We start from the raw sequence: 56,966 nt of genomic DNA, 5'->3' as shown, positions 1-56,966 counted from the left end.
AACTACACGCCGGTGACCTTCGGCGCCGTGGCGGGCCGTCACTGTGGGCACATTTTTGAGCCGGTGCGCTACACCGCGCTGCAAGCCTGGCACGTTAAAAACGGCGCCGAGTTTGAAGATGTCGGCCAATGGAAACGCCCTTGGTACTTCCCGCGTAACGGTGAAGACCTGCACGCCGCCGTGAAGCGCGAATGCCTGGCGGTACGCGACAGCGTCGGCCTGCTGGATGCGTCCACCCTCGGCAAGATCGATATTCAAGGCCCGGATGCCCGCGAGTTCCTCAACCGCATCTACAGCAACGCCTGGACCAAGCTCGACGTGGGCAAGGCCCGCTACGGCCTGATGTGCAAGGAAGACGGCATGGTCTTCGACGACGGCGTCACCGCCTGTCTCGCCGACAACCACTTCCTGATGACCACCACCACCGGCGGCGCCGCCCGCGTGCTGCAGTGGCTGGAAATCTACCAGCAGACCGAGTGGCCAGACCTCAAGGTGTACTTCACCTCGGTCACCGACCACTGGGCGACCATGACCTTGTCCGGCCCCAACAGCCGCAAACTGCTGGCCGAAGTCACCGACATCGACCTGGATAAGGACGGTTTCCCGTTCATGACCTGGAAGGAAGGCCTGGTTGGCGGCGTACCGGCGCGGGTGTTCCGTATCTCGTTTACCGGCGAGCTGTCGTACGAAGTCAACGTGCAGGCCGACTACGCCATGGGCGTGCTCGAACAGATCGTTGCGGCCGGCAAGAAGTACAACCTGACGCCTTACGGCACCGAGACCATGCACGTACTGCGCGCCGAGAAGGGTTTCATCATCGTCGGGCAAGATACCGACGGCTCGATGACCCCGGACGACCTGAACATGGGCTGGTGCGTAGGCCGTACCAAACCGTTCTCGTGGATCGGCTGGCGCGGGATGAACCGTGAAGACTGCGTGCGTGAAGAACGTAAGCAGTTGGTGGGCTTGAAGCCGATTGACCCGAATGTATGGCTGCCGGAAGGCGCGCAGTTGGTGTTCGACCCTAAACAGTCGATCCCGATGAAGATGGTCGGCCACGTGACCTCAAGCTACGCGCATAACTCGCTGGGTTATTCGTTTGCGATGGCGGTGGTCAAGGGCGGCTTGAAGCGTATGGGTGAGCGAGTGTTCTCACCGCAGGCGGATGGCAGCGTGATCGAGGCAGAGATTGTGTCCTCGGTGTTCTTCGACCCGAAAGGCGAGCGGCAGAACATCTGATAGACCGAGTCGCCTGCATCGCAGGCAAGCCAGCTCCCACATTTGGAATGCGTTCCCCTGTGGGAGCCGGGCTTGCCCGCGATGAGGCCAGAGCAGTCACCACAGAATTCAGAACAGGTGCTTTATGACAGCAGCCAATGTTTACCAACAACGCCCCACCACCGGCGCCAAGGCCGAGTCGTCGCTGCACCATGCCGACCTCGCCAGCCTGGTCGGCAAGGGCCGCAAGAACGCCGGCGTGACCGTGCGTGAAAAGAAACTCCTCGGCCACCTGACGATTCGTGGCGATGGCCATGACGCCGCGTTCGCCGCCGGTGTGCACAAAGCCCTCGGCATCGAACTGCCTGGCGCCTTGCAAGTGATCGTCAAAGGCGAAACCAGCCTGCAATGGCTCGGCCCGGATGAGTGGCTGTTGATCGTGCCAAGCGGTGAAGAGTTTGCCGCCGAACAAAACCTGCGCGCTGCCCTCGGTGAGCTGCATATCCAGATCGTCAACGTCAGCGGCGGCCAGCAGATCCTCGAACTCAGCGGCCCGAACGTGCGCGACGTGCTGATGAAGTCCACCAGCTACGACGTGCACCCTAATAACTTCCCGGTGGGCAAGGCGGTGGGCACGGTGTTCGCCAAGTCGCAGCTGGTGATCCGCCACACGGCTGAAGACACCTGGGAGCTGCTGATTCGTCGCAGCTTCTCGGATTACTGGTGGCTGTGGCTGCAGGATGCGTCCGCCGAATTTGGCCTGAATGTCGTTGCATAACGATCGTTCCCACGCTCTGCGTGGGAATGCATCCCGGGACGCTCCGCGTCCCAAGAGGGGACGCAGAGCGTCCATGGCGGCATTCCCACGCAGAGCGTGGGAACGATCAAGGAGTCACGCACAATGAGCCGCGCACCCGACACATGGATTTTGACCGCCGACTGCCCCAGCGTGCTCGGCACGGTGGACGCGGTCACCCGCTACCTGTTTGAGCAGGGCTGCTACGTCACCGAGCACCATTCGTTCGATGACCGTCTCTCGGGCCGGTTTTTTATCCGCGTGGAATTTCGTCAACCTGAGGGTTTTGACGAGCAAGCCTTCCGCGATGGCTTGGCCACGCGCGGTGAAGCCTTTGGCATGATCTTCGAGCTGACGGCGCCGAACTACCGGCCAAAAGTGGTGATCATGGTGTCCAAGGCCGATCACTGCCTGAACGATTTGCTCTACCGCCAACGCATCGGCCAGCTGTCGATGGACGTGGTCGCGGTGGTGTCCAACCACCCTGATTTAAAACCTTTGGCCGACTGGCACCAGATTCCCTACTACCATTTCCCCCTCGACCCCAACGACAAACCGTCCCAGGAGCGTCAGGTGTGGCAAGTGATTGAAGAGACCGGCGCCGAACTGGTGATTCTTGCGCGCTATATGCAAGTGCTGTCGCCGGAGCTGTGCCGCAAGCTCGATGGCAAGGCCATCAACATTCACCACTCGTTGCTGCCCGGTTTCAAAGGCGCCAAGCCGTATCACCAGGCCTACAACAAGGGCGTGAAACTGGTGGGCGCCACGGCGCATTACATCAACAACGATCTGGATGAAGGCCCGATCATCGCCCAGGGCGTGGAGGTGGTGGATCACAGCCACTATCCCGAGGACTTGATTGCCAAGGGGCGTGATATTGAAGGGCTGACGTTGGCGCGTGCAGTGGGGTATCACATTGAGCGGCGGGTGTTTTTGAACGCCAATCGAACTGTCGTTCTTTAGATTGCTATCGCGGGCAAGCCCGCTCCCACATTTGATGTGTGAATACCTTTGAATGTGGGAGCTGGCTTGCCTGCGATGAGGCCATCAGCAACAACACAAGGAAACAGCATCTGTACCCGAGCACTTAAACGCGCCGCCTGCCTGGGCGACGCGGTTCCATAAAAACAACAGCGAGGTGAAAGCATGTCTGGTAATCGTGGTGTCGTGTATCTCGGCAACGGCAAGGTCGAAGTACAGAAAATCGACTATCCCAAAATGCAGGACCCCCGTGGCAGGAAGATTGAGCACGGCGTCATCCTGCGCGTGGTCTCCACCAACATCTGCGGCTCCGACCAACACATGGTGCGCGGCCGCACCACTGCCCAGACCGGCCTGGTACTGGGGCATGAAATCACCGGCGAAGTGATCGAGAAGGGCAGCGACGTCGAGAACCTGAAGATCGGTGACCTGGTGTCGGTGCCATTCAACGTGGCGTGCGGCCGCTGCCGCTCGTGCAAAGAACAACACACCGGCGTGTGCCTCACCGTCAACCCGGCCCGTGCCGGTGGCGCCTACGGCTATGTCGACATGGGCGACTGGACCGGCGGCCAGGCCGAATACGTGCTGGTGCCGTATGCCGACTTCAACCTGCTGAAACTGCCGGACCGCGACAAGGCCATGGAGAAAATCCGTGACCTGACCTGCCTCTCCGACATCCTGCCGACCGGCTACCACGGCGCCGTCACTGCCGGCGTTGGCCCAGGCAGCACCGTCTACATCGCAGGCGCCGGCCCTGTTGGCCTGGCCGCTGCCGCCTCCGCCCGCCTGCTCGGCGCAGCGGTAGTGATCATCGGCGACGTCAACCCGATCCGCCTGGCCCACGCCAAGGCCCAGGGTTTTGAAATTGCCGACCTGTCCAAAGACACCCCACTGCACGAACAAATCGCCGCCTTGCTGGGCGAGCCGGAAGTGGACTGCGCGGTAGATGCCGTAGGCTTCGAAGCCCGTGGCCACGGCCATGAAGGCGCCAAGGCCGAAGCGCCGGCCACCGTGCTCAACTCGCTGATGGGCGTGGTGCGTGTGGCGGGCAAAATCGGTATCCCTGGGCTGTACGTTACCGAAGATCCAGGTGCTGTTGATGCTGCCGCCAAAATGGGCAGCCTGAGCATTCGCTTTGGGCTGGGCTGGGCCAAATCCCACAGCTTCCACACCGGGCAAACGCCGGTGATGAAGTACAACCGCGCACTGATGCAGGCGATCATGTGGGATCGCATCAACATTGCGGAAATCGTCGGCGTGCAGGTGATCAGCCTGGATGACGCGCCGCGTGGGTACGGCGAATTTGATGCGGGTGTGCCCAAGAAGTTTGTGATTGATCCGCATAAGATGTTTAGCGCGGCGTAAGGCTTGGGGCAAATAAAAGGGCGACCTGTGGGTCGCCCTTTTTGTATCTGGTGTTTAGGCCTGTAGGCGTCGGCTGATCACATCCAGCAGATCACAGCCATCACGCAACGGAATGGCGCAGAGCAGGGCGAAGTCCTGGAGGACGAGGTTGTCGGTGTTCAGGCCTTCGCGAAACGCCAGGTTTTCCATGACTTGGGTGACGGCGCGGATGCGGTAGACGGCGGCGTCGTGGAGCACGTCGAGCGGCACTTGGGTGTCGATGAGCAGGGAGGGCGTGGTGGCGTCGTGGCCGGTGAGCGGCATGTATCGGTTCATGTTTTAACCTTTATTTCAGAGAGTGAGGCTACCACTCACACGTCGCCAAACGAATGGGTGGCAGCTGTACGCAGGTTGGCGAACCGGTGAAATAAAGCAAAGGCCGGCAGACCCGAAGGTCTCCCGCGCACAGCCGCCATAAAGCAGCCTTACGCGTGCAAAAGCACTAGCAAAGGAGCAGGTGCTTTTGCATGCATTATTTCAATCGAGTCGCCAAACCCGTGTCGCCATATGGACGACCGCCGAACTATAAGCGCCATCCTCCGCCGGGAGCAAGTCGCTCGGCCAATGAAGCTCAAATGTGGGAGCTGGCTTGCCTGCGATAGCGGCGGGCCAGTCAACTTATCCTTGGCTGAGCCACCGCCATCGCAGGCAAGCCAGCTCCCACATTGATTGAGTTGTGTCAGCGAGTGGCCAGGGCACCTTGGTACAGCACGGGGCCGGTGGGTTGTCCGGTGGGTGAGCCGCCTTGTGGCTCCAGGCTGACGGCGAGGGTCGCGGGTGCAGTCAACAGCGCCTGCTGTTCCTTGCTCAGCTGGATTCGGCCTTTACCCGCGCTCGGCACCAGGCCCAGGGAGACGGGTTTGCCACCGGCCGCAATGACCCACAGTTCCAGGGCACGCGTCGGCTCTACGGCGGCCAATGTGAGTGGCTCGACTTGCAGGTGATCGCCAAACGCTTGCACCTGCAACGCCGGCTGCTGGTTGGCCGCGACCAACGTGGCGTTGTATTCGGCGCCGATGTCCCGCTGATACAGCACGCCCACCAACACCGCCACGACGATCGCGCAGGCAGCGGCCAGCAGGCGAAAACTCATCCAGAATGGTTTCTTCGCCGGCACGTGCAGCACTTGCGGCTCAATGCGTGCCTTGATGCCTGCCCACACATGATCCGGCACCGGCCGCTCGGGCACGGCGCCCGTCAGGCTGGCGAGGGCATCCTGCCAATGGCCGAGTTCGACGCGCAGCGCGGCATCGTCCAGCAGCAGGTTTTCAAAGCGCCGACGGGCAGTGGCGGGCATCAAACCGATGGCGTAATCGGCAGCGAGGGCGCGGCGCAGGGTGGTGGTTTGGTAGTTCATGATTCAAGGCACCTGCGCAGGCGCTCCATGCCGCGGCGAATCCAGGATTTGACCGAGCCCAGGGGCGCCGCCAAGTGGTCGGCCAGTTCCGAGCACGACAGGCCCTGGAAGTAAGCCACGCTGATTGATTGGCGCTGCATACCGTCGAGGGTGTCGAGGCAGCGGTTGAGGGCGCGGGCTTCGCGCTCACTGTCGAGCTGTTCGTAGGCGCTGGGGCTGTCGTCGAGCATGGCGTCTTGCTGGCCCTCAGCTAATGGCTGTTCGCGGTGTTTGCGCAATTGGTCGATGGCCAGGTTGCGGGTGATGTTGACCATCCAGGTCATCGGCGCGGCCAAATGGGCCTCGTAGCGCGAAGCGTTGTACCAGATACGCACAAAGGCCTCCTGCAGCACTTCTTCGGCCAGGTCTGCGCGCCCCATGAAACGAAACGCGACACCGTGCAGCCGTGGCGAAACACTGCGGTAAAGGGTCTCGAACGCCTGTCGGTTGCCCAGGGCACATTGGGCCAGCAAGGGCTGCAACGGGTCAGCATCATGAATGGAAATAGGGCTTCTCCAGGCTCTCGTTCGAGGGCGACGGGACTGCGCACGGTAGGCAGAGGGTAGTCCAGCTTGAGCATTCATTCCATCCGACTCCGGGCGGCGCTTGTGGGATATACGCGCGCGGGGAACATTTGGATGCAGATTTTTCTGAACTAATCTGCAGGTGGGAACATTCCTTCGGGACTGTCAGTCAAACGCCTGCTTTTAGCTCCTACATTCAGAGGTTGTCTTGATGAAGATTTCACGCGGTTTTGCCCTGTCCTGCCTGTTGACCGTGGCCGCCAGCCCGGTGTTTGCCGCAGGTTTCAGCCTCGGTGACGTGGCCAATGCCGTCTCCGGTGCCCAGGGCAGCAACAACAAGGCGGCGGCTGCGGCGCCTAGCTCTGAGACCGCCGGCCTGCTGAGCGCCTTGACCTCGCAACTGAACATCACCCCCGAACAAGCCGTGGGCGGTACTGGCGCCATGCTGGGCCTGGCCAAGAACAAACTGAGCGGTACCGACTACTCGCAACTGGGCAAGAGTGTGCCGGGCCTGGATCAACTCTCGGGCAGCAACTCCCTGGGCAGCCTCGGCGCGTTGAGCGGGATGCTCGGCCAGAGCGGCGGCAGCAAGACCAGCGGCCTGGACGGGTTGTTGGGTAACGTGAAGAGCACCAACGACCTGAACACCGCCTTCAGCGCGTTGGGCATGGACAGCGGCATGGTCAGCCAATTTGCCCCGGTGATCCTCAAGTACCTGGGCGGCCAGGGCGCCAGCGAATCGGTACTGGGCAAGCTGGCCTCGGCCTGGGGTACTGGCAGCTAAAGCGACTCTGCGCGCAGTTGTGCGATGCGCGCATCCTTCTCCATCCAGAGCTGGTTCACCCAGTTCTGGACGGTCTGGCGAAACGCCGGGTCATTCTCGTAATCCCCTTGCCACAACGCCGGGTCCAGCTCACGGGTGCGGATATCAATGATCACCTTGGGCACTGTGCCGCAGATCAAGTCCCAGAACCCCGGGATCTTCTGCTGCGGGTAGACCACCGTCACGTCGAGGACCGCGTCCAATTGCTCACCCATGGCCGCCAGCACAAACGCCACGCCACCCGCCTTGGGCTTGAGTAAGCGGGCAAATGGCGAATCCTGCTGCTTGCGCTTGGCCTCGCTGAACCGTGTGCCCTCCAGATAATTGACCACCGTCACCGGTTGGCGCTTGAACAGCTCGCACGCCTGCTTGGTGATCTTCAAATCCTGGCCCGCCAGTTCCGGGTGTTTGGCCAGAAAGGCCTTGGTGTAGCGCTTCATGAACGGGTAATCCAGCGCCCACCAGGCCAGGCCGAGGAAGGGCACCCAGATCAGCTCTTTTTTCAGGAAGAATTTGAAGAACGGCGTACGCCGGTTGAGCGCCTGGATCAGCGCGGGAATGTCGACCCAGGATTGGTGATTGCTGATCACCAGGTAAGACGTATCGCCGCGCAGTTCGTCGCCGCCACGAATGTCCCATTGGGTGGGGATGCACAGCGCGAAAATCAGTTTGTCGATCTCGGCCCAGGTCTCGGCGATCCACATCACGGCCCAAGAGGCGTAGTCGCGAAAGCGGCCGGGCGCTACCAGCTTGAGCAGGGCAAACACCATCAACGGGCCGAACAGCACCAGGGTGTTGAGCAATAACAGCAGTGTGACAAAACAGCCGGTGAGCAGGCGGCGCATAAGTAACTCTTGGAGTCGGGTGGACGGGCCATGATAAGCAAGCTGAGTCTAGAGGCCAAATCGCAAATTGCTGCACGAATGTGAGCTGGCGCGGAGCGTCCAGAGCTGCATTCCCACGCAGAGCGTGGGAACGATCTAACTAAACAACGCTTTTGCGGTCTAGAATCCGCCTACTTCTTTCCAAGGAAATCACTTCGTGAAACTGCTCCTTGCCTTACTCGCCCTGGCTGCCGTGCCTGTCATGGCCGCCGAACCGACCCTCTACGGTCGCTACGAATACATCCAACTGCCGGAGATCGGCCAAACCTTCAAGGCCAAGATGGACACCGGCGCGCTGACCGCTTCGCTGTCGGCCCGCGATATCGAAACCTTCCAGCGCGATGGCGACGACTGGGTGCGCTTCCGCCTCGGCGGCAAGGACGCCAGCGACAAGGTCTACGAACACAAAGTCTCGCGCATCAGCAAAATCAAAAGCCGCGCCGATGAAGACGAGGACAAGGACGAAGCCACCGTGGCCAAGCGCCCGGTGATCGACCTGGAAATGTGCCTGGGCAACGTCAAGCGCACCGTCGAGGTCAACCTCACTGACCGCAGCAGTTTCAACTACCCGTTGCTGATCGGCGCCAAGGCCCTGCGTGAGTTCGGCGCGGCGGTTAACCCGGCCCGTCGTTACACTGCCGACAAACCGGACTGCTGATCGAGCCTATGCCGCACATCCTGATTGTCGAAGACGAAGCGGCGATAGCCGACACGCTGATCTTTGCCCTGCAAGGCGAGGGGTTCACCACTACCTGGCTGAGCCTTGGCCAGGAGGCGCTGGCGCATCAACGCCAGACGCCTGCCGACCTGATCATCCTCGACATCGGCCTGCCGGACATCACCGGCTTTGAGACGTGCAAGCAACTGCGCCGCTTCAGTGAAGTGCCGGTGATGTTCCTCAGTGCGCGCGACGGCGAGATTGACCGGGTGGTGGGCCTGGAGATCGGCGCCGACGATTATGTGGTCAAGCCGTTCAGCCCACGGGAAGTGGCGGCGCGGGTTCGGGCGATTCTCAAACGCGTCAGCCCAGGTGCCGCGCCGGCCGTGTTTCAGGTCGATCTGGAGCGCATGCAGATCAGTTATCGCGGCCAGGCTTTGAGCCTTACGCGGCATGAATTTCGCCTGCTGCAAAGCTTGCTGGAGCAGCCCGAGCGGGTGTTCAGCCGCGAGCAATTGCTCGACGCGGTGGGCGTGCCGGCCGATGCCGGCTACGAGCGCAATATCGACAGCCATATTAAAAGCCTGCGCAGCAAACTGCGGGGCATTGCGGCGGATGCCGAGCCGATCCAGACCCATCGTGGCCTCGGCTACAGCTACAGCCCGAGCCACAGCTGATGCGCCTGGGGCTGCGGATCTTCCTGGTGTATGCGCTGTTTATCGGCCTCACCGGTTACTTTGTGCTCAACACGGTGATGAAGGAAATCCGCCCCGGCGTGCGCCAGTCCACCGAAGAAACTTTGGTGGACACGGCGAACCTGCTGGCTGAGATCCTGCGCGATGACGTAAAAAATCATACCCTCGGCCAAAGCCACTGGCCTGAGTTGCTCAAGGCCTACGGCAATCGCCAGCCCGGCGCGACCATCTGGGGCCTGCCGAAAAACCAGGTTAACCACCGCATCTACGTGACCGACGCCAACGGCATCGTGCTGCTCGATTCCACGGGCGAAGCGGTGGGGCAGGACTATTCACGGTGGAACGACGTGTACCTCACCTTGCGGGGTGAGTACGGCGCCCGTTCCACCCGCAGCGAGCTGGACGATCCCACTTCGTCGGTGATGCACGTGGGCGCGCCGATCCGCGACAACGGGCAAATCATCGGCGTGGTAACGGTGGCCAAGCCCAACAGCTCGTTGCAGCCTTATGTGGATCGCACCGAGAACCGCTTGCTCTGGTACGGCGCCGGGTTGGTGGTTTTGGGCCTGCTGTTGGGCGCATTGCTGTCGTGGTGGCTGAGTGTGGCGCTGCATCGGCTCACGGCGTATGCGCAGGCGGTGAGCGAAGGGCGCCGGGCCGAGTTGCCGCATTACCGTGGCGGCGAACTCAAACAGCTGTCCACCGCTGTGGAGCACATGCGCACGCAGCTGGAAGGCAAGGCCTACGTCGAGCATTACGTGCACACCCTGACCCACGAATTGAAAAGCCCGCTGGCCGCCATTCGCGGCGCGGCGGAATTGTTGCAGGGCGATATGAGCCGCGAGCAGCAGCAGCGTTTTATCGGCAATATCGACAGCGAAAGTGCGCGCTTGCAGCAGTTGATCGAGCGGCTGCTCAACCTTGCCCAGGTGGAGCAGCGCCAGGGTTTGGAAGAGCAGACCCGCATGCCGTTGGCGGCCTTGGTCGACGAGGTACTCAAGGCGCAATGTGCACGAATCGAAGGCGCCGGCCTGCAGGTCGAACAGACGATAGCGGCGGATGTGAAGGTGTTCGGTGAGCCTTTCCTGTTGCGCCAGGCGCTGGGCAACCTGCTCGATAACGCCTTGGACTTCACACCGCCCGGCGGCACCTTGCGATTCAGCGCACAGGCGCAGCATAACGACGTGCAGGTCAGCCTGTTCAATCAGGCTGCGCCGATTCCCGACTACGCTTTGCCGCGCTTGAGCGAGCGTTTCTACTCGTTGCCGCGCCCGATCAGCGGGCGCAAAAGCACCGGCCTGGGCCTCAATTTTGTCGAAGAAGTGATGAAGCTGCACGGCGGCGCGTTGCAGATCGGCAATGTGCAAGGCGGCGTGCAGGTGGTGCTGCATCTCCACACAGTCTCCACAGTGCCCACATAAATCTCCCACAGGCGCGGTTCACGCTCTGCCCATCAAAACAGGGAGAGCCCCATGAACCGAAGCCTGCTGTTCAAACTTGGCGCCATTGCGCTGCTGATGCTGCTGTTGCTGATTCCACTGCTGATGATCAACGGCATCATCAGCGACCGCCAGCAACTGCGCGACGGCGTATTGATGGACATCGCCCGCAGCTCCAGCTACAGCCAGCGCATTACCGGCCCGGTCATGGTGGTGCCGTATCGCAAGACCGTGCGCGAGTGGAAACTCAATGAAAAGCTCAACAAACGCTACGAGGAAACCCGTGAAGAGCGCGGCCGTCTATATTTTTTGCCGGACCGCTTTGAACTCGACGGCAAGGTGCAAACCGAACTGCGATCGCGTGGCATCTACCAGGCGCGACTGTTCCATGCAGACAACCGCATCAGTGGGCGTTTCGAGTTGCCAGCGCAGTTGGGCATTACAGAAAACTTTGCCGATTACCGTTTCGAGCCTGCGTTTCTGGCGGTGGGTATCAGCGATATTCGTGGCATCGAAAACGCCCTGAAGCTTGAGCTGGGCAGCCAGCGCCTGGCGTTCTCGCCAGGCTCGCAAGTGGACTGGTTGGGCGAGGGCGTGCATGTGACGCTGCCCGCGCAGGACAGCAAACAACCGAGCGTGGTGGACTTCGCTTTTGACCTGCGCCTGCAGGGCACCGAACAGTTGCAAGTGGTGCCGGTGGGCAAGACCAGCCAGGTGTCACTCGCGTCCAACTGGCCGCACCCCAGTTTTATCGGCAACTTCCTGCCGGCGCAGCGAGAGGTCACTGACAAGGGCTTCAGCGCCAATTGGCAGACTTCGTTTTTCTCCACCAACCTCGAACAAGCCCTGCAAACCTGCCTGGACCGCCAGGGCTGTGAAGACTTCACCAACCGCAGCTTTGGCGTGAACTTCATCGACCCGGTGGACCAGTACCTCAAGAGCGACCGCGCGATCAAATACGCGCTGCTGTTTATCGCCCTGACGTTTGCCGGTTTCTTCCTCTTCGAAGTACTGAAGAACCTCGCGGTACACCCGATTCAGTACGCGTTGGTGGGCTTCGCGTTGGCGTTCTTTTACCTGCTGCTGTTGTCGTTGTCCGAACACTTGGGTTTTGCGTTGGCCTACCTGATCTCGGCGAGTGCCTGTGTATTGTTGATCGGTTTTTACGTGTGCCATGTGCTGCGCAGTGTTGTGCATGGCCTGGGCTTTTCGGCGGGGTTGGCGGCGTTGTATGGCTTGTTGTACGGGCTGCTGAGCGCTGAAGATTACGCGCTGCTGATGGGCTCGCTGCTGCTGTTCGGGCTGCTGGGTACGGTGATGGTGCTGACGCGCAAACTGGATTGGTATGGCGTGGGCAAGCGCAAAGGTGGGGAGGTGGCGCAATGATTGGGTTGCGTGAAGATCAGCAGGTGCGCGCGCAATTGGTCGGAAAAATCAATGCGTTATTTTATGCGGCAAATGGGCTTTGTGTGGCGAGCGGGCTTGCCCCGCGTTGGGCTGCGCAGCAGCCCCAAAACCTGCCACAGGGGCGTTTCTGGTACACCGCGTTTTGCTTGACTGGGGCCGCTTCGCGGCCCAACGCGGGGCAAGCCCGCTCGCCACAAGGGATCGTGTTTCATCCCGTTAGAGCGGTGGCTGAGTCTCCAGCATCGAAGGCCGTTGGCTGACCTCGGCATACCAGTCGGCAAGCTTGGGGTTGCTGGCGCGCCATTGCAGGTCGGGGTGGCGAAAGTCCAGGTAACCCAGGGCGCAGGCCACGCTGATGGCGGCGATGTCGAAGTGGCTGGCCAGTTCGGCAATCGCATCGCTTTCCAGCTCGGCGAGGGTGCGGTGGATCTTGTTGCGCTGCTCCTCCAGCCATTGGTCCCAGTGTTTTTCTGCCGGGCGCATGGCGGTCTCGTAACGCACCAGCACGGCGGCATCCATGATGCCGTCGGCCATCGAGGCGAGGGTGAGGCGGCGCCAGCGGGCCGAGCCGTCACGCGGGATCAGCGGGTTGCCGACGTGCTGGTGGTCGAAGTAATCGAGGATCACCCGGCTGTCGTGCAGCACCGAGCCATCGGCCAGGCGCAGGGCCGGGATCTTGCCAACGGGGTTGTCCTGCACCACCTGTGCGTCGGGGTTGACCGGCGTCGGCATGCAGCCATGCAGGGCCACGCGGTCCAGTTGGCCAGTCTCGATCAGCAGCACGCGGACTTTGCGAACAAAGGGTGAAGCGGGGTTGTGAAACAAGGTCATGCTGGGCGCGGACATGGGCATTCCTCGGAAATGGCAGGGCTAGCCTAGTAGGATTGTGGTTGTTTTTGAAGGCCCTATCGCAGCGGTGCGACGACTCGACAAGCCAGCTCCCACACTTGACTGCGTACACACATCAACCTGTGGGAGCTGGCTTGCCTGCGATGAGGCCTTCAGCCACGCCGCTTAAGCAAGGCCCAAGCCCCAATGGCAGCAGGAACACCCAACCCCACCCAACTCAACGAATCCCACAACCCATCCCCCAACAGCGCCGCAAACAACCCGGCAGCGCTGAGCAGGCCAATCCCCAGCGGAATGCCGAATACCTTCCAGAAACTCGATTGGCGCGGCTTCATGACTTGGCCGCCTTGCGCCGCACAATCCACAGGTAAACACCGCTGCCCAACACGATGATGGTCAGTACATCCAGCACCGCCCAGAGGATCTTCATCGGCAGGCCGCCATAGTCGCCAAAGTGCAGCGGCTGGGACATGCCCATGGCGTCCATGTACCACGGCCGTTCGGCGATGGCGGTGACGGCCAGGGTGCTGGCGTCGATCAGCACCGGCGTGAGCAGGTGTGAGGTCAGATGCGTGCTGCCCTTCATGAACACCGCGTAGTGGTGTTCGCTGGAAAAGCGCGTACCGGGGAAGGCGATAAAGTCCGGCTCCATGCCGGGCGCGGCCTTGGCGGCGATGCTCAGCAGTTCGGTGGCCGGTGCGCGTTGGGTCAGCGGCGGCGCGTTTTTGTACGGCTCGATCATGGCGCTGAGGCTGTCCTGGCGCCAGGCGGCGATGATCAAATCGGCGCAGGCGCTGATCACGCCGGTGACACCCACCACCAGCGCCCAGGTCAGCGTGACCACGCCGATCAGGTTGTGCAGGTCGAGCCAGCGCAGACGGGTGGATTTGTCTTTACGCACGGTGGCGAACTTCAACCGGCGCATAAACGGCAGGTACAGCACCGTACCCGAGACAATTGCCACCACAAACAGAATGCCCATGAACGCCAGCAGCAACTTGCCTGGCAGCCCGGCGAACATATCCACGTGCAAGCGCAGCAGGAACAGGGTCAACCCGCCATTGGCCGCCGGGGTTTCCACGGCCTCACCGGTGCGCGCATCCAGCATGAAGGTGTGGGACGAGTTGGGCTCGGTGCCGGCCGTGGCAGCCATGATCGCGATCACACCGTTTTTGTCGTCTTCGTCCCACGCCAGGTACTGCATGGCCTCGCCGGGGCGATGAGCCTGGGCTTTGGCCACCAACTGCTCAAGGTTCAGCTGCGGCGTGTCGGCGGGCATCTGTGCCAGTTCCGGCTCGTTGCCCAGCAGGTGGTCGATCTCGTGGTGAAACACCAACGGCAGGCCGGTGAGGGCGAGCAGCAGCAGGAATATCGTGCAGATCAGGCTGGTCCAGGTGTGGATGAAGGACCAGCGGCGGATGGTTTTGCTTTTCATGGTTCATCCAAATGCAAAAGGGCCACGGCGTTGCCGTGACCCTTGGGTGACCGTGTCAGTGGTTTACCACTTGTAGTTCACAGCCGCCACGACATTGCGTTCATCACCGTAGTAGCACCAAGCGCCGTCGCAGGTCGACAAGTAGTCCTTGTTGAAGATGTTCTTGGCGGTGACATCCACCGAGACACCAGCAAGTACTGGGTTAAGGCGGCTCAAGTCGTAATGCACTGCAGCGTCATACACGGTGTACGAACCTACGTGGCCGTTGGCTGTGTTCGCAGTGTTGCCGTAGGTGTCGCCCACATAGCGCACGCCAGCACCAACGCCGAAACCATCCAATACACCCGAATGCCAAGTGTAATCAGACCACAGCGACGCCTGATTACGTGGCACCAACTTCATGCGGTTGCCCTTGTCGTCCCCCTTGAGGATTTCGGTGTCGGTGTACGTGTACGAGCCCACCAGTTTCAGGTTGTCGGTTACTTCAGATGTGGCCTCCAGCTCCAGGCCACGCACGCTGATTTCGCCGATCTGGCTGGTGATGTTGTTTTGTGTCACCGAAACGTTTTGCTGGCGCAGGTCAAACACGGCTGCGGTCAGCAGGGTTTTGCTGCCTACTGGCTGGTACTTCACACCCACTTCAGTCTGTTTGCCCTGGGTCGGCTTGAACGATTCCGTAGCGCTCGCACTGGCGCCAGCAGTGGGCTGGAACGACTCGGTATAGGAGATATAGGGCGTGATGCCTGAGTCGAACACATAGCTCAGACCTGCGTTGCCACTGAAGGCCTTGTCGCGTTGCGTGTTGGTGGCGTCATTCAGGTTGAAGAAAGTGGTGCCGGTGTGAATCCAGTCTTCACGGCCGCCCAAGGTCAGGCGCCATTTTTCCAAAGCGATCTGGTCCTGTACGTAGAGCCCTGTCTGCACGGTTTTCTGGTTGTAATCGTAGAACGTAAACGGAGCGCCAGCCGGGTGTGGCTGGTTATAGATCGGGCGGTTCGGATTAATGCTCGCCGCACTACCTTCGACCCAGTGGTAGTCGGTGTTGGAGCGCTGGTGGTCCAGGCCCAGCAGCAGTGTGTGGCTTAGGGCCCCGGTTTGGAAATCGGCTTGGAAGTTGTTGTCTACGGCCAGTTGGGCGATGTCTTCATCCACTTTGTCGTAGATACGTTTCAGCATGCCATCTGCACCTACGGCAGTGTCGCCGTAGCTGGAGTAGGTAGTGTTGAAGGCTAGTTCGCTTTTGGTGTAACGCAGGTTTTGCTTGAACTGCCAGGTATCGTTGAAACGATGGTCGAAGGCATAACCGAGGGCGTAGTAGGTGCGGTCGTAGTAGTCCTGATCCGGCTCGCCAAGGTTTTTGTGATGCGAAATCTTGCCTGCTGGCGACCCCAGTTTAGTGCCTTGCAACGGCAGGAACTGGCCACTGATACCGGTATCGTCGCGGGTAAATTGCGAGAGCAGGGTAAGGTGGGTGTCGTCGTTGATATTCCAGGTCAGGCTCGGCGCGATGTTATAGCGCTTGTCTTCGATATGGTCGATGGGCGTGCCGCTATCACGCACCACACCGTCGACGCGGTACAGGAATTGGCCTTGATCATCGATCTTGCCGGTGCTGTCGAAGCTGATTTGCTTACGGTTGTTGCTGCCGACTTCGGCGCGTACAGCGTTGCTGCTTTCCGCTCGTGGGCGGCGGCTGACCATGTCTAGCATCCCGCCCGGTGGCGTTTGACCATATACCGAAGAAGCAGGGCCGCGCAGTAGAGTAATGCGGTCCAGGTTCCAGGTTTCCTGTTTTGGGTTGGCATAGGAGCCTTTTGGCAGTGGCAGGCCGTCCAGGAACTGAGTGGGTTCGAAACCACGTACCCGCAGCCAGTCGGCACGGGAGTCGCTGCCATAACTGCTTGCGATCACACCGGGCATGTAGCGTACGGCGTCATCAAGGTTCTGCACGCCACGGTCTTCCATCTGCGCACGGGTAACCACAGACATGGAGCGCGGTGCCTCAATGATCGGCGTATCCGTTTTGGTGCCTGCCGCGGTGCGAGTCGCGACATAGCCATCCACCGGTCCCCACGCACTTTCATAGCTGCCTGCGCCAATGATGCTGGTCTCTGGCAACGCCACGACACCTTCCGGGACAGGCACCAGCGTAAACGTCCCGGCACTGCTTTGCTCCAATTGCAACCCGGTGCCACGCAACGCCTCGCGCAACGCGCCCTGGGCATCGAATTGGCCTTTGACCGGTGCTGAGGTCTTGCCCGCTGCCAGCGAAGGGTTCAGCGTCAGGGCCAGGCCCGACTGGCTGGCGATCTGGTTCAGGGTGCTCGCCAATGGCGCAGCCGGCAGGTTGTAGGCGCGCACGTTGCTAGCCTGTTCGGCGGCGATCAGCGCGGTGCTCGTCAGCGGGGCGCTGAGGGCAATGGCCATGGCTAACAGGCTGGGGCGCAACAAGGTGTCTAGCGTGCGGGACATGGGGCGGCTCCTGAATGAAAATATTTCTCAATTGCCTAGGTGCCGGATGAGAATCAGAAAGTGATAGGGCTGGGTGAAAATATTTTTTTGAGGTGGCTTTGAGGGCCTCATCGCAGGCAAGCCAGCTCCCACCTTTAACGGTGTTCACAATTCCAAAGTTGGGAGCTGGCTTGCCTGCGAAGGCGATCGGCCAGGCACTGAAAAACCTAAGGCTTAGCCTTCACGGTCACCCACCACGGCGTGTGCTGCTCGATCTGTACCGGTAAGGTCGGCAGCAGGGCGTTCAGCGCCAGGGTGGTGTCGTGCAAGGGGAAGCTGCCGGTGATGCACAGGTCGGCCACGTTTTTATCCACGCCCAGGTAGCCGGTGCGGTAACGACTCAGCTCGGCAACCACATCACCCAGGCGCGCGTTGTCGACCACCAGCATGCCGCGTGTCCAGGCGTCTGCGGCGGGTTCGACCACCCGCGCAGGGCCGAGGCCGTCGCTGCGCATCAGCACTTGCTGGCCTTGCTTGAAAATCTGCTCCTGATGCAGCGCCTCAGGCTGGGCGGCCACGGCAGACTGCAGCACGCTCAGGCGCGTGGCGTCGCCTTCGCGCTTGACGATAAACCGCGTACCCAGGGCTCGCAGGCTGCCATCACGGGTTTTCACATAGAACGGTCGGGCATCGTTGTGGCCGGTTTCGACCAGGATTTCGCCTTCCTGCAACACGATCAGCCGACGTTTTTCATCGAAGCGCACGTCAATGGCGCTGTGGGTGTTGAGGTTGATCAGCGTGCCGTCGGCCAGCTTCAGCGTGCGTTGCTCGCCGGTAGCGGTGCGCTGGTCGGCCAGCCAATAGTGGATTGGCACGTAACGCTCACCGGCAAACAGCGCCAGGCCGATCACCAGCGCGATGCTGGCCAAACCGCCGCCCAACTTGCGCACGCGCTGGCGAATGCCTTGGCGTGACTGCAACAGCGCCGCCCGCGCCGGGCCAGAAGCTACGCTGAAACGCTGGTCGAGCATGCCCAGCTGACGCCAGGCGCGTGCGTGTTCTTCATCACTGGCCAGCCATTTGGCGAACTCTTCCTGTGCAACCAGGCTGCCGTCGCCTGAGCCCAGCGAGAGTTGCCAGGCAATCGCCGCATCCAGCACACGGGCCGTGACCGGTTTGGAGCCTGTCACAGCGGCTCGCCATACAGTGCGATGTAGCACTGGCGAATGCCTTGGGCCAGGTACTGGCGCACACGTGGCACCGACACACCCAGGCGCTGGGCGATTTCGGCGTGGCCCAGGCCGTCGAGGCGGTTATAGAGGAAGGCAGCGCGGGCCTTGCTCGACAGCTTGCCGAGCAGGCGGTCGATGGCCTTGAGGTCTTCGAGGATCAGTTGCTGTGCTTCGGGCGAGGGGTGTTCGCTTTCCGGGATCAGCATCAGCTCGCTGAGGTACGCCTGCTCCAGCGCCGCGCGGCGGAAGTAGTCGAACAGCAAGCCTTTGGCGATGGCCACCAGGAACGCACGTGGCTCGCGCGGTTCGCGCAGCTCGTCCCGGCCCAGCAGGCGTATGAAGGTGTCCTGGCTCAAGTCTTCGGCGCGGCTCGGGCAGGCCACATTGCGTCGCAGCCACGCCAACAGCCAGCCACGATGGTCGCGATACAACGCGCCAACAAGCTCACTGTGTGGGGTTTGGACCGACGACAAGGCATCACCGAATAAACAAGGGGTTTAAACTAACGAGAATTATTCGCGATTGTGTCAGAGGCAGGGAGTGGGCGCAATTGGCGTCTGTCGGGCGATCGTTCCCACGCTCTGCGTGGTAATGCCTCCTGGGACGCTCAGCGTCCCCTAGAAAGAGGGCGCTTGTTTGCGACGTGTCCATTGGCTCAAGCGCTCTTGCAGCACCTGTGGGCTGTCGATTCCCTGTTGGCGAGCACGGCTGAACAGGATGAGCATCAGCTCTGCCGTGGCCAACGCATCGGCGCTGGCGTGATGGCGTTCGCCCACGTGCAACTTGAAGTGGTTGATCCAGTCGTCGAGCCCGGCCTCGCGAATATTCGCGTCGGGGCACAACAGCGGGGCGATGTCGGCTACATCGAGGAACGGATGGGCCAGCCGATAGCCCAGGCTGCTCTTAAGCGCCCGGCACAGCATGTGTTGGTCGAACGGCGCATGGAACGCCAGCAACGGGCTGTCGCCGACAAAGGCCATAAAATCCAGCAAGGCTTGCGCCGGGTCGCTGCCGGCGGCAATTGCACTGGGGCCGAGGCCATGGATCAGCACGCTGGGGCTGAGCTTGGTGTTGGGCTGTTGCAGGGTGCGTTCGAACATCTGCGAAAAATCCACCGCGCCATCCTCGATCACCACCGCGCCGATGGACAGCACTTGGTCGCGGTTGAGGTTCAGGCCGCTGGTTTCCAGGTCGACCACCACCCAACGTTGGCTGCGTAACGACCCTTCGCCCAGCAATGCGGGCTTGGGCAATTGTGCCAGCCGCTGCTGCTGAGCCGCGTCGAGCCCGGGCTTGTTCTTGCGCAGCCAACTGAACAGGCTCACAGCTGATACCGTAGCGTCAGGCTGCTTTGCAGGCGTTGGGCCTGGCGCAGGGATTCACGCAGGATGCGCCGGTCCAGGTGGTTGAGGCTGTCGGGGTCGACGCGGTTGGAATACGGCAGGTTCTCGCGGGTTTGCAGCTGATGCTGCTGCATGCGGGTTTGCTGGATAAAGTGATAGGCCTCCTCATAGGCAGCGCCATCCAGCGGCTCAATGACCTCCTTGACCACCAGTTGGCGCAGGCGCTCCAAGGTATTGTTGGCGTGGATACCGTTGGCCATGGCCAACAGGCGCGCGCCATCTACAAAGGGCGTAAGGCCCTGCACCTTGAGGTCGAGCGTGGCCTTTTCGGCGCCTTTGCGCGTCAGCACAAAGTCGCGGAAACGCCCGACCGGCGGGCGCTGGCGCAAGGCGTTCTCGGCCAGCATGCGTTGGAATAAGCGGTTATCGGCCACCTGATCCAGAATGCCCTGGCGCAGTTGCTCGCAACCGCGCTCGTCACCCCACACCACGCGCATATCGAAATAGATGCTCGACCCGAGCAGGTTCTCCGGCGTGGCTTCGCGGATAAAGGCACCAAAGCGCCGCGCCCATTCGGCCCGTGACAGGCACAGCTCGGGGTTGCCGGCCATGATATTGCCCTTGCACAGGCTGAAGCCGCACAACGCCAGGCTTTGGTTGATCTGCTGCGCCAGGGGCAGCAGGCGGCCGCGGATCTCGGCGGCTTCGGCGGCGTCCTTGGCTTCAAACAGGATGCCGTTGTCCTGGTCGGTAAACAGTGTTTGCTCGCGGCGCCCTTCGCTGCCGAAACACAGCCAGCTGAAGGGCACGTCAGGGTCACCTTTCTCGGCCAGAGTCAGCTCGATCACTCGGCACACAGTGTGGTCGTTGAGCAGGGTAATAATGTGGGTGATCTGAGTCGAGGAGGCACCATGGGCCAGCATGCGTTCGACCAGTTGGCCGATTTCACCGCGAATCGCCACCAGGTTTTCCACCCGGGGCGCGTTGCGAATGGTGCGGGCCAAGTGCACCAGGTCGACACGTTGCAGGGAAAACAGGTCGCGCTCGGACACCACGCCACACAGGCGCTGGTCTTTGACCAGGCAGACATGGGCGATGTGTCGCTCGGTCATGGCGATGGCGGCATCGAAAGCGCTGTGGTCCGGGCTTAAAAAGAACGGCGCCTGGGTCATATGGCCGGCGATGGCTTGATTGAAATCGCCGGTGCCATCGGCGACCACCTGGCGCAGGTCGCGCAAGGTGAAAATCCCCAGCGGCGCCTTGTGCTCGTCGACGATCACGATGCTGCCCACTTGTTGCTCATGCATCAGTGTCACTGCCTCGCGCAGCGGCGTGGTCGGGCTGCAGGTGACCGGGTGGCGCATGGCCAATTCACCCAGGCGGGTGTTCAGTGAATACTGGGTGCCCAGGGTTTCCACGGCCTTTTGCTGCACCTGCTGGTTGACCTGATCCAACAGGCTGCTGACTCCGCGCAGGGCAAAATCGCGAAACGGGCTGGAAAGGGCGAACAGCTTGATAAACGCCGGCTTGTTCAGTTGCAGGCAGAAGGTGTCTTCGGCGGCTTTGTGCTCGGTGCGTGTCGCACGCTCACCCAGCAACGCGGCAAGAGGGAAGCACTCGCCGGTGGTGATCTCGAAGGTGGCTTGCGTCGAGTCCGGCCGCTCGCCGACTACGCGGCCCTGCTTGACGATATAGAAGTGCTCCACCGGCCCGCCGGACGGTTTGAGAATGCTGTCGCCGGGGCCGTAGAAACGCAGCTGGCACTGTTCGACCAAGAACGCCAGGTGGGCGTTTTCCATCTGGTTGAACGGTGGGAAGCGTTGCAGGAATTGCAGGGTGCCGTGGATGTTCTGCAACACGGCGGTTTTTCCCGCGTGCGTGAAAGCATCAGCTTTACTCATAACAGTGACCGCAGTTTTTTTGTCGTTATCGTCCTGCATGGTCGACTCCCGCGCGGCGGGTGCCCATTGGACGTAAGTCTAGGTCTGGGCAAAACCATTCACGACTAGGGAAAAACCTTACATGACTATCGTCCAAACCCCGTAGAACGCCCACTAGGCAAACTTTCCGACGAAGTGCACATTGTTCGCCCTTCCGCAGATGTCTGACGAGTGTGCTGGGAGATTGAATAGAACTGCTGAGAAACGTATGTCCGACCACGATATTTTGAGTGATGCCGAGCGCGAGGCGCTGAGCGCCGTGATGCTGGAGCCCGATTTGCCGCCACAGCGGGTGTTGATTGTCGACGACGACAAGGACGCTCGTGAATTGCTTGCGGAGATCCTGGGTCTGGACGGCATTCGCTGCATGACCGCCGACAGTGGCGAGACAGCGTGGGATTTGTTGAGCTCCAGCAGTTCCATCGGTTTGCTGATCACCGATTTGCGCATGGCGCCGAGCAACGGCCTGCAATTGATTCGCAAAGTGCGCGAGTCAACCCGTGCGGCGTTGCCGATCATCATCATGTCGGGGGACGCGGAAGCGCCGGATGTGATTGATGCGATGCATTTGAGCGTGGTGGATTTTTTGCTCAAGCCGATTGATAGCGTGAAGTTGGCGAAGATGGTCAAGCGGGAATTGGGGATGGCGCAGTAGCTACCGCTGGTCAGCTTTACTCTTTACCTGTCAATGTTGACAGTTGGAAAGTTGAATAGGCTCTTGTCTACTGGATGAAGTGACGCGTAGAGATCGTTACTTTAAATACTCATTAGACGGGGTGATGGAAATGGCGACTGAAAGTTCGTTCAAAGGTTCGGCAATTCTAAAAGTTACCTATAAAGACAAACCGCACCTTGAGTTTAACTTTGATAAGGTTGAAGGGGCTGCAAACAATTTTGTTGCTTTTGACAATAAAGGCAAACCAGTCTTGCAAATTGTTTATCCTCATGACGTTAAAGACGGTGAAACCTATAAGTTTGACTACGCAGCAGATAATTCATGGGGGTTACAGTTCTACGGCGACGGAGACGCCCGCGGTTTGGCCGGGACAGTCACAGTGATTGTTACGGATGGCGGCGATCACCAAGCACTTACCATTACTGCTGTTTATGAAAAAGAAGTAGGTAAGAAATACGTGTTTGATGGGAAGGCTGATATCCAATACACCCCATGATGAAATCGGATAGATGAGTGTTATGCGTGGGCTTGAACTCCCTGATCCGCAGATCAGGGAGTTGTTTTCTAATTAAATACCGTTTTTCGCCTTATATTCCCGACGCCTGCGATGCAACACCGGCTCCGTATACCCATTCGGCTGCTTAGTCCCTTCAATCACCAACTCCACCGCCGCTTGAAACGCGATGTTGCTGTCGAAATCCGGTGCCAGCGGGCGATACAACGCGTCACCGGCATTCTGACGGTCCACCACCGGCGCCATGCGCTTGAGGCTTTCCATCACTTGGGCTTCGTTGACGATGCCGTGGCGCAGCCAGTTGGCGATGTGCTGGCTGGAGATGCGCAGGGTGGCGCGGTCTTCCATCAGGCCCACATCGTTGATGTCCGGCACTTTCGAGCAACCGACGCCCTGGTCGATCCAGCGCACTACATAACCGAGGATGCCCTGGGCGTTATTATCCAGTTCGTTGCGGATTTCTTCGTCAGACCAATCGGTGTTGCTGGCCAGAGGAATGGTCAGGATATCGTCTACCGAGGCGCGCTCGCGCTTGGCCAGTTCGGCCTGGCGGGCGAACACATCAACCTTGTGGTAGTGCAGCGCATGCAGCGCAGCCGCCGTCGGCGATGGCACCCAGGCGGTGTTGGCGCCGGCCAGTGGGTGAGCGATTTTCTGTTCGAGCATCGCCGCCATCAGGTCGGGCATGGCCCACATGCCTTTACCGATCTGTGCACGACCTTGCAGGCCGGTGCTCAAGCCGATATCGACGTTCCAGTTTTCGTAGGCACCGATCCATTTTTCCGCCTTCATGGCGGCCTTGCGCACCATCGCGCCAGCTTCCATGGAGGTGTGGATTTCATCGCCGGTGCGGTCGAGGAAGCCGGTGTTGATAAACACCACGCGCTCGCTGGCCGCCTTGATGCAGGCCTTGAGGTTGACCGTGGTGCGGCGCTCCTCGTCCATGATCCCGACTTTCAGCGTATTACGCGGCAGGTTCAACACGTCTTCGATGCGGCCGAACAGCTCATTGGTAAACGCTGCTTCTTCGGGGCCGTGCATCTTCGGTTTTACGATATAGACGGAACCGGTGCGGCTGTTCTTGCGGCTGCTGTTGCCGTTGAGGCTGTGGATCGCCGCCAGGCTGGTGAGCAGGCCGTCGAGGATACCTTCCGGTACTTCGTTGCCGTCTTTATCCAGGATCGCGTCGATGGTCATCAAGTGGCCAACGTTACGCACGAACAGCAGCGAACGGCCGTGCAGGGTCACGTCCTGGCCATCCACGCCGGTGTAGACGCGGTCGGCGTTCATGGTGCGGGTGAAGGTCTTGCCGCCCTTGGCCACTTCTTCGGCCAGGTCGCCTTTCATCAGGCCGAGCCAGTTGCGGTAGATCACCACTTTGTCATCGGCATCGACGGCGGCGACGGAGTCTTCGCAGTCCATGATGGTGGTCAGCGCGGCTTCCATCAGCACGTCTTTGACGCCGGCGGCGTCGGTCTGGCCGACCGGGGTGCTGGCGTCGATCTGGATTTCGAAGTGCAGGCCGTTGTGTTTAAGCAGGATCGCAATCGGCTCGGCCGCAGGGCCCTGGAAACCGATCAGTTGTGCGTCGTCGCGCAGGCCACTGTTGCTGCCGCCCTTGAGGCTGACGATGAGCTTGCCATCCACCATCTTGTAACCGGTGGAATCGACGTGGCTGCCGGCGGTGAGCGGCGCGGCTTCGTCGAGGAAAGCACGGGCGAAGGCAATTACCTTGTCGCCACGCACTTTGTTGTAACCCTTGCCCTTCTCGGCGCCGTCGGCTTCGCTGATGGCATCGGTGCCATACAGCGCGTCGTACAGCGAGCCCCAGCGTGCATTGGAGGCGTTGAGGGCGAAGCGGGCATTCATGACCGGCACCACCAGCTGCGGGCCGGCCATGCGGGCAATTTCGTCATCGACATTTTGGGTCGAGGCCTGGAAATCTGCAGCTTCTGGCAGCAGGTAACCGATATCTTGCAGGAAGGCTTTGTAGGCCACTGGGTCGTGGGCTTTGCCTGCGTGGGTCTGGTGCCAGGTGTCGATCCGCGCCTGGAAATCATCGCGTTTGGCGAGTAGGGCTTTGTTCTTCGGTGCCAGGTCGTGGATGACCTTGTCGGCGCCGGCCCAGAACTGGTCGGCAGTGATGCCGGTGCCGGGAATGGCTTCGTTGTTCACGAAGTCGAACAGGACTTTGGCGACCTGCAGGCCACCGACTTGAACGTGTTCAGTCATTGCTTGCCTCACTCTGCGGAGCTTATGCGCTGTTTCAGATTTTCATTATGTAGTGCACGGTTGGGCATACTACATGATGACTTGCGGTTGTGAAAATTAGACTAAATACGTCGTTTAGCGACTCATTTTGGTCGTACGGTCACAGCGGAGAATCGGATGTTCTCAAAAAACTATTGGATTGTTCCAGATAAATATAAAAATGGTACACGATTTGTTCCTGGCCGCTTCCGTAGGCAATGGCTTCATGTGGGAGCGGGCTTGCCCGCGATAGCGATAGCTCAGCCAACCGATGTGTAACTGACAGGCCCCAACGCGGCATAAATATCGACACAACTTTTGAAGGCAGCCAATTTCTCCTGTGGCGAGCAGGCTTGTCCTGCGTTGGGCTGCGAAGCAGCCCCAAACTCAGACGCTGAGTTCCAACAGGAAAATTGCAGTGCCTTTACTGGGGCCGCTTCGCAGCCCAACGCAGGACAAGCCTGCTCGCCACAACAGCCCACTTGCAACATACGCCCATCGCGGGCAAGCCCGCTCCCACAGGGTGTGTGCCTATAATCGATGATCAACCCACCGAGGGCTTCGCCATGGACCATCTTGTACTCACTATTATCGCCGCCGACAAACCCGGCCTGGTTGAACGCATTGCGCAGAACATTGCCGCCCACGGCGGTAACTGGCTGGAAAGCCGCATGGCGCACATGGCCGGGCAGTTTGCCGGGATTTTGCGGGTCAGCGTGCCGACGGAACAGCGTCAAGCCCTGGTCGGCGCGCTGGAGGACTTATCCACACATGGCATTCGTGTGCTGGTGGGCGAGGGCAGCAGCGGGCAGGCCTCGGCGTCCAAATCGATCATGATGACGTTGGTGGGCAATGACCGCGCAGGCATCGTGCGCGAAATCACGGCGCTATTGAGCAAACAAGGCGTGAACCTGGCGAGCCTGAGCACGGATGTGCGTCCGGCGCCCATGAGCGGTGATCCCTTGTTTAGCGCCGAAGCGTTGTTACAGGTGCCGGCCGCGTTGTCCCTGGATACCTTGCAGCTGTCCCTGGAAACCTTGGCCGATGATTTGATGGTGGAACTGCACCACGAGGAATAATCGGTCCACAAGGTTATGCATGGAAATCTTGCATGGGCCTGTGGATAACCTGTAGAGACCCGGCGCCAGGCCATGCCGGCCGGGCTTCTTCGTCGATTGAGCAAAAAACGAGCAGTTTCAATGGCTTGTGCACAAATGGCGGGGATCAGGGTGTGGATAACCTTGGGGTGAATGCCTGCAAGCCACGTGCACTGTGGCTTGCAGAGGTTTGTACGTTATTTGATCAGCGTTTGCGCACCGTCAGCCATGCATCCAGGCTGTAAACCACCAGGCCCGCCCAGATAAATGCGAAAGCAATCAGCGTGCTGGTCGCCAGGTGTTCACCGAACAGCAGCACCGCTTCCAACAGCACCAGCGTCGGCGCCACGTATTGCAAAAAGCCCAGTGCGGTGTAGGGCAAATGCCGTGCGGCGGCGTTGAAACACACCAGCGGAATCAGCGTAACCGGGCCTGCGGCCACCAGCCACCAGGCTTCGGAGGTGCTCCAAAATTCAAGCTGCGCACTATGGGCCGACGGGTTGAACAACAACCAGGCGACGGCGATCGGCACCAGCATCCAGGTTTCCACCACCAGCCCTGGCAGCGCCTTGACCGGCGCCTGTTTGCGGATCAAACCGTAAAAGCCGAAGGTCAACGCCAGCACCAGCGACACCCACGGCAGACTGCCGACTTGCCACACTTGCTGCGCCACACCCACCGCCGCCAGCCCGACGGCGATCCATTGCAGGCGGCGCAGGCGCTCGCCCAGGATCAGCATGCCCAGCAGTACATTCACCAACGGGTTGATGTAGTAACCCAGGCTCGCTTCCAGCATGCGCCCGCTGTTCACCGACCACACATAGGTCAGCCAGTTGGCCGCAATCAACGAACCGCTGAGTGCCAGAATCGCCAGGCGCTTGGGGTTGTCGCGCAGTTCACGGAACCAGCCGGGGTGCTTCCACACCATCAACAGCAAACCGCCGAACAGCGCCGACCACAAGACGCGGTGCACGATGATTTCGGCGGCGGGAACACTGGCGATGGCTTTGAAATAAAGTGGGAAAAGACCCCAGATGACATAGGCACTCAGGCCCAGGATGTACCCTTTGCGGGGGTTGGCGGCGTGCATTGCAGAATCCTTGCTCAGGCAGCTTACAAAGCGCGATTGTAAGGATTTTTGTCAGGCAAGGCAGGGGCTTTTCTGTGGGAGCTGGCTTGCCTGCGATGAAATCACCTTAGTACCACTGATACACCGAGTTGTCTGAATCGCAGGCAAGCCAGCTCCCACACCGGTGGTGTACTGCTCTTTAGAAGAGTTTGAGGGGTTCTTCATTGAGCGCCGACAGTTGCTCACGCAACGCCAACACCTGGTCGCCCCAATACCGCTCGCTGCCAAACCACGGAAAGCTGTGGGGGAATGCCGGGTCATCCCAGCGCCGGGCCAGCCAGGCGCTGTAGTGCATCAGGCGCAAGGCGCGCAGGGGTTCGATCAAGGCCAGTTCGCGTGGGTCGAAGTCGTGGAACTCCTGGTAGCCGTCCATCAATTCCGACAGCTGGCCCAGGCATTCCTGACGGTCGCCCGCGAGCATCATCCACAGGTCCTGCACGGCCGGGCCCATGCGGCAGTCGTCCAGGTCGACGATGTGGAACATCTCGTCGCGGCACATCATGTTGCCGGGGTGGCAGTCACCGTGCATGCGGATGTTCTTGTGCGGTGTGGCCTTGTACACCTCTTCCACGCGCTTGAGCAGGTCGCGCGCGACAGACTCGTAAGCGGGCAGCAGGCTTTTGGGAATGAAATTGCCTTCAAGCAAGGTGTTGAGGGAATCGTGACCGAAGTTCTTCACACCCAAGGCTTCGCGGTGTTCAAACGGGCGGGTGGACCCCACCGCGTGTAAACGGCCGAGCAATTGCCCGAGGCGATACAGCTGATCCAGGTTGCCCGGCTCCGGCGCCCGACCGCCACGGCGTGGGAACAGGGTGAAGCGAAAGCCCGCGTGTTCGAACAGGCTTTCGCCGTTATGCACCAGCGGTGCAACCACCGGCACTTCGCACTCGGCCAGTTCGAAGGTGAAGCGGTGTTCTTCCAGGATCGCTTCGTTGGTCCAGCGCTGCGGGCGGTAGAATTTGGCGATCAGCGGCTCGGAGTCTTCGATGCCCACCTGATACACGCGGTTTTCGTAGCTGTTAAGCGCCAACACGCGCGCGTCGCTGAGAAAGCCGATGCTTTCGACGGCGTCGAGTACTAAATCGGGGGTGAGTGTTTCAAACGGGTGGGCCATGCGAACTCCTGCGCGCAGCAGGGCGCCGCGTCCGGCCGGGTATGGTAACGCACCAACGCTGAGATAGGTGGCGACTGTGCCATTGCCATCGCAGGCAAGCCAGCTCCCACACTTGAGCGTGGAATGCGCTCAAAGGTGGGAGCTGGCTTGCCTGCGATGAGGCCCTGTCAGGCGCCGACTATCCCACCATCATCCCGCCGAATCGCCATCACCGACGAGCGCGGCTTGCCGTTTGGCAGATGCTCCGGCCAGGTCGAACCCCCGGTTTCCCCCGGATGCTGAATCCCCACAAACAGGGTCTTCTGGTCCGGCGAAAAGCTGATACCCGTGACCTCGCACGCCACTGGCCCGACCATGAAGCGGCGGATTTCCCCGGTGTTGGGGTCGGCGCACAGCATCTGGTTATTGCCCATGCCGGCGAAGTCGCCCTTGTTGCTGTAGTCGCCGTCGGTGAGGATCCACAAGCGCCCGGCCTTGTCGAACCCCAGGCCGTCGGGACTGTTGAACATGTTTTGCGGGTTGATGTTGGACGAGCCGCCTTTTGGCGTGCCGGCATGCACACCTGGGTTGCCGGCCACCACAAACAAATCCCAGGTGAAGGTGTTGGCGCCGTGGTTATCCGCGTCGGCTTTCCAGCGCAGGATCTGGCCATACACGTTTTTCTCACGCGGATTCGGCCCGCCCACCGGCTGGCCGTCTTCACCGCGCTTGGCGTTGTTGGTGAGCGTGCAATACACCTGGCCGTCGGTGGGGCTGACCACGATCCATTCCGGGCGGTCCATGCGTGTGGCTTTCACCACACTGGCGGCCAGGCGCGCGTGGATCAGCACTTCGGCCTGGCTGGCAAAACCCGAGCTGGCGTCGATGCCGTTTTTGCCGTGGGTGAGTTCGACCCATTCGCCTTTGCCCTTGGGGTGGTCGGCATTGCCGTCGCCGGCATCGAAAATCGCCACGTACAGGGTGCCGTGGTCGAGCAGGTTCTTGTTGGCTTTGGGGTTGTGGTGGTTGATCGGATCGCGGCTGACGAACTTGTAGATGAACTCGCCACGCTCGTCGTCGCCCATGTACACCACGGCGCGGCCATCACGGGTTTCTGCCAGTGCGGCGTTTTCGTGTTTGAAGCGGCCCAGGGCAGTGCGCTTGACCGGTGTGGATTGCGGGTCGAACGGGTCGATTTCCACCACCCAGCCGTGGCGATTGAGTTCGTTGGGGTTCTTGGCCATGTCGAAGCGCGGGTCGTGCAGGTGCCAATTGATCTCGCGGCTGGCGGCCACCACGCCGTAGCGCTTTTGCCCGGCGTCGAAGCTTTGTTGCGGGTTGCTGCTGCCAAAGCAGTCGGTGAAGTTCTCTTCGCAGGTCAGGTAAGTGCCCCATGGCGTCTTGCCGTTGGCGCAGTTCTGGAAGGTGCCAAGGGCTTTTTTGCCGGTTTTGTCGGCGCTGGTTTTCAGCCAGGCATGGCCGGCAGCGGGGCCACCCAGGCGGATCGGCGAGTTACCGTGGATGCGGCGGTTGTAGCGCGAGTCCTGCACGAACTGCCAGGTGTCGCCCTTGCGCCGTACCTCAATCACCGATACACCTTCGCTGGCCTGGGCCTTGCGCACGTCTTCAGCCGATTGCGGCGCGCCGCCATGGGCGTAGAGGTAGCGGTAGTTGGTGTATTCGTTGTTGATCGCCATCAGCGCACGGTTGTTGTCACCGGGGAAGGCGAACAGGCTCATGCCGTCGTTGTTGTCACCGAACTGCTGTTCCTGAGCCTTGGCAGTACCATTGCCGGACGGGTCGAAGGCTGGCGCGTTCTTGTGCAGCGGCTGGCCCCAACTGATCAGTACCGAGGCGGAGTAACCCGGCGGCAAGGTGATGGCGTCGCTGGTGGCCGCAGCGATGCTGGCAAAGCCCAGCAAGGGGCTGGCGGTGGCAGCGTTCACGGCCATTGCGCTGCGCGTGAGCAGGTTGCCACCCAGGAACATCGCGGCACCGCACAGGGCGCCGGCGCCGATAAAACGGCGGCGGGTGAGGCCGACCATCTGTTCAAGGTCGGTGGCTTGGTTTTCTTCTAATAGGCTCATTTCAGGCTCCCTGCGGTTTTTGCAGACACCTTAAGGAGCGCTCGTGACGAATTTGTTGCAGCTTAAAGATGGCGGGCGCCTAAACCGGTGTGCCGAGCAGCACATTGCTGGGTGAGAATTGCACCTGGACTTGGCCGCCTTCGACGACACCCATTGCCTGGAGCGCGGCGGGCTGCGCCAGGGCGCATAAAACCTGGCCGTTGGGCAGTGTGATGCGCACTTCGCTGGGGCCGTCATCGGCGTCGAGAATCGTCTCGATCACACCGCTCACGCAATTGTGTCCAGGTGTTGCAGCCTGCCCGATGGCGAGCAATTCCAGCCATCCGGCCTTGATCAAGGCGACCACTTCAACGCCGGTCTCCAGCTCCAGCCGCTGCGTGCTGTCGTGAGTGATCTGCGCACTCAGGCTCAAGCCGCCCGAGAGTTGCAGGCGAATCAAGTCATTGCGGCCCTGGTGTTCGATGGCGCTGACCTGGCCGTGCAGTTGGTTGCGCGCGCTGGTGCGCAACATCAGGCGACCGAGCAGGTTGAAGTCGCTCGCGTCCTCATCCGAACCCAGCACCTCGGCCTGCAACACTTGCAGGCGTTGGTACAGGCGCAGCACGCGCTCACCTTCGGCCGTCAGCTTGGCGCCGCCGCCGCCTTTGCCGCCGACGCTGCGCTCCACCAGCGGCTTTTGCGCCAGGTTGTTCAACTCGTCGATCGCATCCCACGCGGCCTTGTAACTCAGGCCAGCGCTCTTGGCCGCGCGGGTAATCGAGCCCTGCTCGGCAATATGCGCCAACAGGGCGATGCGCTGGGGGCGGCGGATGATGTGTTGGCTGAGGGAGGTCGGCAGAGACATGTGGATACGCTTCGATAAGGTCAGCGGACGTTGCAGGCGCGGCGCACGCGAGTCAAGTCATGAGCCTGGTTTTGGCGTGCGGGCCAGACAGTACACATCGACCTGACGAGCGCCAGCGTCCATCAATAGGCGGGCCAGGCTGTGGGCGGTGGCGCCGGTGGTGAGTACGTCGTCCACCAGCGCAAAGTGGCGGCCCTGCACCTGGGCGCCGGGTGCCAGCGCAAACGCGGTGAGCAGGTTGCGTTGGCGGGTCTTGGCGTCGAGGGCTTGTTGCGCGACGGTTTCATGGGGGCGTAACAACAGGTGTTCATCGTGTGGGAGGTCGAGGTCTTCGCTGAGCCAGCGGGCCAACATCAACGATTGGTTGAAGCCGCGCTCACGCAGACGCTTGCGCGCCATGGGCACCGGCAGCAGGCAGTCGGGGCGGGTGAGTGCGGTGTTGTCGAAACGGTGTTGCAGATACTGGCCCAGCAAGTGTGCGAGCAGATGACCCAGTGGCCAGCGCGACTGGTGTTTGAAGCGGCTGATAAGGGTGTCGACGGGGAAACCGTAGGTCCAGGGTGCGATCACCTGTTTATAGGCAGGCGGCTTTTTTTGACAGGGGCCGCAAATCAAACCCTCCATCGGCAGGGGCAGGGCGCACACCTCGCAATGCTCCAGCAGCCAGGGCAGCTCGGTTTCGCAGGCGTTGCACACAGTGTGGTTGGAGTTTGTTGCTTCATCGCAAATTAAACAGGTCTGGTTGTTTTCTAACCAAATGTAAACCTGATGTTTGTATCTGAGTTGACAGTGCATGAATCTTCCTTAAATATGCCGAGCATCCGTGTCGTGACTGACTGTGGGTATTGCGGGTATTGCCGGTATTGCCGGTATTGCCCTTCCCACAGCGTAAGCCCAAGCATAATCAAGGAATCGCCCATGAGCGCCAGCACCTCTGCCACCCTGCGTCACGATTGGTCTTTAGCCGAAGTCAAAGCGCTGTTTGTGCAACCCTTCAACGACCTGTTGTTCCAGGCGCAGACCGTGCACCGCGCGCATTTCGACGCCAACCGCGTGCAGGTCTCGACCTTGCTGTCGATCAAAACCGGCGCCTGCCCGGAAGATTGCAAATATTGTCCGCAGTCGGGCCACTACAACACCGGTCTGGAAAAAGAAAAGCTGATGGAGGTGCAGAAGGTCCTCGAAGAGGCCGCTCGCGCCAAAGCCATCGGTTCGACGCGCTTCTGCATGGGCGCCGCCTGGAAGCACCCGTCGGCCAAAGACATGCCCTACGTGCTGCAGATGGTCAAAGGCGTGAAGGCCATGGGCCTGGAAACCTGCATGACCCTCGGCCGTCTCGACCAGGACCAGACCGAAGCCCTGGCCCAGGCCGGCCTGGACTACTACAACCACAACCTCGACACCTCGCCTGAGTTCTACGGCAGCATCATCACCACCCGCACTTACGGCGAGCGCCTGCAAACCCTGGCGTACGTGCGTGATTCGGGGATGAAGATCTGCTCGGGCGGCATCCTCGGCATGGGCGAGTCCCTCGACGACCGCGCCAACCTGCTGATCCAACTGGCCAACCTGCCGGAGCATCCGGAGTCGGTGCCGATCAACATGCTGGTGAAAGTCGCCGGTACGCCGCTGGAAAACGCCGAAGACATCGACCCGTTTGACTTTATCCGCATGCTCGCCGTGGCGCGCATCCTGATGCCGCAATCCCATGTGCGCTTGTCGGCCGGCCGTGAAGCGATGAACGAGCAGATGCAGGCCCTGGCGTTTTTCGCCGGTGCCAACTCGATCTTCTACGGCGACAAGTTGCTGACCACCGCCAACCCGCAGGCCGACAAGGACATGCAACTGTTCTCGCGCCTGGGAATCTTGCCGGAGGCGCGTGAAGAGCACGCCGATGAAGTGCATCAGGCAGCGATTGAGCAGGCGTTGGTGGAGCAGAAGAGCAGCGAGCAGTTCTATAACGCGGTGGTTTAACGCCTCTCTCCACATTTGAAACGCAATCCAACTGTGGGAGCTGGCTTGCCTGCGATAGCGGTCTTCCAGACATATTGATACTGAATGTGCTGCCGTCATCGCAGGCAAGCCAGCTCCCACATTGGATCGGGTTCAACCTGAACTGCCGAGGCCTGCATGTCTTTTGATCTCGCCGCGCGCCTCGCTGCCCGCCGGGCCGAACACCTTTATCGCCAACGCCCTTTGCTTGAGAGCCCGCAAGGCCCGCAAGTGGTGGTGGATGGCCAGCCGCTGCTGGCATTCTGCAACAACGACTACCTGGGCCTGGCCAATCACCCGCAAGTGATCGAAGCCTGGCGCGCCGGGGCCTCCCGATGGGGCGTGGGCGGTGGCGCTTCGCACCTGGTGATCGGCCATGCCACGCCGCACCATGAGCTGGAAGAAGCACTGGCCGACCTCACCGGACGCCCGCGTGCACTGCTGTTTACCACCGGCTATATGGCCAACCTGGGCGCGGTCACCGCGTTGGTGGGGCAGGGCGATACGGTGCTGGAGGACCGGCTCAACCACGCCTCGCTGCTGGACGCCGGCCTGTTGTCCGGGGCGCGTTTCAACCGCTATCTGCATAACGACGCCAGCAGCCTGGCCAAACGCCTGGAGAAGGCGACCGGCAATACGTTGGTGGTCACCGATGGTGTGTTCAGCATGGACGGCAATCTGGCCGACCTGCCTGCGCTGGCCCGTGAGGCACGCGCCAAAGGCGCCTGGTTGATGGTCGATGACGCCCATGGCTTCGGCCCGTTGGGCGCAAACGGTGGCGGCATCGTCGAGCATTTCGGCTTGAGCCAGGAAGACGTGCCGGTATTGGTCGGCACCCTCGGTAAAGCGTTCGGCACCGCCGGAGCGTTTGTGGCGGGCAGTGAAGAGCTGATCGAAAGCCTGATCCCGTTCGCCCGCCCCTACATCTACACCACCAGCCAGCCACCGGCATTGGCCTGCGCCACTTTGAAAAGCCTGGAGCTGCTGCGTACCGAGCACTGGCGGCGTGAGCACCTCAATGGTCTGATCCGCCAGTTCCGCCAGGGCGCCGAGCAGCTTGGCCTGCGGTTGATGGACAGCTTCACGCCGATCCAGCCGATCCTGATTGGCGACAGCGCCACCGCCATGCGCCTGTCGCAGATGCTGCGCGAGCGCGGCCTGATGGTGACAGCCATCCGCCCACCGACTGTGCCGGCCGGCAGTGCGCGTTTGCGCGTGACACTGACAGCGGCCCACAGCGCGGCCCAGGTGCAGCTATTGTTAAACGCATTGGAAGCGTGTTTCCGGTTGTTAAGTATTACGGAGCCCGACCATGCGTGATCGACTGGTATTACTGCCCGGTTGGGGGCTCGGCGTTTCACCGCTGGAGCCTTTGGCTGGCGCCTTGCAGGGTTTGGACGAACACCTGCAAGTGCATATCGAACCGTTGCCGGTGCTGGCTTCCAGCGATCTGGATGAATGGCTCGACGAACTCGACGCCACACTGCCGGACAACGCCTGGTTGGGCGGCTGGTCCCTGGGCGGCATGCTCGCTTCCGAGTTGGCGGCGCGGCGCGGCGAGCGCTGCTGCGGGCTGCTGACATTGGCGAGCAACCCGTGTTTTGTCGCCCATCAAGGCTGGCCCAGTGCGATGCCTGCCGAGACGTTCGATGCGTTCCTCGCGGGTTGCCATGCCGATTCTCAGGTCACGCTCAAACGCTTTGGCCTGCTGTGTGCCAAGGGCGCTGCAGACCCGCGAGGGCTGTCGCGCCTGTTGGTCAGCGGGGCGCCGAATACGTTGTCGAGTGTGTTGATGCCGGGCCTGGAACTGCTTGCTCAACTGGATACCCGCGCCGCTTTGCAAGCGTTTCGTGGCCCGCAACTGCACCTGTTTGCGGGGTTGGACGGTTTAGTGCCCGCTGAAGCCGCGAGTGATCTATTGGCCCTGCTGCCCGATGTAGAAATCGGCCTGATTGAACAGGCCGGTCACGCTTTTCTTCTGGAAGACCCTCACGGTGTAGCGGGGGCCATCCAGGCTTTTTTGCATGAGTGTGTTGATGACTGATTTATCCCAGCCAACGCTGCCGGGCGGTTTGCCGGACAAGCGCCAGGTGGCGGCCTCGTTTTCCCGCGCAGCAGCCAGCTACGACAGCGTCGCCGAGTTGCAGCGCGCAGTCGGGCATGCGCTGATGTCCCGCTTGCCGGCGGCCCTCGCGCCCCGGCGCTGGCTGGATGTAGGCTGCGGCACGGGTTATTTCAGCCGTGCACTGGGCGAACTGTTGCCTGCAAGCCAAGGCGTAGCGCTGGATATTGCCGAGGGCATGCTCAACCATGCGCGGCCTTTAGGGGGCGCGCAGCACTTTATTGCGGGGGATGCAGAACGCTTGCCGCTGGCAACTGAGAGCTTCCAGCTGCTGTTCTCCAGCCTGGCGGTGCAGTGGTGCGCGAATTTCTACGCGGTGCTCAGTGAGGCCTGTCGTGTGCTGCAACCCGGGGGCGTCTTCGCATTTGCGAGCCTGTGCGTGGGCACCCTGGACGAGTTGCGCCAAAGCTGGCGTGCGGCGGATGGCCTGGTTCACGTCAACCGCTTCCGCACCTTCGAGGCTTACCAACAGCTGTGTGCTGCCAGCGGTTTGCGGGTGCTGAGCCTGGAGCGCCAGCCTCACGTGTTGCATTACCCGGATGTGCGCAGCCTGACCCACGAACTCAAGGCGTTGGGCGCGCATAACCTCAACCCCGGTCGCCCGGGAGGGTTGACGGGGCGCGCGCGGATTGTTGCACTGGTGCACGCTTACGAGCAGTTCCGCCAGGCCCAGGGCCTGCCCGCCACGTACCAAGTGGTGTACGCCGTACTGGAGAAACCGTTATGAGCGCCGCTTATTTCATCACCGGCACCGATACCGATGTGGGCAAAACCACCATCGCCGCCGGGCTGCTGCATGCCGCGCGGCTGGCGGGTAAAAGCACCGCCGCCGGAAAACCGGTGGCCTCAGGCTGCCAGCTCACCCCAAAAGGTTTGCGCAACGCCGACGCCTTGGCACTGCTGGCCGAATGTTCGCTGCCGTTGACCTATGCCGAGGTCAACCCGGTGGCCTTTGAACCCGCGATTGCGCCGCACCTGGCCGCGCGGGAGGCGGGTGTGGCGCTCACGGTGCAATCACTGTTGAAGCCGATGCAGCACATACTCGCGCAACACGCGGATTTCACCTTGATCGAAGGCGCAGGCGGCTGGCGGGTGCCGTTGGCCGATCAGGACAACCTGTCGGACCTGGCCATGGCGCTCAAGCTGCCGGTGATCCTGGTGGTGGGCGTGCGTCTGGGCTGTATCAGCCATGCGCTGCTCACCGCCGAAGCCATCGCGCGGGACGGTTTGCCGTTGGCGGGTTGGGTGGCAAATATCATCGACCCCAAGACCTCTCGTCTGGAAGAGAACCTCGCCACCCTGGCTGAGCGGTTGCCTGCGCCGTGCCTGGGGCGGGTGCCAAAGCTCAAGCAGGCCAGCGCGAAAGTGGTGGCCGAGTACCTGGAGTTGGACCTGCTTGACTGATTTTGGCTATCGCTAAGGCATTATGCCATTAGTGTTTTTGACGGGCGTTTTGCCAGGATGTCTGCTTCAATTCAAGTTCACGATTCTCTAAAGGCAGGCTTACGCCATGGAAATCTCTGGAAGCAGCGCGTTTTATTCGGGGCTGAGCACTATTCAGGCCGGGCAGAACCGCGTCGACCAGGCCGCCGGCAAAATTGCCGGCGCCGCGACGACCCAGCCCTCGGATGCACAAAGTGATCGTCTGCAAGCCAACGATCGCGCCCAGCCGTCCAACTCGGCGAGCAACATGGTCGAAATGGCCCAAGGCAAGTTTCAAGTGGAGCTGGGCGCGAAAGTTGCCAAGGCTTCGGATGAAATGCTTGGCACGTTGATCGACACCTACGCTTAACTTTCTATCGGCACACGCCGGCTCTTCTGTGGGAGCTGGCTTGCCTGCGATAGCATCGACTCAATCTTCCTGATATACCGCGGCGCCTGTATCGCAGGCAAGCCAGCTCCCACACAAGCCAGCTCCCACATTGTCCTGTGTCATCTCGTTGAACTTCTAAACTCCTTTTAAGCGTGGCATCCCGCCGCAGGCCTTGCCGTGCGTGGCATTGATGCGCGTCATGACAAACGGCTTCGGCGCGATGCTTGACAACCTCAGGTCGTAAACGTATGTTTCAAACACCTGTTTGACCGCCATAACAAATCCACGCGGTTGTTCATCCCAGATACATCAGCAGAGGTTTATCGCTATGCCTGACTACAAGGCCCCCTTGCGTGATATTCGCTTCGTTCGTGACGAACTGCTCGGTTATGAAGCGCACTATCAGAGCCTGCCGGCTTGCCAGGACGCTACCCCGGACATGGTTGACGCCATTCTTGAGGAAGGCGCCAAGTTCTGTGAGCAAGTGCTGGCACCGTTGAACCGCGTGGGTGACATCGAAGGGTGTACCTGGAGCGAGTCAGGCGTAAAAACCCCTACTGGTTTCAAAGAAGCCTACAAGCAGTTCGTCGAAGGCGGCTGGCCAAGCCTGGCCCACGACGTGGAGCACGGTGGCCAAGGCCTGCCGGAATCCCTGGGCCTGGCCGTGAGCGAGATGGTCGGCGCCGCCAACTGGTCGTGGGGCATGTACCCTGGCCTGTCCCACGGTGCGATGAACACCATCTCCGAGCACGGCACCCCGCAACAGCAAGACGCTTACCTGACCAAGCTGGTTTCGGGTGAGTGGACCGGCACCATGTGCCTGACCGAGCCGCACTGTGGCACCGACCTGGGCATGCTGCGCACCAAGGCCGAACCTCAGGCTGATGGTTCCTACAAAGTCTCCGGCACCAAGATCTTCATCTCGGCCGGTGAACACGACATGGCCGACAACATCGTCCATATCGTACTGGCCCGCCTGCCGGACGCACCGGCCGGCACCAAGGGTATTTCGCTGTTCATCGTGCCTAAATTCCTGCCGAACGCAGACGGCTCGATCGGCGAGCGCAATGCGGTGACCTGTGGTTCCCTGGAACACAAGATGGGCATCCACGGTAACGCCACCTGCGTGATGAACTTCGACGCGGCCACCGGTTTCCTGATCGGCCCGGCGAACAAAGGCCTGAACTGCATGTTCACCTTTATGAACACCGCTCGCCTGGGCACCGCGCTGCAAGGCTTGTCCCACGCCGAGATCGGCTTCCAGGGCGGCCTGAAATACGCTCGCGACCGCCTGCAAATGCGCTCGCTGACTGGCCCGAAAGCGCCGGACAAAGCCGCTGACCCAATCATCGTGCACCCTGACGTGCGCCGCATGCTGCTGACCATGAAAGCCTTCGCTGAAGGCAACCGTGCGATGGTGTACTTCACCGCCAAGCAAGTGGACATCGTCAAGTACGGCACCGACGACGAAGCCAAGAAGCAAGCCGACGGCCTGCTGGCGTTCATGACCCCAATCGCCAAGGCGTTCATGACCGAAGTCGGTTTTGAATCGGCCAACCACGGCGTGCAGATCTACGGCGGCCACGGCTTTATCGCCGAGTGGGGCATGGAGCAGAACGTTCGTGACAGCCGCATTTCGATGCTGTACGAAGGCACCACCGGCATCCAGGCACTCGACTTGCTGGGCCGTAAAGTGCTGATGACTCAAGGCGAAGCGCTCAAGGGCTTCACCAAGATCGTGCACAAGTTCTGCCAGGCCAACGAAGGCAACGAAGCCGTTAAGGAATTCGTTGCACCGCTGGCGGCACTGAACAAAGAGTGGGGCGAGTTGACCATGAAGGTCGGTATGGCCGCGATGAAAGACCGTGAAGAAGTCGGTGCCGCCTCGGTGGACTACCTGATGTACTCCGGCTATGCGTGCCTGGCTTACTTCTGGGCCGACATGGCACGCCTGGCTGCTGAAAAACTGGCTGCCGGCACCACCGAAGAGGCGTTCTACACCGCCAAGCTGCAGACGGCGCGCTTCTACTTCCAGCGCATCCTGCCGCGTACCCAGACCCATAAGGTCACCATGCTGTCGGGCGCCAACAACCTGATGGACATGAAAGAAGAAGACTTCGGCCTGGCTTACTAAGCCCTGCCGGTCTCCTGAAAACCGCCGCTTCATTTGGAAGCGGCGGTTTTTTTATGTGCGGCGATAAAAAACACAGCACAGCACTCAGGGATTGCGCCTGGCTGCCGTTACAGTGATGGCAATGTGATACAGGTCACATTGAATGTGCTTAACTGTGCTCAGTGAAGGCACTGTGCCATCTTTCTGGGCGGGTCGGAGCTTTACCCTTGTCACGCGTGTCCGCTGTACGGTTCAGTCATTTTCTCCCTTCGTTGCTGCTGTTGCTGGCCGGGCTCTCGGCTGCGTATGTCAAAGACCTCAGCGTGTTCTTTACCTCGCTGTTCAATGTGCTGCCGACCTTGGTGCTGTTGCTCGGCGGCGCGTACTGCGCGGTGTATCGGCGCCAGCGTGAGCTGTTTCTGATGATCACGGTGTACGTCGTTTACTTCCTGCTTGACACCCAGACCGATTATTACCGCGATAACGGCCGCGTCCGTGAAGACGCCGCGGTGGTGTTCCATCTGTGTTGCTTGCTGTTGCCGTTGCTGTTCAGCATTTACGCGCTGTGGCAGGAGAAAACCCACCTGTTCCGCGACTTTGTGGCGCGCTGCGCCGTGCTTTTTGCGTTTGGCAGCGTAGCCCTGGCGCTTGAGCAGAGTTTCCCCCAAGCCTTGCTGAACTGGCTGGCGGAGATTCGCTGGCCGGCGCTGCATGGCAGTTGGATGAGCCTGATCCAGCTGTCGTACCCGATGTTCCTGATTGGTTTTGTCACCCTGGCGGCGCAGTACTGGTATCAGCCGCGGCCCTTGCACGCGGCGCAACTGGTGGGTTTGCTGGGGCTGTTCTGGATGTTGCCGCAAACCTTTATCCTGCCGTTCACGCTGAACATCATGTGCAGCCAGGTAATGCTGATGATTGCCGCCGGCGTGGCGCACGAGGCTTATCAGATGGCCTTTCGCGATGAACTCACCGGCTTGCCGGGGCGGCGCGCGCTCAATGAGCGCATGCAACGGTTGGGGCGCAATTATGTGTTGGCAATGAGCGACGTCGATCACTTCAAGCGCTTTAACGACACCCACGGCCACGATGTCGGTGACCAAGTGCTGCGGCTGGTGGCCAGCAAATTGTCGAAGGTCAATGGCGGTGGGCGTGCCTATCGTTATGGCGGGGAAGAGTTTGCCGTGGTGTTCGCCGGCAAGACGTTGGACGAGTGCATGCCGCACCTGGAAGAGATTCGCGAGATCATCGCCAACTACGCCATCAAGCTGCGCAACCCGGACCGTCCCCACGACGACCAGCAGGGCCGCCAACGCCGGGTGGGCAGTGGCGCCTCGAGTGTGTCGGTGACGGTCAGCATCGGCGTGGCCGAGCGCCAGGTCGAGCAGCGCACGCCTGAAGAAGTGCTCAAGTCCGCCGATCAGGCGCTCTACGCGGCCAAGGGCGCGGGGCGTAACTGCGTGGTCGCTGCCGGGCAAACCCGGCGCGGCGCGGTGCGCATGGAGAGCGCTGCCGGTTGAGTGATGGCGGTGTATTCAGCGGTTCTACAGTGATTGTTCGAGGCGATGACCGGCAGTAGGTTGAAAGTATCTGCTGCCGGAGACATTGCCATGCCTGAGTACAAAGCTCCCCTGCGCGACATGCGCTTTCTGATCGACAACGTGTTTGATTTTCACGGCCACTACGCCGCCTTGGGCGCCACCGACGCGAGCCCGGATATGGTCAGCGCGATTCTCGAAGAAGGCGCCAAATTCTGCGAAAACGTGCTGTCGCCGCTCAATCGCAGTGGCGATGAAGAAGGCTGCCACTTCGACAATGGCGTGGTCACCACGCCCAAGGGCTTCAAGGAAGCTTTCGCCCACTACGTGGAAGGCGGCTGGCATGGCGTGGCGGCGGACCCGGTCTACGGTGGCCAGGGCTTGCCGCTGTCCCTGGGCCTGGTGCTCAGCGAAATGATCGGCTCCAGCAACACCTCCTGGGGTATGTACCCGGGTCTCACCCACGGTGCAATGTCGGCGATTCACGCCCACGGCACTGAAGAACAGAAAGCCACCTACCTGACCAAACTCACCGCCGGCGAATGGACCGGCACCATGTGCCTCACCGAAGCCCACTGTGGCACCGACCTGGGCCTGATCAAGACCCGCGCCGTGCCCCAGGCGGACGGCAGTTACGCGGTCACCGGCAGCAAGATCTTTATCTCGGCCGGCGAGCACGACATGAGTGCCAATATCATTCACTTGGTGCTGGCCAAACTGCCGGACGCCCCGGCGGGCACCAAAGGTATCTCGTTGTTTATCGTGCCCAAGTTCCATGCCGATTCAGGCGAGCGCAACGCGGTGCACTGTGGTTCCATCGAGCACAAGATGGGCATCAAGGCCTCGGCCACCTGCGTGCTGAACTTCGACGGTGCCAAGGGCTTTTTGATTGGCGAGGCGAACAAAGGCCTCAATTGCATGTTCACCATGATGAACCACGCGCGCCTGGGCACTGGCATGCAGGGTTTGTGCAATGGTGAGGCGAGTTTCCAGGGCGCGATCAAATACGCCAACGACCGCCTGCAAATGCGCTCGCTGACCGGCGCCAAGGCCCCGGATAAAGCCGCTGACCCGATCATCGTGCACGCCGACGTGCGGCGCATGTTGCTGACCATGAAGGCCTTCAATGAAGGCAATCGGGCGCTGACCTACTTCACTGCCCAACTGCTCGACACCGCGCACTTGAGCAGTGACGCCGCCCAACGCCAGGAGGCCGAAGATCTGTTGGCGTTCCTCACACCTATCTGCAAAGCCTTTATGACCGAAACCGGGCTGGAGGTGACCAACCACGGTATGCAGGTGTTCGGTGGCCATGGCTACATTCGCGAATGGGGCATGGAGCAACTGGCGCGTGATGCGCGGATTGCGCCGATCTATGAAGGCACTAATGGCATCCAGGCGCTCGACTTGCTGGGCCGTAAGGTACTGGGCAGCCAGGGCAAGTTGCTGCGCGGGTTTACCAAGCTTGTGCATAAGTTCTGCGCGGCGAATGCCGAGCACCCGCAGCTCAAGGCCCAGGTTGAGCAGCTCAACCAACTGAACCAGCAATGGGGCGAGCTGACGATGAAGGTCGGCATGGCTGCCATGAAAAACCCGGATGAAGTGGGCGCGGCGGCGGTGGATTACTTGATGTACAGCGGTTACATCATTCTGGCGTACCTGTGGTTGCGCATGGCCATTGCGGCCCAATCGCATGACGACGCAGCGTTCGCCCAAGCTAAATTGGCAACCTGCGATTTCTACTTCAAGCGCTTGTTGCCGCGCACTGCAACGCACCGCGCCGCTGTGGAGGCGGGCAGTGAGTGCTTGATGAGCTTGCCTGCGCAGTTGTTTGCGCTTTAGGCGCGATTGATTCACTGCGGTCAAAATGTGGGGCTGGCTTGCCTGCGATGGCATCAACTCGGTGTAACTGATAAACCGAGGTGCCGGCATAGCAGGCAAGCCAGCTCCCACAGAAGTCCATATTGGATTCGTGATATGACCATTAAATACCTAATGGTCACTAACGGACCCTATGTGTCTCAAATGTTGTTCGGTTACACTCGAAGCCTGTAAAACCGATCCTATCGAATCACTTTTCCTGTTCTCACGAGGTTTGCCATGGCTGATTACAAAGCGCCGCTGCGTGATATGCGCTTCGTCCTCAACGAAGTTTTTGAGGTCGCCAACACCTGGGCCCAATTGCCGGCATTGGCAGACACCGTAGATGCCGAAACCGTTGAGGCGATCCTTGAAGAAGCCGGCAAGGTCACGGCCAAATCCATCGCGCCGCTCAGCCGTAATGGCGACGAGCAAGGTTGCCGTTGGGCGGACACTGCCGTCAGCACGCCGGATGGTTTCCCACAGGCTTATAAGACCTACGCCGAAGGTGGCTGGGTGGGCGTCGGCGGCGACCCGATCTTCGGCGGCATGGGCATGCCCAAGGCCGTCTCGGCGCAAGTTGAAGAGATGATCAACTCATCGAGCCTGGCGTTTGGCCTTTACCCGATGCTGACCTCCGGCGCCTGCGTCTCCATCAACACCCACGCCAGCGAAGCGCTCAAGGCTACCTACCTGCCGAAAATGTATTCGGGTGAGTGGGCAGGTTCCATGTGCCTGACGGAAGCGCACGCCGGGACTGACCTGGGCATTATCCGCACCAAGGCTGAGCCTCAGGCGGACGGGTCCTACACCATCAGTGGCACCAAGATCTTTATCACCGGCGGCGAGCATGACCTCACCGACAACATCATCCACCTGGTGCTGGCCAAACTGCCGGATGCACCGGCCGGGCCAAAGGGCATTTCGCTGTTTCTGGTGCCGAAGTTCATGGTCAATGCCGACGGCAGCCTGGGCGCGCGCAACCCGGTGAGTTGCGGCTCCATCGAACACAAGATGGGCATCCAGGCATCCGCGACCTGCGTGATGAACTTCGATGCAGCCGTGGGTTACCTGGTGGGCGAGCCGAACCGTGGGTTGGCGGCGATGTTCACCATGATGAACTACGAGCGTTTGGGTGTGGGTATCCAGGGCCTGGCGTCGGGTGAGCGCTCTTATCAAAACGCGATTGAATACGCGCGCGACCGTCTGCAAAGCCGCTCGCCGACCGGCGCCCAGGCCAAGGACAAAGTGGCCGACCCGATCATCGTGCACCCGGATGTGCGCCGCATGTTGCTGACCATGAAAGCCTCGAACGAAGGCGGTCGTGCGTTCTCCACCTATGTGGCCACGCAATTGGACATCGCCAAGTTCAGTGAAGATGCCGCCGCTCGCGAACGTGCAGACAACCTGGTGGCGCTGCTGACACCTGTTGCCAAGGCCTTCCTCAGCGACCTTGGCCTGGAAACCACCGTGCTCGGCCAGCAGATCTTTGGCGGCCACGGCTACATCCGCGAGTGGGGCCAGGAGCAGTTGGTGCGGGATGTGCGCATCACGCAGATCTACGAAGGCACCAACGGCATTCAAGCGCTGGACTTGATGGGGCGCAAGATCGTTGGCAGTGGCGGGGCGTTCTACACCTTGTTCGCTGACGAGATCCGCCAGTTCATCGCGGCTTCAGGCGCCGAGTTGAGCGAGTTCACCCAACCGCTCAGCGCTGCCGTGGATAACCTGGATGAGTTGACCGCCTGGGTGCTGGACCGCGCCAAGACCAACCCGAATGAAATCGGCGCGGCTTCGGTTGAGTACCTGCACGCCTTTGGCTACATGGCCTATGCCTATATGTGGGCGCGCATGGCCAAGGCCGCGCTGGGCAAAGAGGCTGAGGAAGACTTCTACGCCAGCAAGCTGGGTACCGCGCGCTTCTACTTTGCCCGCCTGCTGCCGCGCATTCATTCACTGAGTGCGTCGGTAAAAGCCGGTAGTGAATCATTGTTTTTGCTGGATGAAGCACTGTTCTAAGGGCTTGGAGGGCGTGTAAGCATTCTCTTACATGACGTGCTGCTATTCGTCCTCTATCGCCAAATTGGATCCACGGATAATCTACTTCACATGGACGTCGCGCAGGAAGCGCAAAGCAACAACACGGACACGTAGGATTCTGCCAGGATGGCGGAGTGAAATGGATGTCAGGGAAACAGTCTGCAAAGCCCCGCTTCGGCGGGGTTTTCTTTTGCCCGCGAAAAAGTCAGGCGCCTGCCTGTGGGGCATTCATTACGTCTTCGAGCAGGGTGCGCAATAACGCCACCGTCGCTTGTTGGCGCTGCACATCGCGGCACACCAACCCCACTTTCAGCGGCACCCTGGGTTCACTCAAGGGCTTCCACAGCAGTGCCTTGCTGTTGTGTTCATCCTGGGAGCGCCCCGGCAATACGGTGGCGAGCTGGGTATGAGGCAGGCTATCGAGAATCCCTGCCATCGTATTCAACTCCGCCTGCACTTGTGGCCGTCGTCCTAAATTGGATAACTGGCCTTGCCAGATCTGGCGCACCTGAAACTCTTCCCCCAACAGCAGCATCGGCAACTCCGCCGCCTGTTTCAGCGAGACTTTCTTGAATTCCCGCAATGGGTGGTCTTCGGGGATGACGACCTTCAGTTCATCTTCGTACAGCAACACGCCGGTTAACCCCGGCTGACGGGGAGGCAAGTAGCTGATGCCGATATCCAGCGAACCGTTGAGCAAACGCCGCTCAATTTCAATCCCGGTCAACTCATAGATCTGCACCACCAGATGCGGTTGGGCTTTGCGCACGCGCTCGAGCATCTGCGGGACCAGGCTGGTGTGCACGGTTTGCAGCACGCCAATGGCCAAGGTGCGCATCGCCTGGCCCTTGAAGTTGCGCAAGGCCTCGACGGCTTGCTGCATGCCGTCGATCAGCGGCAAGGCGTGGTTGTACAAGGTGTGTGCCGCCAGTGTCGGCAACAGGCGCTTGCTGCTGCGCTCGAACAGGCTGACATCCAGGTTCTGCTCCAGCTGGCGAATCTGTTGCGACAAGGCCGGTTGCGAGATCGACAAACGCTCGGCGGCACGGCCCACGTGGCCTTCCTCATACACCGCGACGAAATAACGCAGTTGCTTGAAATCCATAAGACATACTTATCGAAAAAGCTGGAAAATCGAAATGGCCGATGGCCCCTCGGACGCCTAGTCTAGCGCCTATTCGCAGGGCTTACAGGGCCGGATCGGGCAATGAACAGCGTTTATGTTGATAGCATTTACATAGGCAAGGCAAAAAACCTCAAGGGTGTGTTTGTACGGGGCGTCGACCAAGGCCCGGTTGCTATTGGGGGTGAGCTGTGAATCTGTTTCGTCGCCCTGCGCCGAGCCTGGACGATTTGATCGTGAACGCGCGCCATGACGGCTTCAGTAAATCCCTGATGCCGACTGTGGCAAGGCCCGCGCAGGTGTTTGTGCGTGGCCAGGGCTCCTGGCTCTGGGACAGCGACGAGCGCGCCTATCTGGATTTCAGCCAGGGCAGCGCCGCCAACAGCCTCGGTCATAGCCCGCAGGTATTGATCAAAGCCCTGGCCGATCAGACTCATATGCTGATCAACCCTGGCAACGGCCTGCACAACCGCGCCCAACTGAACCTCGTCGATCGGCTGTGCGATCACACCGGCAGCGACCAGGGTTACCTGCTCAACAGCGGCTCGGAAGCCTGTGAAGCCGCGATCAAACTGGCGCGTAAATGGGGTCAGCTGCATCGCGGTGGTGCCTATCACATCATCAGCGCCAGCAGCGGTTGTCATGGTCGAAGCTTTGCGGCATTGGCAGCCTCGGCTAATGCTGGCGGCAACCGTTTTGAGCCGCAACTATCGGGCTTCAGCCATGTGCCCTTCAACGATTTGCCGGCGCTGCATGCAGCCGTCGATGCCCAAACAGTTGCCATCATGTTGGAGCCGATCCAGGGTGAAGCTGGCGTCATTCCCGCTACCGAGCACTATTTGAAGGGCGTCGAGCGCCTGTGCCGCGAACTGGGGATCCTGCTGATCCTCGATGAAGTGCAAACCGGCATTGGCCGTTGCGGCAGCCTGCTGGCTGAACAACAGTACGGCGTGCGTGCCGACATCATCACCCTCGGCAAAGGCTTGGGCGGCGGTGTGCCGTTGGCGGCGTTGCTGGCGCGCGGCAAGGCTTGTTGTTTCGAAGCGGGGGAACTGGAGGGGACGCATCACGGCAATGCTTTGATGGCGTCTGCCGGTACAGCCGTACTCGACGTCGTGTTGGAAAGCGGTTTTCTTGAACAGGTACGCGAATCCGGCCTGTACCTGGGAGAAGGCCTTGCCCGGCTGGCCTATCGATACGGCCATGGGCAACTACGCGGCAACGGACTCCTGTGGGGCCTGACGCTGTCAGATGATTCTGCGGATGCGGTGGTAAAGGCTGCATTGCACGAACACTTGCTCCTGACCGCGCCGAAACCCGACTGTTTGCGTTTTACTCCAGCCTTGAACATCAGCAAAAGCCACATCGACGAAATGCTCCTGCGCCTGGCGCGCGCGTTCTCCCGCGTGCGTACCGCCCAACTGCAATGTCGCAAGGGCATCGCCGTTTAACCTCTTATTCCTGAACCGTCTCGCGGCATACGCGGCGCCTCCAGCCTGATTCTTTTGGCTGGGGGCGTTTTTTTGTTCGTGAAATTTTTGGATTGAAAACGTTGATTGAGCATCCGTGAAAACAATGGCTTTATCAGTCAAAAAGATTTGATTTGGTTTCGGGCGATGGCAAAAACTTATGAAAGCTTAAACGACACACAAGTCCAGCAATTACTGGATTTAAGGGAGTTTGTGGAGATTCATCATGATCAAAAAATATGAAAGTGAAGCGCTGGAGTCGATTCATAAATCTGCCGTAGCACTTCATTCAATTGGAGCAATCAGCAAAACCACCCTCCGAGAATATGACGAAGCGTGCTTATCGGCCGTCCCTGAACAAATTCCGGCCGAGCAGATCAAGCAGCTGCGTGAAAGCAGTCATGTCAGTCAGCCCGTTTTCGCTCGCTACCTCAACACCAGCGCCTCCACCGTGAAAAAGTGGGAGTCCGGCGAAAAACAACCCAGCGGCATGGCGCTCAAGTTACTGAGCATCGTACAGAAACACGGCCTGGAGATTCTGGCCTGAAGATGGCCCAATGCCAGATCCCACTGAACCCTCACGAACGCCCAAGGTCGATTAGCTACACGGCTCACACGAGCCGATTTTTTGGAGCTTACCCATGGACATCATTCGTATCATCATCGCTATCCTGCTGCCGCCATTGGGTGTGTTCCTGCAAGTGGGTTTCGGCGGCGCGTTCTGGCTGAACATCCTGCTGACCCTGTGCGGTTACTTCCCCGGTATCATCCACGCGGTGTACATCATCGCCAAGCGCTGAGGCCGTCAGCCTTTTGCGATGAGCCGTGAATTGCGCTCGTTGCGAAAGGCCAACTGCTCGATGGTCTGGGTGGCATGCTCGGCTTCTTCCCGCGCCTTGAGGATGATGCCGTGCTGCTCGGACTTGCTGCACACCGGGTCGGCATTGCTCGCATCGCCCGTGAGCATGAACGCCTGGCAACGGCAGCCGCCGAAGTCCTTTTCCTTTTCATCGCATGAACGGCACGGCTCGGGCATCCAGTCGTAGCCGCGAAAGCGGTTGAAGCCAAACGAGTCGTACCAGATGTGCTGCATGCTGTGGTCGCGCACATTGGGAAATTGCACCGGCATCTGTCGGGCGCCGTGGCAAGGCAGGGCGGTGCCGTCCGGCGTCACTGTCAGAAAGATGCTGCCCCAGCCGTTCATGCAGGCTTTCGGGCGTTCCTCGTAGTAATCCGGTGTCACGAATATCAGCTTGCACGGGTGGCCTTCGGCTTCGAGCTTGGCGCGGTATTCGTTGGTGATGCGTTCGGCGCGTACCAGTTGTTCCTGGGTCGGCAGCAAGCCCACACGGTTGAGTTGCGCCCAGCCGTAGAACTGGCAGGTGGCAAGCTCGACGAAATCTGCCTCCAGTGCGATGCACAGTTCGATAATGCGGTCGATCTTGTCGATATTGTGCCGATGGGTAACGAAATTCAGCACCATCGGATAGCCGTGGGCCTTCACCGCGCGGGCCATTTCCAGCTTTTGCGCGAAGGCTTTTTTCGAGCCGGCGAGCAGGTTGTTCACCTGTTCATCGCTGGCCTGGAAGCTGATCTGGATGTGGTCCAGGCCAGCCTTCTTGAAGTCGCTGATCTTCTGCTCGGTGAGACCGATGCCCGAGGTGATCAGGTTAGTGTAGAAACCCAGCTTGCGCGCCTCGGCGATCAGTTCGGCAAGGTCCTGGCGCACCAGCGGTTCACCGCCGGAAAACCCCAGTTGCGCGGCGCCCATTTCCCGCGCTTCGCGAAACACCTTGATCCACTGCTCAGTGCTCAGCTCTTTACCCTGCTCGGCAAAATCCAGCGGGTTGGAGCAATACGGGCACTGCAACGGGCAGCGATAAGTCAGCTCGGCGAGCAGCCACAGTGGCAGGCCGATCGGTGGCTTTTCAGGCAAGTTCGATCCAGTGCTCAGCACGGGCGACCTCCATGAAATCCTCGATGTCTTGACCGAGTTCAGGCACGCCCGGGAATTGTTTATCCAGCTCGGCGATGATGGCGGCCACGTCGCGCTCGCCGTCGATCAGCCCGCCGATCAAGGCGGCGCTGTCGTTGAGCTTGATCATGCCTTCGGGGTAGAGCAACACGTGGCCTTTTTGCGCTGGCTCGTACTGGTAGCGATAGCCCTGGCGCCAGGTCGGTGTTCTGCTGCGATCAAAGCTCATAGGGTGATCCCTTTATGCCAGACCCGCTGTTCGGTCACGCTGTGATACGGCGGGCGTTTGAGTTCGTAGGCCATGCTCATGGCATCCAGCATGCTCCACAGAATGTCGAGTTTGAACTGCAGAATTTCCAGCATGCGTTCCTGGCCTTCGCGTGTGGTGTAGTGCTGCAGCGTGATCGCCAAACCATGCTCTACGTCGCGACGCGCCTGGCCCAGGCGGGTGCGGAAATACTCATAACCGGCCGGGTCGATCCACGGATAGTGCTGCGGCCAGCTGTCGAGGCGCGACTGGTGGATCTGCGGCGCAAACAGTTCGGTCAGCGAGCTGCTGGCAGCTTCCTGCCAGCTGGCGCGGCGGGCAAAGTTGACATAGGCATCCACCGCAAACCGTACGCCGGGCAGTACCAGTTCCTGGGAGCGTAACTGGTCGGGGTCGAGGCCGACGGCCTGGCCCAGGCGCAGCCAGGCTTCAATACCGCCGTCTTCACCGGGCGCGCCGTCGTGGTCGAGCAGACGCTGGATCCACTCACGGCGGATCTCACGGTCGGGGCAGTTGGCCAGGATCGCAGCGTCTTTGAGCGGGATGTTCACCTGATAGTAGAAACGGTTGGCGACCCAGCCCTGAATCTGCTCGCGGGTGGCGCGGCCTTCATACATCGCCACGTGGTACGGGTGATGGATATGGTAGAACGCGCCCTTGGCCCGCAGGGCGGCTTCGAATTCGGTGGTGGTCAACGGTGTGTCAGTCACTTCGTCTGCTCCTACAATTCAATGCTCATGCCGTCGTAAGCCACTTCGACATTGCGCCGCACCAGCTCGGCGCGCTCGGGGGAGTCTTCGTCGAGGATCGGGTTGGTGTTGTTGATGTGGATAAGCACTTTGCGCTGCTTGGGTAGCTGCTCCAGTACTTCGAGCATGCCGCCGGGGCCGCTCTGCGCCAGGTGGCCCATCTCGCGGCCGGTGCGCGTGCCGACGCCACGGCGCTGCATTTCATCGTCGTCCCACATCGTGCCGTCCACCAGCAGGCAGTCGCTGCCCGCCATGATTTCCAGCAGCGGCGCGTCGACTTTGCCCAGGCCTGGGGCGTAGAACAATTTACCGCCAGTGCGCAGGTCCTCGACGATCAGGCCGATGTTATCGCCTGGGTGCGGGTCGAAGCGGTGCGGCGAGTAGGGCGGCGCGGCGCTGCGCAAGGGCAGCGGGGTGAAGCGCAGATTCGGGCAGGCCGGGATGGTGAAGCTGGCGTCCAGCTCGATACGGTTCCACGCCAGGCCGCCGTTCCAGTGGGTCAACATGGTGAACAGCGGGAAACCGGTGCTCAGGTCTTCATGGACCATGTCAGTGCACCACACCTGATGCGGGCAACCTTCGCGCAAGCTCAACAGGCCGGTGGTGTGGTCGATCTGGCTGTCCATCAGGATAATTGCGCTGATGCCGGTATCGCGCAGCGCGCGGCCGGGTTGCATCGGCGCAAAGCCTTGCAGTTGCGCACGGATATCCGGCGAAGCATTGCACAGCACCCAGTTCACGCCATCGTCGGAGATCGCGATGGACGACTGGGTACGCGCCTGGGCGCGCAGGCTGCCGTCGCGAAAGCCTGCGCAGTTCACGCAGTTGCAGTTCCACTGCGGGAAGCCACCGCCGGCGGCGGAACCTAGAATCTGGACAAACATGATTGCTCCATCACGCAAAGCTCAAAACAAAAACGCCCCGGGCGAACCGAGGCGTTGTATTACTCAGCCAATCAACGGCTGGCGAAGTACATGGTGACTTCGAAACCGATACGCAGATCAGTGTAAGCGGGTTTGGACCAGGTCATATTCATACTCCTACCAAGGGATGGGACGTTCACTACCAAGTAATACATATAGTCCACCTCCTATTGGAGATGTTCAGATATTGCGTATGAATATTACGCAATTCTTTTCAAGTTAGCGCTGTCTTGACGGAAAAAGCCTGTTGCAGGGTTGGCAATGATCAGCCTGCCGGTTGCCAGGCGTCGTTGATTCGCGGGCCGTTGGCCACGCAACGCCAGCCGCCTGAGGCATCGTTGAGTTGCTGAGCGGCGCGCTGCAGATCCTTGCGTGTGCGGTTTTGTATCAACTGTTGTAGCAGGTCCAGGTAACCCGACGGATGGCCCGCCAAGTAAGCCTGCCACAGCAGTTCGGCGGCTTGGTTGAGCGGCAGTTGCTGGGCACTGAATTGCTGCGCCAGGGTCTGGTTGCCCAGGTCTGGGCTGCTGTCGATTAACGACGGTAATTGCTTCAGAAAGGTCTGCAGGTGATCGACGATCCCGCTCAGTGAAACGCTGGGAGACTGCACACCAAACAGCAGCCCGGTTTGCCCGTTGACCTGTCGGATGCCGCTGAAAACCGCGTAGCCGATTTGCAGATCAACCCGCAGGCGCTGGTAAAACGGCCCGTGCAGCAGATGCCCAAGCAGTCGCCAGGCGGCTTCGTCGGCCAAGGCTGGCGACGGTGCTGGGCAAAACAGCAGTAAAGCGGCTTCATTGGAGTCTGTATTTATCGCGTGCCAGAGCTTCCGGCCGTCGAGGGTTGGCAGTGTGTGTTCAATGCTTGCCGCCTGCCCAGGCAGCCGCGCTGCGGCGATTTTGATCGCGGCTTCACAAGCGGCCGGCAATCCAAAGCCGAGCCCATGCCATCGAGCCGTCGCCCATGAAGCTGGCCCGGAGTGAGTGTCGGTGCAGCAAACGGGCAGCGCCTTGAGCAACGCTCGGATGGCGATCATCGGTGTCGCGGCGGGTGCGGCGTCTTGTGGCAGGCTTAAGCTTTGCGCCAATACGTCCAGAACAGCCGGCATGGGCTGATGAAGACCGACCATTTTCACCAGGAAATCATTGCCGATCGTTTCGAAAGATAACTCCACTCCGGCCTGCCGGGCATTCTCGCGCAATGGCTGTAATGTATTTTCCAACCCCACGGGCGCGGCGTTATCAAACTGCCATTGCAGATACAGCGCGCCTTCATCGGTGTCATCCGCCAATGCCTGGCTGAATGTCAGCGCCGACACCTCACGACGGCCCCGGGAGCGGTCTTGCGCGAAGGTGCGCAAACCACGATGGGCGCTGGTCTGGCCGCGGATCAGCCCGGCGCGTTGTTCTTTGGCCGGCGGAAGCAGGAATGGGTTGTTCGGCGGCAACTGCCAAGCCTGTCTGGCCGGTTTGAGGTGCAGTGAATCCAGCAGTTTTTTGAGTGCGACGACGCCCTGTTCCGACAGGTCTTCACTTTCGTTTCGCACCCATGCCAAGGCACTTTGGGTCTGTTGCTGGCGAGCGTTCAGCAAGGCGAACTCTTCGCGTAAAGGTGTCCAATCGCTGTGTGCGAAAAAGCTCAGCCAGTCGTGCAGCAACGCTTCGATTTGCGTAGCCGAATCGTCTTGAGTATCGAGGGTAAAGTCGATATCCAATACGGCTTGCCCGGCAAACGCATAAAGCACGGTCGCCTGCATGGCATTGGCCAGTTTTCGCGCTTTCAGCTCAGCCAGTAAACCACCCGGCGCCGTAGCATTGAGCCAGGTGCAGAGAAACGCCAGGGCTTGGCGAGGCGCGTCACAGGTGATGACATGGTGCAGGTGGTTATCGGCGATGTATTGAAAGCCCTGGGCGTGGCCGAGCATCAGCGCAGGCGGCGCAGCCTGTGGGTGCTGAGGGCCAGTGGCCAATTCGTCGCTGAAACGCTGGGCCAACGCTTGCAGTTCTTCCAATGGTTGCGGGCCGGCAAGGTTTAATGTCATCTGCCCGCTCTGATAGAACCTGGTATGGAATTCCTTCAATGCCTGCTGAAACGCCTCACGCTCAACCGGCAGGCTATCCCGATTACCGGCATGAAAACCGCGCAGCGGATGGTCCGCCGCCAAGCCTTCCAGCAGCGCAACCTGCTGCTGCGCCTTGGCATCCTGGGACCAGGCCACAAACTCCGCTTGCAGCACTTCGCGCTCACGCAGTTGGTCTTCAATCGTCAGGCGCGGATGGGTGAGCATATCCGCCAGCCGCTCCAGCCCATCGGCAAAGGTTGGCACCGGCAATTCAAAGAAAAAGTCCGTGGTGCGCTCGCGGGTGCTGGCGTTGACCTGCCCACCCTGGCGCTGCACGTAGGCCATCAAGCCTTCGCTTGTGGGAAAACGCGCAGTGCCGAGAAACAGCAAATGCTCAAGAAAATGCGCCAAGCCCGGCCACGCGAGTGGCACGTCATGGCTGCCGGCGGCCACGCGCAACATCGCGGCGCAACGCTTCAAGCGTGGCGCATGGCGCAAGGAAACCCGCAGGCCGTTGGCCAGGGTCAAGTCAAGGTGATGAGGGTGGGCCGGCGCGGGCATGGGCACTTCCGAAACGTAGGATGTGCCTATGCTAACAAACCGTCTGGCTCAGGGCTTGTGCAGCGCGCCGTACAGCTCTGGGCGACGGTCTTGCAGGTAGTGATTGACAGCGCGGGCATCCAGGATCGACTGGCGATCCAGCGTACCGACGATCAACGATTCATCCAGCCCCGCCTGGGCGATTCGCTGGCCATTGGGCGCAGCAATACTGCTTTGCCCGCAGTACTGAATCTCGCCTTCGTGCCCGCAGTAGTTGGCGTAGGCCACATAGCACTGGTTTTCAAAGGCCCGCGCCCGCACGGTCACGTCGGCAACAAAGTCGAACGGCACCATATTGGCCGTCGGCACCAGGATTACCTCGGCGCCGGCCAGGGCCAGGCGTCGGGTGTTTTCCGGGAACTCCAGGTCGTAGCAGATCAAAAACCCGAGCTTCCAGCCGTTAAGCTCCACCAGCGGGAAATCATCTTCCCCGGCGCTGAACATCGAGTGGTCCAGGTCGCCAAACAGATGAGTCTTGCGGTAGTTGCACAGGCGCTGGCCGTGGGCATCGATCATCTGCACGGCGTTGTAGATCTGCCCGTCCTCAGCCCGCTCCGGGTAACCGTAGAGAATGGCCAGGCCGGCGCTTTTGGCCAGCTCGGCAATCGCCTGAGCCGACGGCCCATCCTGGGCTTCGGCGAGTGCGCCCACCGCTTCCGCGCCAATGTTGTAGCCGCTGAGGAACATCTCCGGCAGCACCAGCACGTCGGCACCGGTCGCCTCATGCGCCAATTGATGCAGGCGCTTGAGGTTGCCGGCCACATCCAGCGGCAGCGGTGGGCATTGGTACAGGGCGACACGCATGCTCAACTCCTTAATCGGCCAGGGCGATCGGGCCGATTTCGTCAAAGACATCACCTGGGCCCGGGTTTTCGGGGTGAGTGCTGCCGCCGAAGTGGGTCATGATGCCCCATACCGCATTCAGCGAGGTTTGCACCGCGCCCTCGACCCAAGCAGGCGTCCAGGATACGTCGTCACCGGCGATAAAAATCCCACGCTGTTCGGCGGGCATGTCCTTCTGCATAAAGTGCGCATACATGCGCTGGTTGTAGCGATAGTGGCCGGGCAACGCGCCTTTGAAGGCGCCGAGGAAATGCGGGTCGGCTTCCCAGGACACGGTGATCGGGTCGCCGATGATGCGCGCCTTGATATCGACTTTCGGGTAGATCTTTTTCAGCGCGTCGAGCGCCAGTTTCACGCGCTTGTCGATGGGTTGCGGGAGCATTTTCAGCGCGTCGCTCATCCACGAGTACGACAGGCAAATCACGCCTGGCTTGTCGTCACCGTTGTCGAACAGATAGGTGCCACGGGTGAGGCGATCGGTGAGGGTCATGCTCATCAGGTCGCGGCCGGTCTCCGGGTCCTTGTCTTTCCAGAACGGGCGGTCGACCATCACGAAGGTCTTGGACGATTGCATGTAGCGCGTGCGGTCCAGGGCCATCCACATTTTTTGCGAAAACAGGGTTTCGTCGCATTCAATCTGGGTGGTCAGCAGCCAGCTTTGGCAGGTAGTCAGCACGGCGGCATATTCACGGGTGTCACCGTAGTTGTCGGTCACCGCAAAGCGGCCATCGGCAGCGTGGGCAATGCGTTTTACCCCTGCCCGTGGCGCGCCGCGATGCAAGGAGCTGAGGCTGGTGCCGGCAGGCCAATGCGCGCAACGCTCCGGCACATGGCGCCAGATGCCCATGGGCACTTGCGCTACGCCGCCAACCACCAAGTGTTGGTGATCGTCGCAGTTGGTCATCACCACGCGGAAGATTTCCAGCATCGAGTTGGGGAAATCCGAGTCCCAGCCACCCGTGCCGAAACCCACCTGGCCAAACACTTCGCGGTGCGCGAACGACAGCTTGGCGAACGCCTTGGAAGTGGCGACGAAGTCATAGAAGGTGCGGTCATCCCACAGCGGTACCAGCTTGTTCCACAGCGCCTTGAGGCGCGGCACGTCACGGTCGCGAATAGCTTGCTGGATATCACCGAACTGCGAGCCGGCCTCCAGCGCATCCGCCCAGGCATCGGCAACTTCCTGGAACAGCACCGGCAGGTCCGAGAGTTTTTGTGCGTAGTGGGTCTGGCCTTCGAGGTCGACCACTGTGCTGCCGGAAGCCGGTGTCAGCGGGTTGGGAAAGGGTTTGGTCTCCAGGCCCAGCTTGTCCACATAGTGGTAGAACGCGGTGGACGACACCGGAAAACGCATGCCGCCCAGCTCGGCGATGATGCCTTCGGCGCCTTCAAAGGCCTGGGAGCGCAAACGCCCGCCCATCTTCGAGGCCTCGTATACCACCGGCTTGAGGCCCAGCTTCATCAGCTCGTAAGCCGCCACCAGCCCTGCGATCCCGGCTCCCACAATCGCCACTTCCGCGCCATGATTGGCGGCGGGAATACTGCCCAGGCCAGCCGGGTGTTCGATCCAGTCATCAAAGGCAAACGGAAAATCCGGGCCAAAGATGGTGATAGGTTTTTTACCGTCGGCGGGATGGCGATTGGTCTTGCTGATGGTGCTGGACGGAATGCTCATGGCTGACCTTACTGACGACTCGCGGGATTCGGCCCGTTGAGTATAGGAAAAGATGGCAGCCAGTTTAGGGAGCGTAGCGTTCGTTATTAAGACGCAATGTGTCGTCGGATTGAATTGTTTTTAGTCAGAATGACGAAGTGGCTGGTCAAACTGGCTGACCACGGTCCAATTTGTTACTGAGGATGATCGACGTGGTGGTTTTTTCCACGCCCTCGACGCTGCCGATCTGGTCCAGCAACTGGTCCAGCTGTTCCGGCGAATCAGTGCGCAGCCAGGCCACGTAATCAAACTCGCCACTCACCGCACACAATTGCTGCACCTGCGCCATGGCGCTCAACCGGCGCAGCACTTCCTTGCCCGAGCGCGCTTGAACGGTGATGCCGACATACGCCTGCAAACCCCCGTCGACCACACGCTGCCCGAGGCGCACGCCATAACCGGTGATCACCTGGGTTTTCTCCAGGCGCGCCAGGCGCGAGGTCACCGTGGTGCGCGCAATGCCCAACTGCCGGGCAAGCATGGCCACGCTTTCGCGGGCGTTAATCTGCAAGGCGGCGATCAGTTGGCGATCGATTTCGTCGAGGGCGGGCACTGTCTCTCATACCCATCGGACGCTGCCGACGAGGCGCCACGCGTGAG

General features: G+C 60.6%; 54 protein-coding genes (1 of these 54 running past the window's edge). 26 read left to right on the top strand and 28 right to left on the bottom strand.

The annotated features are described in order from the left end of the window. From GIW48_RS23595 to fdhA, 4 genes are all read left to right on the top strand, one after another. Window positions 1-1,239, top strand: partial view of a sarcosine oxidase subunit alpha gene (locus GIW48_RS23595; protein WP_099550386.1) — the 3' end only. It extends 1,779 nt beyond the left edge of the window; the window shows 1,239 of its 3,018 coding nt (coding positions 1,780-3,018); its start codon lies off the left edge, out of view; it ends in the stop codon at window positions 1,237-1,239. Window positions 1,240-1,363: 124 nt separating this feature from the next. Then, the gene (locus GIW48_RS23590; RefSeq protein ID WP_099550387.1) at window positions 1,364-1,996 is read left to right on the top strand and encodes a sarcosine oxidase subunit gamma; all 633 of its coding nucleotides are present in this window, start codon (window positions 1,364-1,366) and stop codon (window positions 1,994-1,996) included. Between the two features lie 123 nt (window positions 1,997-2,119). Further along, window positions 2,120-2,977: a formyltetrahydrofolate deformylase gene (gene purU / locus GIW48_RS23585; protein ID WP_056857793.1), complete on the top strand. Its 858-nt coding sequence runs from the start codon at window positions 2,120-2,122 to the stop codon at window positions 2,975-2,977. A 183-nt stretch (window positions 2,978-3,160) separates the two neighbouring features. Continuing rightward, entirely contained in the window at window positions 3,161-4,360 is a 1,200-nt protein-coding gene (gene fdhA / locus GIW48_RS23580; protein WP_017137993.1) for a formaldehyde dehydrogenase, glutathione-independent, read from the top strand. 54 nt (window positions 4,361-4,414) lie between these two features. Here the strand turns inward: fdhA and GIW48_RS23575 are convergent, their stop codons facing one another. The 3 genes from GIW48_RS23575 to GIW48_RS23565 all read right to left on the bottom strand — a co-directional run bounded on the left by GIW48_RS23575 (window position 4,415) and on the right by GIW48_RS23565 (window position 6,379). Next, window positions 4,415-4,675: a hypothetical protein gene (locus tag GIW48_RS23575; RefSeq protein ID WP_017137997.1), complete on the bottom strand. Its 261-nt coding sequence runs from the start codon at window positions 4,673-4,675 to the stop codon at window positions 4,415-4,417. Between the two features lie 403 nt (window positions 4,676-5,078). Further along, window positions 5,079-5,756 carry an anti-sigma factor gene (locus GIW48_RS23570; RefSeq protein WP_236460400.1) on the bottom strand — a complete coding sequence of 226 codons (678 nt, stop codon included), beginning with the start codon at window positions 5,754-5,756 and terminating at the stop codon, window positions 5,079-5,081. Then, a complete protein-coding gene (locus GIW48_RS23565) occupies window positions 5,753-6,379 on the bottom strand; it encodes a sigma-70 family RNA polymerase sigma factor (protein WP_236460401.1) in 627 nt (208 codons plus the stop codon). The genes GIW48_RS23570 and GIW48_RS23565 overlap by 4 nt, the downstream gene beginning before the upstream one ends. A 151-nt stretch (window positions 6,380-6,530) precedes the next feature. Here GIW48_RS23565 and GIW48_RS23560 point away from each other — a divergent pair, with 151 nt between their 5' ends. Further along, the gene (locus tag GIW48_RS23560) at window positions 6,531-7,103 is read left to right on the top strand and encodes a DUF2780 domain-containing protein (protein ID WP_017138000.1); all 573 of its coding nucleotides are present in this window, start codon (window positions 6,531-6,533) and stop codon (window positions 7,101-7,103) included. Here the strand turns inward: GIW48_RS23560 and GIW48_RS23555 are convergent. Then, entirely contained in the window at window positions 7,100-7,987 is an 888-nt protein-coding gene (locus GIW48_RS23555) for an acyltransferase (RefSeq protein ID WP_017138001.1), read from the bottom strand. The genes GIW48_RS23560 and GIW48_RS23555 overlap by 4 nt on opposite strands. A 196-nt stretch (window positions 7,988-8,183) precedes the next feature. On the opposite strand from GIW48_RS23555, the gene rloA2 reads away from it, so the two are divergent. The 4 genes from rloA2 to creD are packed head-to-tail and all read left to right on the top strand — an operon-like array spanning window position 8,184 to window position 12,204. After that, the gene (rloA2, locus tag GIW48_RS23550) at window positions 8,184-8,684 is read left to right on the top strand and encodes a retropepsin-like aspartic peptidase RloA2 (RefSeq protein ID WP_138452293.1); all 501 of its coding nucleotides are present in this window, start codon (window positions 8,184-8,186) and stop codon (window positions 8,682-8,684) included. A gap of 8 nt (window positions 8,685-8,692) precedes the next feature. Then, window positions 8,693-9,361, top strand: a complete 669-nt coding sequence (gene creB, locus GIW48_RS23545; RefSeq protein ID WP_017138003.1) for a two-component system response regulator CreB — start codon at window positions 8,693-8,695, stop codon at window positions 9,359-9,361. Next, a complete protein-coding gene (gene creC / locus GIW48_RS23540; RefSeq protein WP_236460402.1) occupies window positions 9,361-10,800 on the top strand; it encodes a two-component system sensor histidine kinase CreC in 1,440 nt (479 codons plus the stop codon). The genes creB and creC overlap by 1 nt, the downstream gene beginning before the upstream one ends. Window positions 10,801-10,851: 51 nt before the next feature. Further along, window positions 10,852-12,204 (top strand): cell envelope integrity protein CreD, encoded by a 1,353-nt coding sequence (gene creD, locus GIW48_RS23535; protein WP_236460403.1) that lies wholly within the window; start codon window positions 10,852-10,854, stop codon window positions 12,202-12,204. A gap of 237 nt (window positions 12,205-12,441) precedes the next feature. On the opposite strand, the gene GIW48_RS23530 is transcribed toward creD, so the two are convergent. From GIW48_RS23530 to GIW48_RS23495, 8 genes are all read right to left on the bottom strand, one after another. Further along, window positions 12,442-13,071: a glutathione S-transferase gene (locus GIW48_RS23530; RefSeq protein ID WP_236460404.1), complete on the bottom strand. Its 630-nt coding sequence runs from the start codon at window positions 13,069-13,071 to the stop codon at window positions 12,442-12,444. A gap of 155 nt (window positions 13,072-13,226) precedes the next feature. Beyond that, a complete protein-coding gene (locus tag GIW48_RS23525) occupies window positions 13,227-13,409 on the bottom strand; it encodes a hypothetical protein (RefSeq protein WP_017138007.1) in 183 nt (60 codons plus the stop codon). Next, window positions 13,406-14,509, bottom strand: a complete 1,104-nt coding sequence (locus GIW48_RS23520; protein ID WP_236460406.1) for a PepSY-associated TM helix domain-containing protein — start codon at window positions 14,507-14,509, stop codon at window positions 13,406-13,408. The genes GIW48_RS23525 and GIW48_RS23520 overlap by 4 nt, the downstream gene beginning before the upstream one ends. 63 nt (window positions 14,510-14,572) lie before the next feature. Then, complete coding sequence (locus GIW48_RS23515; protein ID WP_236460407.1) at window positions 14,573-16,981, bottom strand: TonB-dependent siderophore receptor; 2,409 nt, start codon at window positions 16,979-16,981, stop codon at window positions 14,573-14,575. Between the two features lie 206 nt (window positions 16,982-17,187). Next, on the bottom strand, window positions 17,188-18,150 hold the full coding sequence (locus GIW48_RS23510) for a FecR domain-containing protein (RefSeq protein ID WP_236460408.1): 963 nt from the start codon (window positions 18,148-18,150) through the stop codon (window positions 17,188-17,190). Continuing rightward, window positions 18,147-18,665 (bottom strand): RNA polymerase sigma factor, encoded by a 519-nt coding sequence (locus GIW48_RS23505; protein ID WP_017138011.1) that lies wholly within the window; start codon window positions 18,663-18,665, stop codon window positions 18,147-18,149. The genes GIW48_RS23510 and GIW48_RS23505 overlap by 4 nt, the downstream gene beginning before the upstream one ends. A gap of 144 nt (window positions 18,666-18,809) precedes the next feature. Continuing rightward, on the bottom strand, window positions 18,810-19,517 hold the full coding sequence (locus tag GIW48_RS23500) for a 3'-5' exonuclease (protein ID WP_177034675.1): 708 nt from the start codon (window positions 19,515-19,517) through the stop codon (window positions 18,810-18,812). Next, complete coding sequence (locus GIW48_RS23495) at window positions 19,514-21,436, bottom strand: putative nucleotidyltransferase substrate binding domain-containing protein (protein ID WP_236460409.1); 1,923 nt, start codon at window positions 21,434-21,436, stop codon at window positions 19,514-19,516. The genes GIW48_RS23500 and GIW48_RS23495 overlap by 4 nt, the downstream gene beginning before the upstream one ends. Before the next feature lie 247 nt (window positions 21,437-21,683). On the opposite strand from GIW48_RS23495, the gene GIW48_RS23490 reads away from it, so the two are divergent. After that, window positions 21,684-22,130, top strand: coding sequence for a response regulator (locus GIW48_RS23490; RefSeq protein WP_017138015.1), 447 nt, complete (start codon window positions 21,684-21,686; stop codon window positions 22,128-22,130). Window positions 22,131-22,260: 130 nt separating this feature from the next. Further along, entirely contained in the window at window positions 22,261-22,647 is a 387-nt protein-coding gene (locus tag GIW48_RS23485; RefSeq protein WP_099550401.1) for a hypothetical protein, read from the top strand. Window positions 22,648-22,719: 72 nt separating this feature from the next. Here the strand turns inward: GIW48_RS23485 and GIW48_RS23480 are convergent, their stop codons facing one another. Beyond that, window positions 22,720-24,897 carry a malate synthase G gene (locus tag GIW48_RS23480; RefSeq protein ID WP_236446049.1) on the bottom strand — a complete coding sequence of 726 codons (2,178 nt, stop codon included), beginning with the start codon at window positions 24,895-24,897 and terminating at the stop codon, window positions 22,720-22,722. A 584-nt stretch (window positions 24,898-25,481) separates the two neighbouring features. Between GIW48_RS23480 and GIW48_RS23475 the strand changes: the two genes are divergently transcribed. Then, window positions 25,482-25,994, top strand: a complete 513-nt coding sequence (locus GIW48_RS23475) for a glycine cleavage system protein R (protein ID WP_017138018.1) — start codon at window positions 25,482-25,484, stop codon at window positions 25,992-25,994. Between the two features lie 223 nt (window positions 25,995-26,217). Here GIW48_RS23475 and rarD read toward each other — a convergent pair whose 3' ends face one another. The 5 genes from rarD to GIW48_RS23450 form a co-directional block, all read right to left on the bottom strand. Continuing rightward, window positions 26,218-27,102 (bottom strand): EamA family transporter RarD, encoded by an 885-nt coding sequence (gene rarD / locus GIW48_RS23470; protein WP_017138019.1) that lies wholly within the window; start codon window positions 27,100-27,102, stop codon window positions 26,218-26,220. Between the two features lie 178 nt (window positions 27,103-27,280). Then, entirely contained in the window at window positions 27,281-28,255 is a 975-nt protein-coding gene (locus tag GIW48_RS23465; protein ID WP_056857817.1) for a serine/threonine protein kinase, read from the bottom strand. 167 nt (window positions 28,256-28,422) lie between these two features. Continuing rightward, on the bottom strand, window positions 28,423-30,321 hold the full coding sequence (locus GIW48_RS23460) for a PhoX family protein (protein ID WP_017138021.1): 1,899 nt from the start codon (window positions 30,319-30,321) through the stop codon (window positions 28,423-28,425). Between the two features lie 79 nt (window positions 30,322-30,400). Then, complete coding sequence (locus GIW48_RS23455; RefSeq protein WP_138451637.1) at window positions 30,401-31,165, bottom strand: TOBE domain-containing protein; 765 nt, start codon at window positions 31,163-31,165, stop codon at window positions 30,401-30,403. Window positions 31,166-31,222: 57 nt separating this feature from the next. After that, window positions 31,223-31,960, bottom strand: a complete 738-nt coding sequence (locus GIW48_RS23450; RefSeq protein ID WP_138451640.1) for a ComF family protein — start codon at window positions 31,958-31,960, stop codon at window positions 31,223-31,225. Window positions 31,961-32,083: 123 nt separating this feature from the next. On the opposite strand from GIW48_RS23450, the gene bioB reads away from it, so the two are divergent. The 10 genes from bioB to GIW48_RS23400 all read left to right on the top strand — a co-directional run bounded on the left by bioB (window position 32,084) and on the right by GIW48_RS23400 (window position 44,619). Next, window positions 32,084-33,139 (top strand): biotin synthase BioB, encoded by a 1,056-nt coding sequence (bioB, locus tag GIW48_RS23445; protein ID WP_017138024.1) that lies wholly within the window; start codon window positions 32,084-32,086, stop codon window positions 33,137-33,139. 156 nt (window positions 33,140-33,295) lie between these two features. Further along, a complete protein-coding gene (bioF, locus tag GIW48_RS23440; RefSeq protein ID WP_236490680.1) occupies window positions 33,296-34,477 on the top strand; it encodes an 8-amino-7-oxononanoate synthase in 1,182 nt (393 codons plus the stop codon). Then, the gene (locus tag GIW48_RS23435) at window positions 34,470-35,201 is read left to right on the top strand and encodes an alpha/beta fold hydrolase (protein ID WP_176991594.1); all 732 of its coding nucleotides are present in this window, start codon (window positions 34,470-34,472) and stop codon (window positions 35,199-35,201) included. The genes bioF and GIW48_RS23435 overlap by 8 nt, the downstream gene beginning before the upstream one ends. Next, on the top strand, window positions 35,194-36,006 hold the full coding sequence (gene bioC / locus GIW48_RS23430; RefSeq protein WP_236460411.1) for a malonyl-ACP O-methyltransferase BioC: 813 nt from the start codon (window positions 35,194-35,196) through the stop codon (window positions 36,004-36,006). Before GIW48_RS23435 ends, bioC begins: the two co-directional genes overlap by 8 nt. Further along, window positions 36,003-36,683: a dethiobiotin synthase gene (gene bioD / locus GIW48_RS23425; RefSeq protein ID WP_017138028.1), complete on the top strand. Its 681-nt coding sequence runs from the start codon at window positions 36,003-36,005 to the stop codon at window positions 36,681-36,683. The genes bioC and bioD overlap by 4 nt, the downstream gene beginning before the upstream one ends. A 106-nt stretch (window positions 36,684-36,789) precedes the next feature. Further along, the gene (locus tag GIW48_RS23420) at window positions 36,790-37,071 is read left to right on the top strand and encodes a hypothetical protein (RefSeq protein WP_017138029.1); all 282 of its coding nucleotides are present in this window, start codon (window positions 36,790-36,792) and stop codon (window positions 37,069-37,071) included. 349 nt (window positions 37,072-37,420) lie between these two features. Further along, window positions 37,421-39,226 (top strand): phenylacyl-CoA dehydrogenase, encoded by a 1,806-nt coding sequence (locus GIW48_RS23415; RefSeq protein WP_017138032.1) that lies wholly within the window; start codon window positions 37,421-37,423, stop codon window positions 39,224-39,226. 206 nt (window positions 39,227-39,432) lie between these two features. Continuing rightward, entirely contained in the window at window positions 39,433-40,722 is a 1,290-nt protein-coding gene (locus GIW48_RS23410) for a GGDEF domain-containing protein (protein ID WP_017138033.1), read from the top strand. Window positions 40,723-40,812: 90 nt separating this feature from the next. Continuing rightward, window positions 40,813-42,582 (top strand): acyl-CoA dehydrogenase C-terminal domain-containing protein, encoded by a 1,770-nt coding sequence (locus GIW48_RS23405; RefSeq protein ID WP_170036899.1) that lies wholly within the window; start codon window positions 40,813-40,815, stop codon window positions 42,580-42,582. Window positions 42,583-42,840: 258 nt separating this feature from the next. Further along, window positions 42,841-44,619, top strand: a complete 1,779-nt coding sequence (locus GIW48_RS23400) for an acyl-CoA dehydrogenase C-terminal domain-containing protein (RefSeq protein WP_169987495.1) — start codon at window positions 42,841-42,843, stop codon at window positions 44,617-44,619. Window positions 44,620-44,845: 226 nt separating this feature from the next. Here the strand turns inward: GIW48_RS23400 and GIW48_RS23395 are convergent, their stop codons facing one another. Further along, window positions 44,846-45,745 (bottom strand): LysR family transcriptional regulator, encoded by a 900-nt coding sequence (locus tag GIW48_RS23395; protein ID WP_017138036.1) that lies wholly within the window; start codon window positions 45,743-45,745, stop codon window positions 44,846-44,848. 209 nt (window positions 45,746-45,954) lie between these two features. Here GIW48_RS23395 and GIW48_RS23390 point away from each other — a divergent pair, with 209 nt between their 5' ends. The 4 genes from GIW48_RS23390 to GIW48_RS23375 all read left to right on the top strand — a co-directional run bounded on the left by GIW48_RS23390 (window position 45,955) and on the right by GIW48_RS23375 (window position 48,032). Continuing rightward, window positions 45,955-47,214 (top strand): aspartate aminotransferase family protein, encoded by a 1,260-nt coding sequence (locus GIW48_RS23390; protein WP_017138038.1) that lies wholly within the window; start codon window positions 45,955-45,957, stop codon window positions 47,212-47,214. 105 nt (window positions 47,215-47,319) lie between these two features. Then, complete coding sequence (locus tag GIW48_RS23385; RefSeq protein WP_157786506.1) at window positions 47,320-47,475, top strand: hypothetical protein; 156 nt, start codon at window positions 47,320-47,322, stop codon at window positions 47,473-47,475. Further along, complete coding sequence (locus tag GIW48_RS23380) at window positions 47,459-47,779, top strand: helix-turn-helix domain-containing protein (protein WP_017138039.1); 321 nt, start codon at window positions 47,459-47,461, stop codon at window positions 47,777-47,779. The genes GIW48_RS23385 and GIW48_RS23380 overlap by 17 nt, the downstream gene beginning before the upstream one ends. A 94-nt stretch (window positions 47,780-47,873) precedes the next feature. After that, on the top strand, window positions 47,874-48,032 hold the full coding sequence (locus tag GIW48_RS23375; protein WP_003194776.1) for a YqaE/Pmp3 family membrane protein: 159 nt from the start codon (window positions 47,874-47,876) through the stop codon (window positions 48,030-48,032). Between the two features lie 5 nt (window positions 48,033-48,037). On the opposite strand, the gene pqqE is transcribed toward GIW48_RS23375, so the two are convergent. From pqqE to GIW48_RS23330, 9 genes are all read right to left on the bottom strand, one after another. Next, window positions 48,038-49,168, bottom strand: a complete 1,131-nt coding sequence (pqqE, locus tag GIW48_RS23370) for a pyrroloquinoline quinone biosynthesis protein PqqE (RefSeq protein WP_017138040.1) — start codon at window positions 49,166-49,168, stop codon at window positions 48,038-48,040. Further along, window positions 49,161-49,436, bottom strand: a complete 276-nt coding sequence (gene pqqD, locus GIW48_RS23365) for a pyrroloquinoline quinone biosynthesis peptide chaperone PqqD (RefSeq protein WP_017138041.1) — start codon at window positions 49,434-49,436, stop codon at window positions 49,161-49,163. Before pqqD ends, pqqE begins: the two co-directional genes overlap by 8 nt. Next, a complete protein-coding gene (gene pqqC, locus GIW48_RS23360) occupies window positions 49,433-50,185 on the bottom strand; it encodes a pyrroloquinoline-quinone synthase PqqC (protein ID WP_122735992.1) in 753 nt (250 codons plus the stop codon). The genes pqqD and pqqC overlap by 4 nt, the downstream gene beginning before the upstream one ends. Before the next feature lie 11 nt (window positions 50,186-50,196). Further along, a complete protein-coding gene (pqqB, locus tag GIW48_RS23355; protein WP_058420504.1) occupies window positions 50,197-51,108 on the bottom strand; it encodes a pyrroloquinoline quinone biosynthesis protein PqqB in 912 nt (303 codons plus the stop codon). 71 nt (window positions 51,109-51,179) lie between these two features. Further along, window positions 51,180-51,254 (bottom strand): pyrroloquinoline quinone precursor peptide PqqA, encoded by a 75-nt coding sequence (gene pqqA / locus GIW48_RS23350; RefSeq protein WP_003194766.1) that lies wholly within the window; start codon window positions 51,252-51,254, stop codon window positions 51,180-51,182. A gap of 158 nt (window positions 51,255-51,412) precedes the next feature. Continuing rightward, window positions 51,413-53,770 (bottom strand): pyrroloquinoline quinone biosynthesis protein PqqF, encoded by a 2,358-nt coding sequence (gene pqqF / locus GIW48_RS23345; protein ID WP_236460412.1) that lies wholly within the window; start codon window positions 53,768-53,770, stop codon window positions 51,413-51,415. Between the two features lie 48 nt (window positions 53,771-53,818). Then, a complete protein-coding gene (locus tag GIW48_RS23340) occupies window positions 53,819-54,613 on the bottom strand; it encodes a carbon-nitrogen hydrolase family protein (RefSeq protein ID WP_236460413.1) in 795 nt (264 codons plus the stop codon). 10 nt (window positions 54,614-54,623) lie between these two features. Continuing rightward, complete coding sequence (locus GIW48_RS23335) at window positions 54,624-56,306, bottom strand: flavin monoamine oxidase family protein (RefSeq protein ID WP_065929487.1); 1,683 nt, start codon at window positions 56,304-56,306, stop codon at window positions 54,624-54,626. A 166-nt stretch (window positions 56,307-56,472) separates the two neighbouring features. Beyond that, window positions 56,473-56,919 carry an Lrp/AsnC family transcriptional regulator gene (locus GIW48_RS23330; RefSeq protein WP_058420501.1) on the bottom strand — a complete coding sequence of 149 codons (447 nt, stop codon included), beginning with the start codon at window positions 56,917-56,919 and terminating at the stop codon, window positions 56,473-56,475. Window positions 56,920-56,966: the final 47 nt, after the last annotated feature.

It is taken from the genome of Pseudomonas sp. PA-6-3C (assembly GCF_021605825.1).
In the GTDB taxonomy this organism is placed as follows: Bacteria; Pseudomonadota; Gammaproteobacteria; order Pseudomonadales; family Pseudomonadaceae; genus Aquipseudomonas; species Aquipseudomonas edaphica.
The sequence above is the reverse complement of the archived record's forward strand: the minus strand, read 5'-3'. Positions and strand labels throughout refer to the sequence as shown.

What these genes read in the sequence shown, in the direction of transcription:
- GIW48_RS23400 (WP_169987495.1), top strand. Translation starts at nt 42,841, where the DNA reads ATGGCTGATTACAAAGCGCCGCTGCGTGATATGCGCTTCGTCCTCAAC.
- GIW48_RS23495 (WP_236460409.1), bottom strand. Translation starts at nt 21,436, where the DNA reads ATGAGTAAAGCTGATGCTTTCACGCACGCGGGAAAAACCGCCGTGTTG.
- GIW48_RS23415 (WP_017138032.1), top strand. Translation starts at nt 37,421, where the DNA reads ATGCCTGACTACAAGGCCCCCTTGCGTGATATTCGCTTCGTTCGTGAC.
- GIW48_RS23570 (WP_236460400.1), bottom strand. Translation starts at nt 5,756, where the DNA reads ATGAACTACCAAACCACCACCCTGCGCCGCGCCCTCGCTGCCGATTAC.
- GIW48_RS23450 (WP_138451640.1), bottom strand. Translation starts at nt 31,960, where the DNA reads ATGCACTGTCAACTCAGATACAAACATCAGGTTTACATTTGGTTAGAA.
- fdhA (WP_017137993.1), top strand. Translation starts at nt 3,161, where the DNA reads ATGTCTGGTAATCGTGGTGTCGTGTATCTCGGCAACGGCAAGGTCGAA.
- GIW48_RS23575 (WP_017137997.1), bottom strand. Translation starts at nt 4,675, where the DNA reads ATGAACCGATACATGCCGCTCACCGGCCACGACGCCACCACGCCCTCC.
- GIW48_RS23375 (WP_003194776.1), top strand. Translation starts at nt 47,874, where the DNA reads ATGGACATCATTCGTATCATCATCGCTATCCTGCTGCCGCCATTGGGT.
- creD (WP_236460403.1), top strand. Translation starts at nt 10,852, where the DNA reads ATGAACCGAAGCCTGCTGTTCAAACTTGGCGCCATTGCGCTGCTGATG.
- GIW48_RS23405 (WP_170036899.1), top strand. Translation starts at nt 40,813, where the DNA reads ATGCCTGAGTACAAAGCTCCCCTGCGCGACATGCGCTTTCTGATCGAC.
- GIW48_RS23465 (WP_056857817.1), bottom strand. Translation starts at nt 28,255, where the DNA reads ATGGCCCACCCGTTTGAAACACTCACCCCCGATTTAGTACTCGACGCC.
- GIW48_RS23460 (WP_017138021.1), bottom strand. Translation starts at nt 30,321, where the DNA reads ATGAGCCTATTAGAAGAAAACCAAGCCACCGACCTTGAACAGATGGTC.
- creC (WP_236460402.1), top strand. Translation starts at nt 9,361, where the DNA reads ATGCGCCTGGGGCTGCGGATCTTCCTGGTGTATGCGCTGTTTATCGGC.
- GIW48_RS23395 (WP_017138036.1), bottom strand. Translation starts at nt 45,745, where the DNA reads ATGGATTTCAAGCAACTGCGTTATTTCGTCGCGGTGTATGAGGAAGGC.
- pqqF (WP_236460412.1), bottom strand. Translation starts at nt 53,770, where the DNA reads ATGCCCGCGCCGGCCCACCCTCATCACCTTGACTTGACCCTGGCCAAC.
- GIW48_RS23380 (WP_017138039.1), top strand. Translation starts at nt 47,459, where the DNA reads ATGATCAAAAAATATGAAAGTGAAGCGCTGGAGTCGATTCATAAATCT.
- GIW48_RS23475 (WP_017138018.1), top strand. Translation starts at nt 25,482, where the DNA reads ATGGACCATCTTGTACTCACTATTATCGCCGCCGACAAACCCGGCCTG.
- GIW48_RS23435 (WP_176991594.1), top strand. Translation starts at nt 34,470, where the DNA reads ATGCGTGATCGACTGGTATTACTGCCCGGTTGGGGGCTCGGCGTTTCA.
- GIW48_RS23455 (WP_138451637.1), bottom strand. Translation starts at nt 31,165, where the DNA reads ATGTCTCTGCCGACCTCCCTCAGCCAACACATCATCCGCCGCCCCCAG.
- bioD (WP_017138028.1), top strand. Translation starts at nt 36,003, where the DNA reads ATGAGCGCCGCTTATTTCATCACCGGCACCGATACCGATGTGGGCAAA.
- GIW48_RS23560 (WP_017138000.1), top strand. Translation starts at nt 6,531, where the DNA reads ATGAAGATTTCACGCGGTTTTGCCCTGTCCTGCCTGTTGACCGTGGCC.
- GIW48_RS23420 (WP_017138029.1), top strand. Translation starts at nt 36,790, where the DNA reads ATGGAAATCTCTGGAAGCAGCGCGTTTTATTCGGGGCTGAGCACTATT.
- purU (WP_056857793.1), top strand. Translation starts at nt 2,120, where the DNA reads ATGAGCCGCGCACCCGACACATGGATTTTGACCGCCGACTGCCCCAGC.
- pqqB (WP_058420504.1), bottom strand. Translation starts at nt 51,108, where the DNA reads ATGTTTGTCCAGATTCTAGGTTCCGCCGCCGGCGGTGGCTTCCCGCAG.
- bioB (WP_017138024.1), top strand. Translation starts at nt 32,084, where the DNA reads ATGAGCGCCAGCACCTCTGCCACCCTGCGTCACGATTGGTCTTTAGCC.
- creB (WP_017138003.1), top strand. Translation starts at nt 8,693, where the DNA reads ATGCCGCACATCCTGATTGTCGAAGACGAAGCGGCGATAGCCGACACG.
- GIW48_RS23490 (WP_017138015.1), top strand. Translation starts at nt 21,684, where the DNA reads ATGTCCGACCACGATATTTTGAGTGATGCCGAGCGCGAGGCGCTGAGC.
- rarD (WP_017138019.1), bottom strand. Translation starts at nt 27,102, where the DNA reads ATGCACGCCGCCAACCCCCGCAAAGGGTACATCCTGGGCCTGAGTGCC.
- GIW48_RS23590 (WP_099550387.1), top strand. Translation starts at nt 1,364, where the DNA reads ATGACAGCAGCCAATGTTTACCAACAACGCCCCACCACCGGCGCCAAG.
- GIW48_RS23485 (WP_099550401.1), top strand. Translation starts at nt 22,261, where the DNA reads ATGGCGACTGAAAGTTCGTTCAAAGGTTCGGCAATTCTAAAAGTTACC.
- GIW48_RS23530 (WP_236460404.1), bottom strand. Translation starts at nt 13,071, where the DNA reads ATGTCCGCGCCCAGCATGACCTTGTTTCACAACCCCGCTTCACCCTTT.
- GIW48_RS23525 (WP_017138007.1), bottom strand. Translation starts at nt 13,409, where the DNA reads ATGAAGCCGCGCCAATCGAGTTTCTGGAAGGTATTCGGCATTCCGCTG.
- pqqD (WP_017138041.1), bottom strand. Translation starts at nt 49,436, where the DNA reads ATGAGCTTTGATCGCAGCAGAACACCGACCTGGCGCCAGGGCTATCGC.
- GIW48_RS23480 (WP_236446049.1), bottom strand. Translation starts at nt 24,897, where the DNA reads ATGACTGAACACGTTCAAGTCGGTGGCCTGCAGGTCGCCAAAGTCCTG.
- GIW48_RS23340 (WP_236460413.1), bottom strand. Translation starts at nt 54,613, where the DNA reads ATGCGTGTCGCCCTGTACCAATGCCCACCGCTGCCGCTGGATGTGGCC.
- GIW48_RS23515 (WP_236460407.1), bottom strand. Translation starts at nt 16,981, where the DNA reads ATGTCCCGCACGCTAGACACCTTGTTGCGCCCCAGCCTGTTAGCCATG.
- GIW48_RS23565 (WP_236460401.1), bottom strand. Translation starts at nt 6,379, where the DNA reads ATGAATGCTCAAGCTGGACTACCCTCTGCCTACCGTGCGCAGTCCCGT.
- bioC (WP_236460411.1), top strand. Translation starts at nt 35,194, where the DNA reads ATGACTGATTTATCCCAGCCAACGCTGCCGGGCGGTTTGCCGGACAAG.
- GIW48_RS23555 (WP_017138001.1), bottom strand. Translation starts at nt 7,987, where the DNA reads ATGCGCCGCCTGCTCACCGGCTGTTTTGTCACACTGCTGTTATTGCTC.
- GIW48_RS23520 (WP_236460406.1), bottom strand. Translation starts at nt 14,509, where the DNA reads ATGAAAAGCAAAACCATCCGCCGCTGGTCCTTCATCCACACCTGGACC.
- bioF (WP_236490680.1), top strand. Translation starts at nt 33,296, where the DNA reads ATGTCTTTTGATCTCGCCGCGCGCCTCGCTGCCCGCCGGGCCGAACAC.